A 43,995-nucleotide genomic window follows, 5' to 3' on the forward strand; every position below is an offset into this window, starting at 1 on the left:
GCAGGTCGCCCTGGGTGAACGAAGCCCTGCATTGCACAGGCACCGTGACTATCTCGTCGGCCCGCCGAAACGACCAGCTGTTCCAGGGACTGGCGAAGCTGAAGTTGAAGCACCTGTGCTGCAACAGGTCTTCAGGCGTCTTTGGTTCGCCGTACTTGAGCAGGTAAGCCGGCGAGGCGCAAACGAGCCATTCCGACTCGCCGATCCGGCGCGCGACTCGCGAGGAGTCCGGCAAGATCCCGCTGTGAATGGCAACGTCTACACCTTGATCGAAGCGATCCACGAACTGCGCGCCGACCTCGATCTCGACGGCCAGATCGGGGTTCGCAACGAGGAACTCGGGTAGCCAAGGCAGGATTTGATGCTTGGCAAACGTCGTCATGGTGTGAATGCGAAGCACACCGGAAACTCGCTGCGGAAGCGCCTCGGCCAGTGAATCCGCAGCGGCCATCGCTTCGGTGACTGCACGGGCGCTGCCCTCGAAGGCGACGCCTTCTTCGGTCAGCGTCAATGTTTGGGCACCACGTACAAACAGGCGAACAGCCAAACGCCTTTCGAGGGCGGTGATGAGCTTGCTGATTGTCGAAGGGCTCAAGTCATGCGCGCGCGCGGCAGCCGAGAAGTTGCCGCTTTCGATCACCCAGACGAAGGCCAACAGTTGTGTGTAGGAGTCCATCGACGTCTCAAGCTTTTCGCTGCAGCGCCGTAATGAACAAGGCGCCTCGCGGATGCTTCGGCAACACCTTGCCCCACCAGTTCAGCGGATGAACTGCTTGATATAGTCGTCCGGCAGACCGAGTTCCTTGTAGTGCTTCTGGGCGGCTTCAAGCTTCGTGAACACGTCTTCGTAGCCGACCGCCACACCCTGTGGGTCGACGTATATGTAGCCCCCAATGACATGGAACCACGTGATCATCTCATCCACGCCTTCGGGGACGACCAGCGTGTGTGTCTCGCCAGCAGGCTCGTGCGCATAAGAGCCTTCCTCGGCGACCCAGTCGTGCTCCAGGTACAACCATCGGCCTTTCAGGACGATCGCGTGCACCGCGCCAGTGTGACGATGACGCGAGAGCACGCCGGCCTTGCGCACGCGCAGCAGGTTAACGTAGTAACCTCCGCTGGTGCAAAGCAGCAGCGGCTTGAACGAAACGGTCTTGGTGACCGGCACCCACAGGTTGTCGTCCTCCAGCCATTTGTCCATCACATTGAGATGGACCAAGTCCGGCGACATGAAGGGCACTTGAGGCAGCGCGTAGGGGATAGCGAGTTCGTCCGGCTTTGCAACGGTCGTGATGGTGGTCATCGTGTAGTCCTGGTTTGAAGAGAGTGGAGTGGCAACTGGCTTGCTTCGATCAACTCAAGCCGTCTATGAATCGTAGGTATCAGTGAACTGCGCGCAAAGGTGCGCTCGGTCAAAGGGGGTGTGACCATTTGGCATGTACCCCAAGTAGGCTTTGCGCACGTGCGGGCCTGCGATTAACTCCGCGCCGGTTCCCGACAATGCAAACTGCCCGTTCTCGAGCCGTAGCCGCGGTCGGCCAGCTTCCTTGATGCAGTTCGAGCGAGACGTCGTCAGTCGCCTTGAGGCCGCCGAAGTTCTTCTTCAGATGCTCGGCCTTCAGGATCACCTGGCCAGCCGAGAACCGGGACGCATCCCGCTGGGGAACGGCCGGAACAGCATCGTCGGAAGGCGTGCCTGGCAAGCGATCCAGCAAGTTCTTGATTGAACCGCCGAACTTGTCGACCAGCCCATGCGGCATGGTGAACACCACGACCAGCAGGATGACGCCGTAGATCAGGCCGTGCATCCCACTGCGCCATGGAACTCAGCCAGCCGACGGGTTCGCTTTGCGCAGACACTGTTCCAAAAACAATGAGGCGCTCTCCATGGCCTGTTGTGCCTCGGGCTGCAAAGTCGCAACGAAGTGCCACGCGTGGAACATATGGGGCCAGACTTCGAGAGTCATCCTGACACGATTCTCGGCAAGGTGCGACGCGAGACGCATGCCGTCCGTGAGCATCAGTTCTGCTTCGCCAATCTGGACCATGATGGGCGGCAGACCTGTTACGTCGGCGAAGACCGGCGATGCCATCGGATGAATTGCCAAAGCGCCTTGCAGGAACACCCTCGCCAGGAAGACAAGACCGGCTTTGCTGTTCAAAGGGTCGATCGTTTCCCGATTGGTCATCGAGACGCCCGTGTGCTCCAGGTTGGCCCAGGGCGAAATGGCCACCCCTCCAGCCGGCAGTGGTAGGCCGGCGTTGCGGGCAGCCACCATCGCGGTCACGGTCATTGCGCCACCAGCAGACTCGCCGGCAAAGACGATACTGCGGGCTGGGCGCCCTGCATCGAGCAAGCCTTTGTAGAACCGCGGGGTATCGTCGACGGCAGCCGGAAAACGGGTGCCCGGGCGCGAGCCGATAGTTCGGCAGGAACACCTTGGCGCCCAACATCTTCGCAAGATTGCCACTGATGCCGTGGTAGCCGTCCGGCCCGCCCACGATGTACGCGCCCCCGTGGATATAGACAACGATGGCGTCGGTCTTGAGAACGTCGGGGATCGCCACCTGACCCGGTATCCCGCCATTGACGACATGCTCGAACGTGATGCCCGCCGGTGCAGGGTTCTGCGCCAGCATCCTGTTGTAGACCGCCCGGATTTCGTCCAGAGATGCCGTCTTGTTCTCGCCCGTCAGGACAGGCCCCAAGTCCAGCAAGCTCTCGCTCCATTGCTTCACGAAAGCCCGCGCTTCATTTGTCAGCATCGATATTCTCCAGTTGGTAGCAAAGCAGGGCTCGACGCCCTTCCATCCCAGGCCTCGCCCGCCAGAGCCAGCGCAGCCTCAGACGCTTGGATCGGAGAAGAAACCGATGATCTCGGGAAGCACAAGTTCCGGTGCCTCCAAGGTGGGACTGTGACCGATTTTCTTCAACCGAATGAGCTTCGAATTGGGCAGCTCCGCCTTCATCTGGTCGGACCAAGCGGGCGGACGGGGCATGTCTTCTTCGCCGTTGATGATCAGCACCGGGATCTTGATTGAGGGCAGCAATTCGACCGAGCTCTCGCGATGCATGACGCCCTTCATCGCAGGACGCAGCGACTTCGGCAGGGCGGCGATCCGGTCACGCCAGTACGCCACCATCTCCTTCTTGGCGGGGTTCTGGCGGGTGGTTTCGCCGAACATCACCCGCATCGTCATCTCCAGGATCTCGCCTGTGAAGCCTTGGTTGCCGGCATCGACCACCCACTGCGCGAAGAGAGCACCCTGTTCGGGCGGTTCGCCGCAGGCCGATGAGCCGGCGACGACCAGCGAACGGAACAACTCTTGGCGTCGCGCGATCAGACGGAATGCAACGTCCCCGCCCATCGACTGGGCCATCACGTTGATCGACCTGATGCCCATCGCATCTATGAGCGCCTCCATGTCGTCCGCGCATTGGTCCATGCTGATGATGTCGACGTCCTCGATCGCGCTCTTGCCTTGTCCGCGGAAATCGGGACGGATCACCCTGAACTTGCCTTTGGCGGCCTTGACCAGGCCGTCGAACATGGTGCCGTCCAGGAAGCAGGAGTGCAGGCAGAGGACGACGGGAAGATCGCTCTCTCCTGTGTCCTCGACCCATAAAGTCGTGCCGTTGATCTCTTTATGCGTACCTTGTGCCATGGAATCTCTCCGTTTCAGTTCAAACTAATTGCCCTCGCGCGTCGAGACCGCGCCGAGAGCACACCTGCCGAAAATGGTTCGGCGCCCTGTTTCAGCGTCGGGCATTGCCGAGGCTGGATCTCTCGAGGAAGGCCCTTACCGTCTCGCAGAATTCGAGCGGGTTCTCGGTCATCGGGTAATGCCCGGTGCCAGCCAGCACAGCGATTTCGCTGCCAGGGATGCGAGATGCGGTCTCCTCAACCTTGCTTTGATAAACGAGCCAATCGGCGTCACCACGCAGCAGCAGGACGGGCGCCTTGATCTTTCCCACCTCGTCTCGCTTGTCGAAATTGCCGTAACCGGTCAGGTCGCCGCGCATCACTTCCGGCGTGGTGCGGGAGATCTGCCACACCACATCGCGTGCCCGGTCAGGCGGCGTGCGATAGCCGGTCATGGACCGAGACCAGGCGCCGATGATGTCGGTGCCGTTCATCAGCAGCATGTCGAGGAAGAACTCGGAAACCGTCGGTGTGTAGTCCGCACCCTCGGCCGATACGATCGCGCTGTATGCATCGGGTCGGCGCGCGCCCAGCTCGAGCACAAGATTTCCGCCCATGGAGCAACCGATGATGGCGGGCTTGACAAGCCCGAGTTTGTCCATCAGCCTTTCGTTGAATTCAGCATGACGCGTCAGGCTTTGAAATGGGCCATCCGCCGGCAGTTCCGACTTCGAGTGACCCGGCGCATCGACGGCGATGACGCGATAGTTGTCGGACAGGCCTTCGAGCACATGCCGGTACATCAGGGTGTCCTGCGCTGCCGCATGGAAACAGATGATCGGATTGCCTTCGCCCGCCTCTTCGTAATAGACACGGATCCCGTCGACGACGACGTAGTGGCCGTTGATCTCCTTGCCGGACGACTTCCCTGCTGGCGAATACGAGGCCGCTTCACGCGACTCGGGCTTGCCGACTCGCTTCATCGCGTCAAACGCCCGAGCCATGACGTCGACGTAGCGCCAGGCGGCCACCGTGTTGCCTGACAGCGCAAGGCGACCCAGACCGGGCGAAAGCGCCTCGAACCAATCGATCTTGCCGTCGAGCACGCGTTGCCATTCCTCGTCGGGCCCGCCGACCTCGATCTCCGCACCCAGCGGAATTCCATCGGGAAATGCCGCGACCGCGCGGCCGGCCACGACGGCCAACGTCGAATGGCCCTTGTCGTGATTGAACTGGATCTGCCCGCTGAAATATTTGGCGGCCTTGGTCCAATGGGTGTCGGCGTTGAGCTCCGCGATATAGCGCTCCCACCAACCGTTGTCTGAAAGTTTGAACATGATCTGTCTCCGAGTATTGGGATCGTCAGTCGAATGTGGAGCAGCGGGTGATCCAGATCCCGCGCGCCTGCATCGTCGGCAACCACTTGGCTGGCTGCCTGGATGCGCCTTGATTCTTCAATGTGAAATGTTGCTGTTGGGCGGGACCGCTGGCGAACGCGCAGCTTCGTGGCCGATGCTTCCATCGAAACCGCAGCCATTGGAGCCGCGCAATATCCACTTCTGAGCCACACTCTCTGCCATCGTTGGCGCATGGGGCGCATGGGGCGCCTGCGCTGCCTTCGTGCCCCATGTCGCCTTCGCCGGGGTAAACGTGATGGTTCGCTCCATGATCAGACTCCTCCTGGGAACAGCGCCGGCCGGTCAGTGGGACGACCGTTCGCGCAGCATCACCACCGCGCACAGGATGACCACGCCGTAGATCACGTCCCGGATCGAGGGCGGGATCATCGTGCCGGCGAGCAAGGTCTGCAGGGCGGTCAGCAGTAGCACGCCGCCGATCATCCCGACGTACTTTCCGCGTCCCCCGGTGATGAGAGTGCCGCCTATAACGACCACCGCGATCGATGGCAGCAGGTAGGAGTCTCCCATCCCGAGGCTGGCCTGCCCGCCGAAGCCCGTGAGCATCACTCCGACGAGCGCCGAGCACAGCCCACTTAAGGCATAGACACTCATGGTCACGCGCCCGACGTTGACACCAGAAAGATGGGCCACCCGCTGGCTGTTGCCGACTGCATAGACCTGCCGCCCGAACACGGTGCGCGACAGCAGGACGATCCCAAGAAAGGCAAACAGGATCACGGCAAACACCACCGGTGTGAACGGTCCGATCCGCGCATTCATGAGCCACTTGAGAGCGGGCGGCGCGAATCCATCGGGCGTGCCGTTGCTGTAGAGCAGCGCGATGCCCTGCAGAAGCCCGTTCATCGCCAGGGTTGCCACGATCGGCGGAAGTTTGAACAGTACGATGGCCAGCCCATTGACCAGGCCGATCAGGACCCCGATTCCGAGCACCAATGGCACCGCCCACAGCGCGGCTTCGTTGCTGCCGCGGGCCAACCCTCCGAGCAAGATGCCACAAAGCCCGATGGTCCAGGGCAGCGACAGGTCCAGCCCCCCGGTCAGAATGACGGTGCCCTGGCCCAGGGCCAGCACCACCAGGAAGGAACCCAGCAGGATCAAGGTGTTCAGGTAGCCCATGTCAATCGGACGTCCGAGCAGGACCGTGACGAGCATGATCAGCAGCAGACATACGTAGGCCGGCAAGACATAGCGAAGCGCGGTGCCGTGTGTCTTGAGCCAATTCGCGCCGACAGGCAGTTGCCGCGCCGGCTCCACCAGCCGCACCACGGGTCTGGAGCGCGCAGAGTCGGCAAGGCGCCGTTTGACGGTCTGGCGCCACCAATGCGCAAGCTCCGCGCGCGACACGCCGGTCGTGCCGAGCGCTGCCGCGATCAGGACCAGGCCTTCCACGATGGTGCCGTAGTAGGCCGGCACGTTCAGCACCAGCAGAATGTTGACGATCAGCATCAGGCTGTAAGCGCCGACGACGGAGCCCACGCAGCCGCCTCTACCGCCACCCAATACCGTGCCCCCCAGGACCACGGCGGTGAACGTCTGCAGCAGCAGGGGCACGCCCACCAACGGATCTCCGGTCGCCGTCTGCGCCGTCACCAGCACGCCCGCGGCGCCATAGGCCAGCCCGGCGAGCGTATAGGCGCCAAGCTTCGTCATCACGACGTTGATGCCCGAGTACGTGGCTGCCTCGTGATCGCTGCCGACGGCATAGAGCGCGGTGCCGAAGCGCGTTTTCTTGATGGCCAGCCACGCAAGGACGACGAACCCCAGCACCAGCACGGGCGAGGGCAAGACGCCTTCGATCGCGCTGCCCGTGAAGAACCGGGTGAAAGACTCGGGCACCATGCCGCCTGGCTTGTCCATCACCACCAGCGTGATGCCGGTGAGGATGAACATCGTGGACAGCGTGACCACGATCGACTGCAGGCGCAGGACAGCCACGAAGAACCCATTGAACGCCCCCACCAACGCGCCCACGCCCAGGCCGATGAGCACGGCGGTGCCTTGCGAGGCCGGGTGATCGTTGATATAGACGGCCACCAGCACATTCACCAGCGAGATGACCGCACCTGCACTCAGGTCGAAGCCGCCCGTGAGGATGACGATGGTTGCTCCGAGCGCCGCGACCGCCAGTGTCAACCCCCCGGCGGAGAGATAGAGCAGGTCGGCATACGCCAGCGGCGTGGCCGAGAGAAGGTTGACCAACGCAAAGAGCACCGCCAGGACCGCGATCGCGATCAAGAGCCCCTTGGCGCGGCTTGGCACCCACCGAGCCAGCGGCGAATCCGGTGGCTGGACGTACGAAACGACTGCGGTATTGGTCATGATTGAACTGCCTCCCGGGTCGCCGATTCGGACCCGTGTGTGTGTGCGCTTCCCAAGGCCGCACGCATGATTTCCGATTCCGAAATGGCCTCGACTGCACCGTCGATTTCACGAACGATGCTGCCGCCGTAGAACACGACGACGCGATGGCTGAGATGCACCACCTCCTCGATCTCGGTCGAATACAGGATGACTGAACCGCCTGCCCGCACGTACTCGTTGATGAGCAGATAGATTTCGTGCTTGGTGCCCACGTCGACGCCGCGCGTCGGGTCGAACAGCAGCAGCACTCTCCCGCCGGCCAGCAACCACTTCGCCATGACGATCTTCTGCTGGTTGCCGCCGCTGAACGAGTTGGCCGGCATGTACAACGCCCGTTCGGCAACCTGCACCTTGGCAAGGGCGCCGGCAACGGCAAGGCCCTCGGCCGCACTGTCGATGAGCCCGAAGCGCGTGTAGCGGTCGAGCACCGGCAGCGCGGTGTTCTGCCGCCCGTCCAGGCGCAGAAACAGTGCCTCTGTCTTGCGCTCTTCCGGCACGAGCGTGATGCCCAGCTTGGCGTCGATGGCATCGCACGGCGATTCGATCTTCACCTCGCGCCCGTCCACCGTGATGGTGCCGGAGCTTGCCGGCATGTCACCGAAGAGCGACAGGAAGAGCTCGAGCTGCCCCATCCCCGCAAGGCCGGCCACTCCCAACACCTCGCCAGGCTGCAGCGACAACGATGCGTTGCGCAGCCGCCCGGCGGACATGTCGCGCACCGTCAGCACTGGCGCCACGTTCCGGTCCACCGGGGGCTTGGGCGGGAAGGTCTTCTCCAGCGAGCGGCCGATGATCTGCTCGATCACCTCTTCGTCCGAGATCTCGTCGATGCCGAACGTGCCCACACTGCAGCCATTGCGCAGGATGGTCAGGCTGTCGCAGAACATGCGCACCTCGGGCATGCGGTGGGTGATGAAGATGATCGTCGCACCGCGTGCCCTTTGCTGGGCAATGATCTGTCCCAGCCACGTGATGTCTTCACCCGACAGCGCCGAGGTCGGTTCGTCGAGCAGCAGCACCTTGGGCTCGCGCAGCACCGCCTTGGCGATTTCGATCTTCTGGCGCAGCGGCAGATCCAGCGAGCGCACCTCGGCCCGCGGAGAGATCATGTGCAAGCCCATCTTCTCCAGGCTGGCTGCAACACGCTCCTCCGCCACCTTCTTGTTGAGCAAACCGGCAAAGCCGGTCGGCTGGTAAGGCAGCAGCAGGTTTTCCGCCACGCTCAGATCCGGAATCAGGGTGAGTTCCTGGAAGGCTGTCTGCACGCCCAACCTGTGCGCATCGCGCGGGCTGCTCATGCGCACCTCTTCGCCGAACAGGCGGATCACGCCGCTGTCCGGGCGAACCAGGCCGCTGAGGATCTTGACGGAGGTGGACTTTCCCGCCCCGTTTTCCCCCAGAAGCGCATGCACCTTCCCGGCAGCGATGCTGTACGTCACGCTTTCGAGCGCCACGGTCGGCCCGAAGGCCTTGCGTACCTGCTCGACGCTGATAGCTTGAGTTGACTTGGACATGCCGAGCAATTCCTGGTCAGGCGATGGGTGCCGAATCAGTTCTCGGACTTGCCCGTCAGCGCGGCATTGAGCGCGACTTCTGGCGTTTCCGGATTGAAGACGTCCGCAAACCAGCCCGGATTGGTGACGACGGAGGGCTGGAACACATTGCAGCCCTCCTTCATCTCCTTCCACGTCCCTTCCTTGCAGAGCTTCACGGTGTCATTGGTAACCTGCGGCAGCGGCACGATGATGTCGTGGGGAAACTTCTTGCCCTCCAGGGCCTGGATCGCCTGCTTGAGCGCGTAGGCACCGGACACCGGCGGAGATGAATAGGAGAAGCTCGGCGCGCCCATCGGCCGATAGGTCCCGTTCGCACCTAGGACTTCCTTGTTGGAGACCGGCAACATCTGGATGCGGTGACCATTGGCGCCCTCGCCCGCACACGGCTTCTTCTTGGTGTCCGGAATACCGGCCTCGTCCTGCATCGAGAAAACGGTGTAGCAGCCCACCTGAACAAGCAGGCCGTCGACCTTGTCCCAGGGATGCGAAGCCAGGATCTTGGTCATCTCGGTGCGAGCCACGGCCTGGCTCCACATGCCGACCCCCTGTGCAACCACCTTGACTTCCGGGTACTTGGCGAACACTTCCATCGACCCCTTCGTACGCTGGGTGTCGGTCGAGGTGCCGGGAACACCGGTGAGATACACCACGTTACCCTTCCCACCCATGGCCTTGACCAACCATTCGGCGGCGACCTTGCCGGCAAGGAGCTGATCGATGTGCACGTTGTGAGCACAAGGTTCAGTGATTTCGGCGTCATAGGCGAAGACATGCACCCCCTTGTCACACGCTGCCTTGACAGCCTGGTTCAGCGCGGTCGGCGAGATCGGGTAAATCACGATCGCCTTTGCGCCCGCTTGCACCATGGCATTGATCTGCTGAATCTGTTTCTGCGCATTGGGCCCTGCGACCTGGACTTCGAAATCGATCTTGTCCTTGTTGCTGGGGTGCGATGCCAGGGCGCGCTGCATCGACGCCGCTTCGCCCTGCCAGTCGTTGCCGATGTAACTCATGCTGAGAAAGACCTTGTCCTTCGCAGCCGCCGCACCTGAAAAAGCAATAGCGGCGCTCAATGCGAGCACGGCACGGGCGGCGATGGTATAGCTCTTGGTCATCGTAGTCTCCAGTTGTCGAAGTGAATGCCCAATGGGCGATTGGAAAAAATGGATCGGCCGACCTGATCGGCAGATGTCCTGCGGAAAAAACTATTTAATGACGATCGGGTTCACCGGCGCACCCGAGCCGCCAACGATCTTCAATGGGGCGGCTGCGTAGAGAAATGTCCACTGGCCGTCTTTGGCGCAGTCCTCTGCCAGAGGATCAAGTTGCGCAATTTCCGTCAATGCGACGCCAAGATTTCTCATCAGCGCGTTGTGCAATGGGAGTTCGACACCCGAGACAGGATCGACGGTCACCTCGTTGGCCATCGTGTCGGTGACCAGGTTGGGAATCTCCATATCCTGGAACCACCGGACCAGTTCCCGGCTGTAGGTAAGGCCAGGTTCCTTGAAGTCCTTGTAGAACTCGGCGTGCTCGCGCTTGTAGAAGGATCCGATCCAACCGGTGCGGACCATCAGGATGTCCCGCTTCTCGATCACCACCCCTTGCCTTTCCGCAGCCTCGAGCAAATCGACATGCGAAAAGGTTTCTCCGGGACCGAGGACTTCTTTACCACGGTGGCGCGCCATGTCGATCAGAACGCCGCGGCCTACGACTCCTCTTTCGCCAATGGGCAGCACACTCGCCTTGGCCAGGCCGCCAATGGTGGTGTCCGCGTCGTAGCCATTCCATATCTGGTCGTCGTACCAGACATGCCCCAATGCGTCGTACTGGGTGGAGCCTTGCAAGTACATGAACATCACGTCGTCGGCATACTCGTATTGCCCTGGAAAACGTGGCCCCTTGCCGCACAGGTAATGACCTCGGTCCATGACATTCATCCGCTTGGCGGATTGTCGACCGGGCCATACCGGGTCGCCCCCAGGGTCGCCCATTCGAACCTGCAGCGTGAAAGTCTTTCCTTGCTTCACGGTTGCTATGCCACGCAGGATCTCCGCTGATGTCAGGTAATTGAGCGAGCCGACTTCGTCGTCCTTGCCCCATTTGCCCCAGTTTTTTGGAGAGGATTCCAACAGCTCCCGCACATGAGGCACGTTCTTCGCTTCCATATGACTCCTTGGTCAGGTTCTCGTTAAAGGACGCAGCTTCCGCACACCGGCACCGACGGCAGGGACTCGGATGAACGCCATCTCCGCCCCTTGGGACCGATGCCCACCACCTCGAAAGTGAAGCGCTTCATTTTTTGAAAGCATTTGTTCTTGGTACAAGGTGCAGGCGCAACGGTAGTAGATTGGAAGCGCTTCATTTTGCAGGAGAAGACGAGACGCGCATCATGGTGTTTTCCCGAATACGCGACCAGCGGGATCGCCCAGGTGACGGGGCCGGTCAGCGCTCGCCCAGGAAGCCTCTATTTCCCGTATCATGAAGCGCTTCATCTAAGCCCCGTTCACGATCGCACGGCCGGTACCTACGACTTCGCCTTTCAAGACTTTCATCCATGCCTCAATCGCCCACTGGCAGACCGACTCTGGAGGACGTCGCACGACTCGCGGACGTTTCGCTGGGGAGTGCATCTCGCGCTTTGTCGGACCCCAGCCTTGTCAAGCCGAAGACCCTCCAGCGTGTCATGCAGGCGGTGGAGCAGCTCGGCTATGTGCGCAACGGTGCGGCTCGCGCACTCGCCTCGCGCCGAACATTTTCGGTAGGCGCGGTTTATCCGACTTTGCACAATCCGGCGTTCGCCGACTCGATTCACGCCCTTCAGCAGACGCTATGGGGCTTTGGCTACCAGCTGGTCGTCGCAAGCCACGAATACGTCGAGGAGCGCGAATACGAGGTGGTGCGCTCCATCGTTGAGCGGGGCGTGGATGGCCTCATTCTGGTGGGTGTTGAGCATGATCAACAGGTGTTCGACCTGGTGCGTCATCGGAAGCTTCCATTGGTCTTGTCGTGGTCGCTTGACCAGCCGCCCTACGGCCACTCTGTCGGCTTCTCGAACCACAAGGCTGCGTACGACCTCACACGCGCCGTGCTCGCCAGGGGACACAAGGACATTGCAGTCGTTTGTGGTTCCCGGGCGCACAACGAACGCGCTCGCCAGCGAGTGAGCGGAACCGCCGACGCCATGGCCGAGCACGGCCTCAAGCTGCGCGAAGACTGGATCGTCGAGCAGCCTTTGTCCGTGGAGGGTGGCAAGCTCGCCATGCATCGAATTCTTGCGATGGAGCAACGTCCGACAGCGATCATGTGCAACACCGATACCTTGGCCATCGGTGCGCTGCACGAGTGCCGGATGCATGGAATCGTGGTACCTGACCAAATGTCCATCACGGGCTATGACGACATCGTGCTCGCCAGTCTTACCGTTCCGCCTCTCACTACCGTGCATATTCCGACGGCGCAGATGGGGACGCTTTGTGCACGACGCCTGGTCGGTCTGATTGAAAACCGCGACCTCGGCGAAGTCCCCGCGCTAGGCCATGAAGTCATCATCCGTGAAAGTCTGGGTCAGGCACCTTCCATGACCACGCCGGCATCGATTGCGACCGGTGCCATCAAGAACCGGTTGATGCCAGCGAGAATCGACTCCGACAGGGTCTGACCTCGTCGATCGGAAACATTGACAAGGGTCATCGAAGCCATGCGGCCGCTGGCGTCCGTGGCGGCCACCATGGCGGCAGGGTCGATGAATTCATCGAGGTGCACACACTGTTCGAAACAGGACGGCGCGCTCGTTCGCACTACCGGCGGGAAGCATCCTCCAGGATCAGGTCGGCGGCCTTCTCCGCCACCATCATGACGGCCGCCTGGATGTTGCCCGACACCATGCGGGGCATCACGGAGGCGTCGACGATGCGCAGACCGCTCATGCCCCGTACTCTCAAGCGAAGATCGACCACAGCCGCATCGTCCTCTCCCATGCGGCAGGTGCCGATCGGATGATAGATCGTCTGGCCGTTCTGACGTGCGAAGGCGAGCCAGTCCGCGTCGGAGCGAACCTCGATTCCCGGACTCATTTCCTCGACCACGTGGCGCTGCAGCGCCGGCCGTTCGACGATGCGCCGCGCGATCTGCATGCTGCGCACCATGCACTCCCGATCGACGGGGCTCGACAGAAAATTCGGCCGGATCGACGGCCCCGCGGAGGGGTCCGGCGATTTGATGTGAATGGTGCCGACCGATTCGGGTCGCAACTGCGTCACGCCGATCGTCATGCCGGGCAACTTGTCGAGCACGCGCTCGGCGGCATTCGCATAGCTTGCGTGCATGAAGAAATACTGCGCGTCGGCGGTCGGCATTTCGGGCTTGGTCTTCACGAACGCGTTCACCAGGCCGGTGCCCAGCGTGAGAATGCCGGTCCGCCGCGCGTAATACTCCGACACGGCCAGACCAAGGCGCCAGTTCCGCGACATCTCGTTCAGCGTGACGGCGTCTTTCACGCGCCAGTTCATGCGGGTGCAGAAGTGATCGATGTAGTTCTCCCCGACCCCGCGAAGGTCGTGGCGCACCGCAATGCCATGTGACTGGAGCAGTTCGGCCCGGCCGACGCCCGAGAGTTCGAGCAGTTGGGGAGACTGGATCGCACCGGCGGCAAGAACGACCTCCGCAAGGGCATTGACCGTGCTCTCCACGCCGTTGCGGCGGTAGGTGACGCCGGTGCAGCGCTGGCCGCTGATCTCAAGGCGCACCACATGCGCATGGGTCACGATGGCGAGGTTCTTGCGCCTGAGCGCGGGCCGCAAATAGCCGTCATACACGCTCCAGCGCCGCCCGCCGCTTTGCGTCACCTGGTAGTAGCCGACGCCTTCCTGGCGCCCGGCGTTGTAGTCTTCGTTGAAGGATAGGCCGTCCTCCCGGGCCGCCCGAATGAAGGCGTCCGAGATCGGAAAACGTTCGCGCACCTGCGCGAGCTTCATCGGCCCTTCGTGTCCGCGCGTGGGTCCGCCCTTGTCGTAGTTCTCGAGCTTGCGGAAGTAGGGCTCGACATCTTTCCATGCCCAGCCGCACGCACCGGCGTCGCGCCAGGCGTCGTAGTCCCCGGACTGCCCGCGCACGTACACCATGCCATTGATGAGCGTCGAGCCGCCCAGGCCCTTGCCGCGCGGTACCGCGATCACCCGCTGGTTGGTGTTCTCTTCCGCCTCGGTCTGGAAGCGCCAGTTGTACTGCGTGTTGGTCAGCAGCTTGCTGAAGCCTGCCGGAATGTTGATCCACATGCTCGCGGGTTCGCCCCCGGCCTCGAGCATCAGAACCCGGTGCTGTCCGGAGGCGGTCAACCGGTTCGCCAGGATGCAGCCGGCGGTGCCACCGCCGACGATGATGTAGTCGTAGGGTTCCATGTTCACTGTGTCTCCGTCCAAGAAATGACCTTGCCGGGGTTCATCGTCCCGGCCGGGTCGAGCGCCGCCTTGACGCGGCGCGCCAGCCTCAGTTCCGAAACCGAGCGGCACCGCTCGAGTTCGCTCACGCGGTACTGCCCGATGCCGTGTTCGGCGGAGATGCTGCCCTGGTGTTTCACGACCAAGTCGTGGACGAGCGCATTCAACGCCGGGCCGTCACAAGATGGCGGCACGACGACGTTGTAGTGGATGTTGCCGTCGCCGGCATGCCCGAACGCATTGACGCGCGACCCGGGAAAAGCGAGCGCGACCGCTGCATCGGCCTCGCGCAGGAATGCGGGAATGCCGGAAATGGGCACGGACACGTCGTGCTTGAGCGAGCGCCCTTCGCGCGACTCGGCCTCGGTGATGGATTCGCGCAGCAGCCAGAGCTCGCCTTCCTGCCGCTGCGATTCGGCGATGACGCCGTCCGTCGCATCGCCGTCTTCGAGAACCATTGAAAGAAGCGCTTCCACCGCATCGCGCAGGCCGGGAAGGCACGAGCTCGCTTCCAGCAGCACGAACCATTCAGAGGGCGCCAGCGGCGTCTTGAGGCTTTGATGGCGCTCGACCAGTTCCAGCGCGGCGCCGGACATCAGCTCGAACGCGTTCAGCGTCTCGCCGATCTGCTGCCGCGCCGCGCGAAGCACTTTCAGTGCGGCGTCGACGCCGGGCACGGCCAGCAGCGCCGTGACGCGGTGGCCCGATAGCGGCGCAAGCTGCAGCACCGCCGCGGTGATGATGCCGAGCGTGCCTTCGGTGCCGATGAACCACTGCTTCCAGTCGTAGCCGGCGTTGTCCTTGCGCAGGCGGCGCAGCCCGTTCACGACTTCGCCATTGGCGGTCACGACCTCCAGGCCGAGCACGCGTGCCCGAGACATGCCATGGCGCAGCACGTTCGTCCCGCCGGCGTTGGTCGAGAGCACGCCACCGATCTGCGCGGAGCCTTCCGCGGCCAGGCTGATAGGCAGCATCAGGCCGGCGGCCTTCGCGGCTTCCTGCGCGGTCTGGAGGATGCAGCCCGCTTCGACCTCCATCGTTTCGCCGAGGACGTCGACGTCTCGGATTGCACGCATGCGCGCGAGCGACAGCACCACCTGCCGGCCACTGCCGTCGGGCGTCGCGCCGCCGGAGAGGCCGGTGTTGCCGCCGTGAGGCACGACCGCGATGCCCTGGCTCGCGCAAAGGCGCACCACGGCCGCAACCTCGTCGGTGGTTCGCGGCAGGACGGCGCAGCGCGCCTGGCCCTTGAATACATGGCGCCAGTCCACGTTGTAGTTCTCGAGATCGGTGGGGTCCGCCATCACACCGCGTTCGCCGACGATGGCGCGGAGCGCCTCCAGGAATTGCACGTCGGTCATTTTCCGGTCGCCTCTTGCGCGGGCACGCCCAGGAACGCTGCCATCAGCGCAATCTGGCTCGCAAGCATCGGTGCCCCGAAGTGCACGCGGCAGCCTTTCGCGCGCGCCGCCCGCAGCAGCGGCGTCTCGGCGGGTTGCATGATGATCTCGACCACGATCTGATCGGCCGAGAGCCGGCTGGTGTTCAGCGGCAGCGCATCACCCTCTCGAAGGCCAAGCGAAGTACCGTTGACCACCAGGTCGTGATGCGACGGGTCCTCGGTTCCCAGTTCCACCGCCAAGCCGGGAAAATCCTCCTTGAGGCGGGCGATGAGGTCCTCGGCCTTGGCTGGCGTACGGTTTGCAACCGTGAGGCGCGAGACGCCGGCTTGCGCGAGCGCATAGGCAATCGCGCTCGCGGCACCGCCCGCGCCGGCAAGATAGGCGGCAAGGCCCGCAGGCTCGAGGCCCTCGCTGCGCACCCCCGCGACAAAGCCTTCGCCGTCGAGCATGCCGCCGACCAAGCGGCCGTCGGCGGTTCGGCGCACAACGTTGACCGCGCCGATCCGCTGCGCGGCAGGCGTCAGTTCGTCGCACAGCGCGGGCATGGCGGTCTTGTGCGGCACGGTTACGACGAAGCCGCCCAGGTTGTTCATCCGGCGCAACCCGTCGACCATGGCGCCAAGGCCCTCGGCGCCGACGTGGATCGGCACCATGACGCCGTCGAACCTGCGCGCCTCGAGCAGGCGGTTGATGCCCTGAGGCGTCTTCACGTGATGAATTGGATCGGCCAGGATGCCGAAGATCTGCGTGTGTCCAGTGATTTCGATCATTTTTCAAGCCTGCGTATAGGTGGTCTTGACGGTGGTGTAGAACTCGCGCGCATAGGCGCCCTGCTCCCGCGATCCGTAGCTCGAGCCCTTGCGGCCACCGAAAGGCGCGTGGTAGTCCACGCCGGCTGTCGGCACGTTCACCATCACCATGCCGGCGGTCGAGTTGCGCTTGAAGTCGCTGGCATGCTTAAGGGAGGTCGTGCAGATGCCCGACGAAAGGCCAAACTCGGTGTCGTTGGCGACCACCAGTGCCTCTTCGTAGCTTGCGACCCGGATCACGCTGGCAATCGGACCGAACACCTCTTCGCGGTTCACGCGCATCGCGTTGTGGGTGTCGACGATCAGCGCGGGAGACAGGTAGAAGCCGGGGTGCTCACGCTCGAGGAGTTCGCCACCTGCTGCCAGGCGGCCGCCCTCTTCCTTCGCATTAGCTATGTAGAAGCAGTCCTGGTCGAGCTGGGCCTGCGAGGCCACCGGGCCGATGTCGGTGCCGCTCTTCAGTGCATGGTCGGTGCGTAACTCGGCCATGCGCTCGATCATGGCGGCGACGAAGCGGTCATGGATGCCGTCCTGCACGATGAGCCGGCTGGAGCCGGTGCAGCGCTGGCCGGTGGAGAAGAACGAGCCATTCACCGCCACCGAGACCGCCTGCGCCAGGTCCGCATCGTCGAGGATCACGAGCGGGTTCTTGCCCCCCATTTCCAACTGGACCTTGGCGCCACGCTCCATGCACCGGAGGCCGATCTGCCGCCCCGTGGACGTCGAACCCGTGAAGGTCATCGCGCGCACCTTGGGCGAATTCACCATCGCATTGCCAACCTTGGAGCCGGCGCCCATCACCAGGTTGAAGACGCCGGCCGGCAGCGCACCCGCACGCACGATGATCTCCGACAGCGCCCAGGCACTGCCCGGCACCAGGTCCGCGGGCTTGAAGACGACCGTGTTGCCATAGGCCAGCGCGGGCGCGATCTTCCATGCGGGAATCGCAATCGGGAAGTTCCAGGGGGTGATGATGCCGATGACGCCTTCGGGTTCTCGCACCACGTCCACCTCCACGCCGGCGCGGATCGACGCGAGTTTTTCGCCGCCCAGGCGCAAGGCCTCGCCGGCAAAGAACTTGAACACGCGGCCCGCTCGCGTGGCTTCGCCGATGCCCTCGGCCAGCGTCTTGCCCTCCTCGCGCGAGAGCAACCGGCCCAGCTCATCGCGGCGCGCGAGGATCTCGGTTCCGATGCGGTCGAGTGCGTCGGAGCGTTCTTCCGCCGTCTTCCGTTGCCACGGGAGCCGGGCCTCGAACGCCGCATCGATCGCCTGAAGCACCTGCGCCTCGTCGGCGCGCGTGTACTCGCCGACGAGGTCGCTGGTGTCCGACGGATTGATGTTGCGGTTCACGTCCGCACCGGAGAGCCATTCGCCGGCAATGTAGTTCGACTTGAGTTCTGCAGTCATCGTGGTTCCAATGTGATTCATGTGTCAGGTCATCAGCCAGCCGCCAGCGACATCGATCACCTGGCCGGTGATGAAGTCCGACCTCGGCGAGCTCAGGAACAGGCAGGCGTCCGCCACTTCGGTGGGCTTGCCGAGCCGCCGCAGCGGCGTGACGCCAACCACGGCTTCGTTGGCCTCGCGCGGCGCACCGGCCACCATCGGCGTATCGATACGGCCGGGGGCCAGCGCATTGACCGTGATCCCGTATGGTCCCAGTTCGCCCGCGAGATGGCGGGTCATGCCGATCACCGCCGCCTTGGTGGTGCTGTAGTGCGCAGCCACGATGTCCAGGTAGGCCTTGCCCGCCACTGAAGACATCGACAGGATGCGCCCGAATCTGCGATCGACCATGCCGGGTGCAAGCCGCCGCACGTAGTTGAAGACGCTGTGCAGGTTGACGTCGATCACGCGGTGCCATTCGGCCGGTTCCATCCGCCAGATGGGCACTGGCTTGCCCGCGTGCTTCGGCGAAATGCCGGCGTTGTTGACCAGCGTGTCGACGGGGCCGAGCATTTTTTCGATGACGCTGCAAGCGGCATCGCATTCAACGAAGCTCGCCACGTCGGCTTTTACGAAGCAGACGTGGTGGCCTGCAGCCCCAAGCCTTTTCGCCAACGCCTGACCCGCCGTCGAATCGAAGTCCACGAGCCCGACCGCCGCGCCGTCGGCGGCATAGCGCTCGGCAATGGCCGCGCCGATGCCGCCCGCGGCGCCGGTGACGAGCACGACGCGACCGCGGTGTTCAAGCTCTTGCAGTGCATCCATGTCAATGCTCCAGGTAGGCGCGCCGCAGATAGAAGCCGAAGCGCGAGTGGCGGATCAGCCAGCTGATCCAAAGGGTCACGGCGAGGAAGCCGAATGCGATGGCCAGGGCATCCGATGTCTCCGTAGGTGCAATCACTTGAAGCGCTTCATTTCTAACCGGAGAAACATATGTCGGCTATGGAAAATAGGCCTAAATGCTAACTTGAAGCGCTTCATAAAACAAGCGGCGCCGGCGTTTGTGCCTAGGGGTCTTCCCCAGGACAAAGGAGCGCCGCCCGCACCATCTCGCAATGCGAAGCGCGCATGGCAAAGCCGGCGCTCAGCCGCCAAACGATGCCGGAAAGGTCCAGTCGAGTTGCTTCTCGCCGCGCGCGTGTTCACGAACGCGCGACCCGCCTGCGCTTCTGGGTTCGTAGTCCGGCTTGGGGTGCGACGGGGGCGCGGTGTCCGGTGCGGTGTCCGGTGCGATGTCGCGACGCGCCGCCTGGCGGCCAGAACCGAAGTTCCTGCCGCCGCTGCGTTGAGGGCCGCTTCAGATCCTGATGAATTCCTGTGCGGCCAGCGAGCCGAACGGCAGCGATGCAAGCGGTCCACCGACATCGATCGGTCCGAGATCGACCGGTGCGAAACCAATGTCCTCGAGGATCTTGCGGACTTCAGCCTTCGCGGCAGCGTCATCGCCCGAATAGAAGAGCACGCGCTTGCCACCCGCCACTTCCGGCTCCGAAAGGACCTTGACATCGAGGTGGTTGAACGCCTTGACGACACGTGCGCCCGGGACGAACTCTTTGAACACCTCGCTCGAATGCTTCCCACCCAGGTCGACGGCCTTGATGCCGTAGGCTGCAAGCGGATTGCTCGGGTCTTTGGCGTCCGGCGAATTCGGATCGAGGAACTCGACCGGGTTGGTGCCATCGATGACGATGCGCCCCTTCCACGCCGGCAAGCCGCTCAGGACTTTCTCGGCATCGACCCAACGCAGCGCGACAACCACGACATCGGCACTCGCCGCCTCGGAAGTCGTGCCCGCCTTGATCGAAGGGCCAAGCTCCTGAACCAGCGCTGCCAGCGAATCCGGTCCGCGGCTGTTCGAAAGCGTGGCCGCGATCCCCTTCTTCGCGAGCGCGCGCGCCACGTTGGCGCCGAGGGCGCCAGAACCAATAATGCCGATGCTCATGATGTATTCCTGTTGAGTCCAGTAATGCCAAGGGGCTTGAAGGATCGAACTGCCAGCGCCCCGAAGGCTGACAGTTCCGCATGTCGACTCTCACAAGTCGAAGCTGTAGTTGGCGCACGGAAGCTGCCAGACGAGCAGGCATGACTGCGCTTGTTAGTCGGCCAAGCGGCCTGGATGGGGCCTCAGGCTTTTTCGCGAGCGCCTTGCAGCCCGGCAGTGCCTCTTAGACGGGCGCCGATGCGCCGAATTTCGGCTTCCCCTTGCGCGAGGGTTGCCTTGCTCGTGTGCACCGAGTGGTGACCCATGACCAGATCGTGCGGATGCTTCACCGCCGAGCCCAGCACGAAGGACGTGTCGCCGTAGGCCACGACATCGATGGCCTGGCCCGACTCCTCGAAGACGACGAGTTCGCCGGCCGTGGCAGGGCCGCCCGCATCGAGCCGGCCCGTGTCCACTGCCAACCAGGCCACCGTGTGGCCGGCGGGCGTCGCATAGTTCCAACGCTCGCCGTCTTTCAGGCGGACTGCGAGGTAGTTCATGTCCGCAGGCGCTGGAATCGGGCTTCTCGCCGCGCCATAGTGTCCGAGCAACACGCGCGCCGGGCCTTCCTCGGAGATCTCGGATGGCGCCAGGTAGAGGCTTTCCGCAGGCGCGTTTTCCTCCGAAGCCGGCAGGGCCACCCAGAGCTGGAAGCCCAGCATCGGCGAGCCCTCGACCGGTGCGCCGGTGTGCCATACGCCGTTGCCTGCGCGCATCCACTCCACACCGCCCGCGGGCAGCACGCCTTTCTTGCCGGTCGTGTCTTCATAGTTCACGTCCCCTTCACGCAGAAAGGTCAGCGTCGCGATGCCCGAGTGCGGGTGCATGCCGAATTTCTGTCCCGTCGACGCCGTGGAGCGCACAAGGTCCAGAAACACGAATGGCTTCAGGAACATGCCGAGGTCGCCGGGGCTCATCAGCCGCGTGATGGGCCCGTGCGCGCTGCCGCGGGTACGGTGGACGATGGCGCGCGCTTCGGTGCGGGTTGCGAGAGTCATTGCAGTTGCTCCTGATGGCCTCAACGGCCCACGGATGATGGGGAAGCCGGGCGCAGTCGCCAGGCCACGAAGGCGGAGAGCAGGCCCAGCACCATGGCCGGGAAGGGATTGCCGCCAATCAGCAGCAGATGCGTCGCCACACCTCCGACCATCGTGGCGGCCAGCAGCAGGCCGCCGAGGAAGCCTGTGGCGGGCACGAGAACAAGGAGAGCGCCCATGATCTCGACGGCACCCGTCAGATAGCGGAACCCTTGCCCGAAGCCGACGGCATCAAAGAGCTGCACCATCTGGGGCACGCCCGCCAGCTTGCTTGCGCCGGCCGCACCGAAGGCCAGGGCGAGAAGAATGCGAAAGCCCCAGACCATTCGGTGTTGGGTCAGGGAACGTGGCGTTGAAGTGGTCATGAAGCGATGTCTTTTTGCTGAGAAGCGGATGGCCTCCGTGGCCGATGGGTGAAGCGTAGGACCGACGTCATTGCCTGACTAGCCGATGCAATTGAGTTGAACTCGTCCATTTTTCAAAGTAATCTTCGAACCATGGTGGATTTGAACGACATCGCGCTGTTTGTGCAGGTCGCACGGAGCGGCAGCTTTGCGGCGACTGCGCGACGTCTCGGCATACCGTCCAACACGGTCAGCCGGCGCATCCAGGCGCTGGAAGGGCAACTCGGCACGCGTCTGCTGCAGCGTTCGACCCGCAAACTCACGCTCACCAGTGCTGGCGCTGCATTCCACGAGCGCTGCGCGAGTGCGGTGGACGGCTTGATCGACGCAGGCCAGGAAATGACGACCGGCAGCGACGAGCCCACTGGCCTGGTGCGCGTCGCCGCACCCGCCGACTTCTTCGATTTCTTCCCGATGGAATGGGTGACGGGTTTCCTGGCCGCACATCCGCGCGTTCGGCTGGACTTCGTGCTCAGCGATGCGAAGGCCGACTTGATCGCCGAGCGGATCGACGTGGCATTCCGCGGCGGGCAGCTTCGCGACTCAGGCTACGTAGGCCGGCAGGTGCTGCGCGCCGGCAACGACATGCTGGTGGCCAGCCCCGCATACGTTGCCGCCCGCGGCTTGCCCGGGAAGTTGCAGGACCTTGTCGAGCACGACTGCGTGAGCTTCGCCCATCCCAGCGGGCACGCAACATGGCGACTGACCGGGCCGGACGGGGTCGAAGAGGAAATACAGGTCGCCACCCGCTTCAGCGCCAACACCGCGCAGGCGCTGCGCAAGGCGACGGTGGCCGGGCTCGGGATCGCACTGCTGCCGCATACGATTGCCGGGTTCGACCTTCAGGCGGGTCGCCTCGTGCCTGTGCTTGCGCAGTACCGATGCAGGGGTTATGGCCTCAACGTGCTCTACCCGAGCCGACGGCATCTTCCCCTGGCCGTGTCGGCATTCATCGATCTGGTGGTCGAAAAGCTCAATGCATCGGATGCAGCGCCGCACGGCGCGTGACGCAAGGCCCCATCTGCGACCCATCGCGCTGCGCCCACAGGCAACACGCCCTGCATCTCAAAGGTCTACATGGATGCGTTCAGATGCTGGTCGACGCGGTTGCTCGAGAGGCCGATTGAAGTTCTCCCATCTGCGAACGCTATTTCGTGGTCGTCAACGCCTGCTGCACCATAGCGCTGTCGACATACTGCTCCATGCTGACGATCTTGCCGTCCTTGAGCCGATAGAGATGGGCGAAGGTAGCGCGCATGGATTTACCGGTTGTCGCATAGGTGCCGGAGTACACCCCGTAGGCCGCGACGCGGTCGCCGTCGGCCAGGTAGGTGTGCACCACCGCCTTGTACCCTAGCCACTCGGTTGCCAGTCTCCGAAACACCTTGGCGAAGATTTCTTCGGGGCCGGTGTAGGTGCCGGCATAAGGGAAGCCGGCCGCCTCGGTCCAGGTGGCGTCGGCCGCCAGAGCGGCGAGCAAATGCTTCCCGTTCTCCTCGGACGTGCCTTCGTAGGTCGCGCGAATGACGTCGAGATTGGAGGTCATGAACTCAACCCCACTTCATCTCGCCCTTGGCGACCTTGGTGCCGATCTGCAACGCAATCGCCATGCCGGCATTCGGATAGCGCTTGGTCATGGCTGCGATAAGGGTGGCGCTGTCGCTGGCCCTGGCAAGCTCTTCTTCGAAGGCCACGAGGTAGTCGCGCGTGTATTGGATGGCCGATGCATCGGTCGCCGCGGTGGGCGTCATGTGGCCGGGGACCACGACGGCTGGCTTGCGCGCCGCCATGGCGTCGAGGTTCTTGATCCACGCGGCGCGAGCCTCGGCGCCTTGTGTGTCCGCAGTCCAGACGTGAACACCCGAGAACAACAGCACGCCGCCGAAGATGGCGCTGAGCGAAGGCACCCAGACATAGCGGCGATTGGCAAGGCCCTCGGCTTCGACGATCTCGATAGCTTGGCCTTCCAGGGTGAGGCTTCGGTGGTCAAAAACTTCGGGCATCACGATGTCCGCCAGGGTCTGCGGGCCGTTTTCCTTGAGTTGCGGACCCCAGGTCGCGAGCTTTTTGTCCACGTTGCCCTTGATGGCCGCGATCGTGGCCGACGCGGCGATCACCTTCACCGCGGGAAGCGCTGCCTTGATGGGCGCCAGGCTGAAGTAGTAGTCAGGGTCGCTCTGGCTGATGTAGATGGTGGTCAGGTTCATGCCACTGCTCTTGATGGCCTCGGCGAGCGCCTTGCCGTCCGAGAGGGTAAAGCCCCCATCGATCAGCACGGCATCGTGTGCGCCGGAAATCAGCACCGGGGCACGGAAGAATCCGTTCTCGCCAGCGGGAAAATGCTTCCAGGTCAATACAGTATTTGCAGCCATAGCGCTCTTCACTCCTAGGATGGCCGTCGCGACACCCGCGGCGGCTACGGTTTGAATCAGGTCTCTGCGTGTTGTCACGGGTTGTGCCTTCTGAATGGTTACAAGAGGGTTTGCGGGGAAACAGGGCTCAGGTCACTTCCAGCTGACTGATCAGTGCGGCTCGGGAGGAGCCAGCAGCACCAGGATCCAGCAACCATCGCTTGGTGCCGACTTCGGCGACCAGGGTGGGCACACCACGAGCGCTGAATTCCCGCATCAACGCCTTCGCTTGATCGATACGGGCTGCGTTGGCGGCGAGCAGATCTGCATCGGGTTGCGCGACCCTCGCAGCGGCCTGTGCGAGACCGAGCCCCTTCAGAAGACTGGCCAGCGCTGCCAACGCCGTCACGTCGCTGCCATCTACGTAGCGTGCATGCTGGATGGCCTTGAGGCTTTCCAGTTCTCGGGCCGGGTCGGTCAAAGACACGGCCGTCAGCGCCACCGTGGCAGGACCGCTGTCGAAGAGCTGCTGGCGATCACCGAGAACGCGATGCCGATAGCGCTCGGAGAAGCGTTGCCCCGTCAGGCGTTCGATGCGCTGGTCGTTGGACCAGGCAAAGTTCGCGAAGGCATCGTCCATCGCTCGGGCGCCCTCGCCCGAAAACACGCCGGTCGGCGACAGATTGACAACTATGCCCGGCGTCGCGAGCAGCTCCGAAACAGCTGGTGTCGCCCCGTAGCACCAGCCGCACAGCGGGTCGAACAGGTAATGAAGAGTTTTGATCATGGAGGTTGTTGGGGTTGCTTGCGCGAATGGTAGGCACGATCCATTGACTCTCAAATACACACGTGATAAACACAATGTATGTCTACAGCAAACAATAAAGACAACGAGTCCTTGGGAGGGATGGGGAACTTGAGGCGCCTGACCTATTTCGTGGCTGTGGTGGAGACGGGCTCCTTCACTGCAGCCGCGGAGCGCCTGGGAATCACCAAGGCGGTCGTCAGCCAGCAAGTTGCCCGGTTGGAGCGCGAGTTCCGGACCTCCCTGCTGGTTCGCACCACGCGCAAGGTCCAGCCCACCGAAGCGGGACAGGCGTTCTACCTGCGCTGCGCCCTGATCCTGCGCGAGGCCGAACATGCGTTCGAAGAACTGGCCGAGACATCCGCAGAACCGTCCGGCATGCTGCGGCTCACGGCGCCCTTCGACTACGGTGTCGGTGTGGTGGTGCCAGCCATTGCCGCCTTCACCAAGCGCTATCCCGTGTGCAAGGTCGATGCGATCCTGAGCGACCAGACGCTGGACATCATGTCCGGCAATATAGAACTGGCGATCCGCGTCGGCTGGCTGGCCGAAACCAGTCAGCAAGCTCGAAGGATCGGCACATTCAGGCAATTGCTCGTCGCGTCTCCGAACATGGGGGTTCAGGTGGCGCGGCTTACTGGTCCGAAAGACATTGCCGATCTGCCGTTCGTCGCCAATACCGCCTTGCGCGACCATCTCAAGTGGAACTTCTCGCGAAACGAGATCGAGCGCCAGGTCGTGAATGTGCAGGCCTCCATCTTTCTCGATGCGACGCTCGCCGTTCGCGAAGCCGTGTGCCAGGGCGCGGGGCTGTCGGTGCTCCCGGACTATGCGATTGAAGACGAACTCGCCGCGGGGCGCCTGATCCAGGTCCTGCCTCAATGGGGCCTGCCGTCCGGTGGAATCCACGCGGTCTTTCCGGCCGCTCGCTTTCGTCCAGCGAAGGTCCGCGCATTTGTCGACTTGTTAGCGGACAGGGAGCAGCAACGGCAGAAATCCACGTCAACGGCGCAGTCGCCTCGGTGATCCAAGACCTCGACTCCGACTCGACCTTCGGATCTGAGACCCGATAATCACTGCCTCATTCAGCACGAATGTTGTTTCGCTTGGCCACGTCGCCCCAAAGTTTGTAGTTGTCTCGCGTGAGCGTGGCGAGGCGCTCCGATGTGCCGCCGCCTACCATATCCCCATTCTTCACAATCTGAGAGGTGACTGCGGGATCGCCAAGTGCGGCATTCATTGCCGCATTGGCTTTGGTGACGACATCGGCGGGCAACTTTGGCGGACCGTAAAGCCCTACGAACACGGTGACCACAAAGTCCTTGATGCCAAGTTCCGCCGCTGTGGGAACGTCGGGAAGCGCCGGAAGCCGCGTGCTACCGGTAACGAGAATTGGCCGCAGCTTGCCGCTGGAAATGAATGGGATCAAGAGGGACGCCGCATCCATCAAGCAGGGCACCTGATTTCCCACGACGTCTTGGATGGCTGGAGCGCTGCCGCGGTAGGGCACTTGGCTCATCTTCGGCAGGCCAGCTCTCTCCCGGAAGTATTCCATCGCCAAATGCGTGTTGCCGCCATTTCCCGACGAGGCGTAGCTAAACCCCTTTTCGCTTTCTGCCTTGACCCAGGCAACGAAGCCAGCAAGGTTCTTCGCCGGCGATGCAGGATTCACGACCAGTACCAATTGAGATTCCAAGATCAGCCCAATGGGAGTGAACTCGGTCGGAACAGGCGAAGGCGTGGAGTAGGTATGGGGGTTGATGGTGAAACTCGTATTGGCCACCAGAAACTTGTAGGGGTCGTTCGCGCGCTGCACCTCGGCTGCAGCGATATTGCCGCCCGCGCCCGGCTTGTTGTCAATCACGACAGGCTGTGCAAGAGCCGTTGCCATTCCCCGGCTGAGGAATCGCGCGCCGGCATCCGTCAGACCGCCCGGGGGATAACCCACGAGGACGGAAATTGGCTTCATGGGCCATTGCGTCGCCTGCGCGATCGCAGCGAGAGGACGGAAAGCGGACGTCGCCGCGCCGACGGCTGCCAACTTCAACACGCGGCGTCTAGACAGGATGTTCATTGCAGTCTCCTTAGGATCAAATATTGAGTCTCGTGATCTTATATGTGTGATCACACATAGCCCATAAGGGCTTACCCCTGATTGAGCGGCCGAGGCCCGTTGCTCGAATCGACGTTCAGACTGGTGGCGCGCCGACATCGATCCGTTCTTCTGCGCCAGCGCGATCAGTGGCGCGCTCCGAAGACGTCAGCTGCCCAATAACCTATGTCGTGGGCAGGGCCGCAGCAGCCACCAACAAGAATGCGTGCACTTCCATCAAATGCGCATCTCGTGGACGTCATCCGGCACGATCAGATGCGCGCCCGTCGCACCGACTACCTGGTCGACCGTCACGCCCGGCGCCGTCTCGCGCAACATCAGCCCAGCCTGCCCCGGTTCGATGACGGCGAGCTCCGTGACGATCAAATCGACACGCCGGGTCGAGGTGATCGGATAGGCGCACCGCTCGACGAGCTTCGGCGAGCCTCTGGCCGTATGCGTCATTGCCACAATGACCCGCCTGGCGCCCGTGACGAGGTCCATGGCGCCGCCCATACCGGGCACCATGACCTCTGGAATGAGCCAGTTCGCCAAATGCCCCGCCTCGTCCACCTGAAGGCCGCCGAGAACGGTCACGTCGAGGTGCCCACCACGAATGAGGCCGAAGGACATGGCCGAATCGATTGCACAGGCCCCAGGCCCGGCGCCGACTGGGCGGCCGCCTGCGTCAGTAAGATCAGCCCACGCAAAGCCCTCTTCGGGTAGCGGCAGCATGCCGATCAGACCGTTCTCGGACTGAAAAAACACATTCACGCCCTTGGGCAAGTGGTGCGCTACCTGCGTCGGGAGTCCGATCCCCAGGTTGACAAGCTGACCATCGCGAAGCTCTTTCGCGATCCGGCGGGCGATCAATTCCTTGTCACCCATTCGCGCTCTCCTTGCAGACCAGGTACTGGATCAACACGTGGGGCGTCATGACCGCATCGGGCGGGATGACACCCACAGGAACCATGTCTTCCGCTTCTGCGATGACTGTTCCAGCAGCCATCGCCATGATTGGATTGAAGTTCCGAGAGGTCAATGCGTACTCCAGGTTGCCGAGGTAGTCGGCACGCCTCGCATTGATCAGGGCGAAGTCAGCCTTGAGAGGCAGCTCCAGCAGAAACGTCTTGCCATCGACTTCGACCACTTGCTTGCCTTGCGCTGCGAGGGTGCCCAGCCCTGTCTGCGTCAAGACGCCGCCGAGTCCGAATCCCCCGGCCCGGATGCGTTCCACAAGAGTCCCTTGTGGCACCAGGTCGACGCGAACCTCTCCGGCGATCATCTGCCGCTGCGTCTCGGGATTGGTGCCGATATGGCTCGTCACGATTCGACTTACGAGCTTGGCGTCGATGAGCTTGCCGATGCCTACGCCCGGCCGTGCAGTGTCATTGGCGATCACTGTCAGGTCTCGTCTTCCCAGCTTGACGAGCGCGTCGATGAGACGCGGTGGCGTTCCTGCCCCCATGAAACCGCCGATCAGCAGGGTCGCGCCGTCAGATATTAAGTTCGCGGCGTTCGAAGGTTGAATGGTTTTCATGGTTGGCGGATGGATCAAGGTTCGTCCGCTGCGTCAACTCACATCTGAGCGCCGATCATCCACGGCACCGTCTCTTCGTTTCCGAGGCCGAGTTCCTCGCTCTTGGACATCTCGCCTGATGCGATCCTGAGCATGAGCTCGAAGATCTCTCGCCCTTTCGATTCAAGGGTTGCGCCGCCATCCATCACGTCGCCGCAGTTGATGTCCATGTCGTCCTTCATTCGCAAGAACATCTTCGTGTTGGTGGCCAACTTGATCGACGGAGATGGCTTTGCCCCGAAGCACGAGCCACGACCCGTCGTGAAAGCGACCAGGTTGGCTCCGCTGGCAATCTGTCCGGTCGCCCCCATCGGGTCGTAGCCGGGCGCATCCATGAAGACCAGGCCGTGCGTCGTGATCGGTTCGGCGTAGCGGTAGACGCCCATCAGGGCTGAAGAGCCGCTTTTGGCCACCGCGCCCAAAGACTTCTCGAGAATCGTGGTCAACCCACCGGACTTGTTGCCCGGTGTCGGGTTGTTGTCGATGCTGCCTTTCTCCCGGTCCGCGTAATCCTCCCACCACTTGATCAGATCGACGATGCCCTGCCCTACCTCTCGGTTCACGGCGCGTCGCGTCAACAGATGTTCGGCTCCGTAGATCTCGGGGGTTTCGCTCAGGATGGCAGTTCCCCCATGCGCAACCAGGAGGTCGACCGCTATGCCAAGCGCAGGATTCGCGGTGATTCCCGAGTAGCCGTCAGAGCCCCCGCATTGCAGTGCCACGGTCAGGTGAGCGGCAGACACGTCTTCGCGACGGCACTGGTTCGCCACCGGCAGCATCGCCTCCACGGCGGCGATAGCGGCTGCTACCGTCTTGCGCGTGCCGCCCTTTTCTTGAATCACGAGCGGTGCGATCAGCTTGCCGGTCTCGATGCCCTCGGACATGAACATCGCGCCCATCTGGTTGGCCTCGCAACCCAAACCGATGACAACTACACCGGCGAAGTTGGCATGCTTCACGAAGCCGCCCAGCGTCCTGCGCAACTGCTGCACCCCAGTTCCGTTGTGCTCGATGCAGCATCCGAAGCTGTGGGTAATGGGAACGACCCCGTCGACGAACGGATAGTCCTTCAGCGCATCACTCTTGGAAAAGTGCTCGACCACCAGCTTCGTCACCGTGGCGGAGCAGTTCACGGTGCTGACAACTCCAATGTAGTTGCGCGTCGCCACACGGCCATCAGCACGCACGAAGCCCTTGAACGTCGCGGGCCTGGCCGCCGCAGCCGGCACTCTCGCGTCTTGACCGAATGCGTAGTCGCGCTCGAATGATCCCATGGCCAGGTTGTGGGTGTGGACGTGCTCACCGGGCTCGATGGGCTGAGTGGTGAAGCCGATGATCTGGCCGTAGCGCAGGACCGGTTCGCCCAGGGCGACCGGTGCCAGTGCCACCTTGTGCGCTGCAGGCACGTCTGCCGTCACGACCAGGTTGGCGAATTCGGCAAGGACAGTTCCTTTGGCAATGGCATTTCGCGCGATCGCGACGTTGTCGTCCGGATGAAGCTTGAAGGCGAGGGAATCGTGGCTCATATGATTTGTTCCTAGGTCAAATTCGGCTTCTGAGCGAAGCAACCGGGTGGGCAGCGCGACACGTTCGAAGGATCGCCGCGCACACTGCCTCGGGTGAATGTCAGCGCTGAAGTCAGGTCCGTTCCTGTCCTTGTCTCATCCTCGTGCTGGCGAGCGCAGCAACGCTCAGGAGCACCGAGATGATGATCAGGCCGTTGGTGGTGCGGCCAGTCGATTGTTCGATCAGTCCCATGATGGAAGGGCCCACAAAACCACCGGAGATTCCGAAGGTGTTCAGCAATGCCAACCCGCCAGCCAGAGCCACGCCTGCGAGGCGGGACGAGGTGAACAGGAAGATCACCGGTTGCACGACGAAAAACATCGCCGCGGTGAGACTGAAACCTAGAAGTGAGATCACGGGGCCGGCGAACGCTGCGGTCAGTAGCCCGGCGGCCATGACGAGCAACCCGCTGAACAAGAGCTTGCGCCCGCGCTGCGGGGTGTCCGCGTAGCGTGGCAATGTCGCGGCGCCGATCGCAGCTGCGATCCATGGCAGCGAGTTCAACAGGCCGACCTGTACGGGCGAGAGCTTCGCGTAAGTGCCGATGATGCCCGGCAAAAAAAAGATGACCGTATAGACGCTGATTTGGTGGCAGAAGTAGACAAAAATGGCAAGCCAGATTTGAGGATCGACAAACGCGCCTTTGAACGAATGGCCCACGTGGCCAGCCTCCTCTTGCTCGGCGCGCTCGGCGGCGAGGCGTCGCTCGACGTCCAGCGCCTGGGAGCGAGACAGCCACTTTGCACTCGAAGGGCCATTGGGCAGCTTCTTCCAGATCACGATCGCGAAGAACACTGCAGGCAGGCCCTCCAGCATGAACATCCACTGCCATCCGTGCCACCCAAAGAAACCGTTCATCTGCAGCAGAAAGCCGCCCAGCGGGCCGCTCACGATATTCGCCAGGCACACGCCGAGCAGGAAATAACCTGTGGCGCGAGCTCTCTCCTTGCGTCCGAACCAGTAGGTCAGATAGAGCATCACGCCTGGATACAGCCCAGCTTCTGCGGCACCCAACAACATGCGCATGACGTAGAAGGACGTTTCGCCGGTGACGAAGGCCATGCCGGCCGACAGCAGTCCCCACGTCACCATGATCCGCGTGATCCACAGCCTGGCGCCGACGCGGTGCATGATCAGATTGCTCGGAATTTCCATCAGGGCATAGGTCAAGAAGAAGAGCCCAGCTCCCAACCCGTAAGCCGCAGCAGAGATTCCCAGATCGACGGCCAGATAGTTCTTGGCAAGCGCGATGTTGGTCCGATCAAGGAAGCTGATCACATAGGCCGCCACGACGAGCGGCATCAACTTTCGAAACATCAACGAATTCAGCGACTCCGCGGTGTCCGGGGCCGCTGGCCGCCAAGCGTCGGCGGGGGTTGTGGTGAGCATTTGCCTTGGTCTCCAAAGGTGGGGATGACTGCGAGGGCGTCCGTTGGCGAGCGGATGACCACAGAGTGCGGGCCTAACAACAAAGCAGATCGCCAACCCGATGTTGTGATGATATATGTGTGATCACAGATGAAAATGCGGGATTACCCGGAGAGGCCCGGGCACGCGCCGGAACTGCTTTCGAGCGAATTCGCGGGTTGCGTACGCGAGGTCAGCCCACCAGCTGCGCGAGCGGATGATTCGAAGCTGCCCAGGGGCTCTCGAAGTATTCCTGGACGGCTTCGCCAGTAACGTCCTCCAGGCGTCGGGGGCTCCACCGGGGGTTGCGATCCTTGTCCACGACCAGGGCCCGTATGCCTTCCACGGGTTCAGCGGCTGCGCCGGGACGCCTATGGAAACTGTTGTGAATCAGTACGCGCTCGGTGCGAAGTTCGTCGGAGAACGTCAACGATCGGGCTCGACGCACTTGCTCCAGCGCCACACTCATCATCAAGGGGGAGTTTTGACGGATGGCCGCCAGCGCTTCGCGCGCAAAGGAGCGACAGTCTCGTGAAAGCGAAGCCACGATGTCGAGCATGTTGCCATGGGCGAAGTGCTCATCGATCTCCGCTTGGAGGGCGCCCAGTTTGGATGGTCCGGCCTCGATCGCATCGGCTCGCGCCGCATGGTCGATCGCTGGGGAATTGTCCAGCCGGGTGAACGCCGAAATCAGTTCAACCAGCTTGCTGGAAGGCACCTGGATGTCCGCCAGACCGCACATGATCGCGTCCGCGGCATTGACGGACTGGCCGGTGATGGCCAGATACTCGCCGATCCGCCCCGGGCAGCGCGACAAGAACCATCCCCCACCGACATCGGGGAACAGCCCGATCTTGGTCTCCGGCATGGCGAGCATAGAGTTCTCCGTCACGATCCGCAGAGACGCGCGTTGACTCAGGCCCATCCCGCCCCCCATGACGATGCCATCCATCAGCGCGATGTACGGCTTGGGGTAGCAGTGGATGAGGTGATTGAGCCGGTATTCCTCATCGAAGAAAGTGCCGAGAACCGGATCATTCGCCAGCGCTGCATTGCGCTGAAAGCGGATGTCTCCCCCGGCGCAAAACGCCGGGGCCTTGCCGGTCCGCCCTGCCCCCTTGACGACAACCGCGACCACGGAACTGTCCTTTGCCCAGGCCTGGAGCGCCTCCGAGAAGAGCCGCACCATATCCAGATCCAACGCGTTGAGGCTGGCCGGCCGATTCAGGGTCAAAACACCGACGCGACCCACCTTTTCCTTCTGCACAGGTGCGTCTGTCTTGATAGCGTCCATTCGAAAACTCCATTCATGAACTGCAGGCGACAGCGGCCGCACCGCCCCGAAGCGGGTTCGAAGCGCGCGCCGCCTTCAACGCGGCTAGAAATTGACGTTGTCGCCGCCCTTGAGTTGAAGGATTTCCCGGGCATCGTCGGGGGTGGCCACCTCCAGCGAGAGACCCTCGAGAATGCGGCGCATGCGCAGCACCTGGTCGGCGTTGGTCTTGGCCAACTGGCCCGGGCCATCCCACAGGGAATCCTCCAGGCCGACCCGGACATGTCCGCCCATGGCGGCAGACTGCGCGCCGATCGGCATCTGATTTCGCCCTGCCGGAAGCACCGACCACTGGTAGGCATCGCCGAACAAGCGGTCGGCCGTGCGACGCATGTGAAGCACATCCTCAGGGTGTGAACCAATGCCCCCGAGGATGCCGAAGACCGACTGAATGAGAAAAGGTGGCTTGATTAAGCCGCGTTCGATGAAGTGCGCGGCCGTGTAGAGGTGACCAATGTCGTAGCACTCGATCTCGAAGCGCGTGCCGTTGTCGCTGCACGACTGGAGGATGTGCGCGATGTCCGTGAAGGTGTTCTTGAAGATGCGGTCATGGCTGCCGGACAGGTAGGGCTCCTCCCACGCATGCTTGAACTCCTTGAAGCGAGCAAGCATGGGATACAGGCCCATGTTCATCGACCCCATGTTCAGGGATGCGACCTCCGGCTTGAACTCGTGCGCGGGGCGCAGCCGGTCTTCCAGCTTCATCGTTGGCGCGCCGCCAGTCGTCAGATTGATGACCACGTCGCTCGCGGCCTTGATCTGCGGCAAGAACTGCCTGAAGAGTGCCGGATCCTGCGAAGGGCTTCCATCGACCGGATCGCGTGCATGAAGGTGCACGATGGCGGCGCCGGCTTCGGCCGCGCCGATGGCCGACTTGGTGATCTCTTCAGGGGTGACCGGCAGATAGGGCGACATCGACGGCGTGTGGATGGCGCCGGTGACGGCACAGGTGATGATGACTTTGCGGGGCATGCGGTTCTCCAGGGGGTTGAATGTGATTAGTGGGTCGGTGCCTGGCGCTTGTGCGCGGCCAGCGCCATCAGCCGGCGGTCTCGCCAGGCCGAACGGGTGCCGATGTCGGCGATGTCCAGTTGCTTGCGGCGTTCTGCATCGACCCGCGCGAGCGTATCGTCGCCCCAACCAAAGGGCTGGACGTCGACCACTGTCTCGCGGTTCTGCTGGCCGTAGCGCTTCGCGTAGTCCGTGACGCCCGCCGGAGCGTTGAGATCAATCGTCTCGAAAGGACCCATAAAGGACCAGCGCAAAGCGAGGCCGTCCTTGAGCACCTTGTCGATGTCATCGGAGCTTGCGAGGCCCTGCTCGAAAAGGCTGAAGCACTCGTTCAGCACGGCGGCTTGAACCCGGTTGAGGAGAAAGCCATGGATTTCGCGCGTAAGCGTCACAGGCGTTTGGCCGGCTGCCTCGTAAAGCGCATGCGCGCGCTCCATCGCTTTGGGATCTGTCCACGGCGCCGGGCAGAGCTCGACCAACGGGACGAGGTACGGCGGATTCGTTGGATGACCCACCAGGCAACGCCCGCGGCCAGCCAAGTCGGCAGTGAAGGTGGATGCCGGCAGCCATGACGTGGAGCTTGCCAATATCGCCTCTGGCGGGGTCAGCGCATCCAGCTGCGCGAAGATGGCCTTCTTGGCCTCGACCGTTTCGCGAATGTTCTCCTGCACCATCACCACGTCGCGCACCGCGTCGGCCAGATTCGGCTCGCAGCGGATTCGCGCCAGCACGACCTCTGCCGGGTCGTTGAGCAGCCCGTATGCCTCCAGTTCCTTGAGGCGCTCGCCGATGTAGGCCAGGCTCCCGGACATCGTGGCTGCATCAGCGTCGTGCAGACGCACCGGATGACCGCCGCGCGCGAACACGATGGCCCAGGCCCGACCGATCAAGCCTGCACCGACTACAGCGACCGGCTGGGAGGATTGATGAGAGGTGGCTTGTGCGTTCACTTCGATCCCTCCAGCCCGGAATCGACCGAGCGCAGGCATGGAGGGGCCGGGGGCGCGTTGAAAGCGCCACTACCGGCACCATCGAGAAGGGTTGTCAGGGTCATGCTGTGCTCCAGGTGAGTAAAGGTTTAAGGTGAAAAAGGCCCGTTCGGGCATCTCGGTAAGTTCAAGACATCGACTCGACGTTGCCGCCAACACTCAATCTCTCTCCGCTGACGTATCGCCCGGCTGGTCCGGCCAGATAGAGTGCGGCTTGCGCGATGTCCTGCGCTTGGACCATCGTTCGCATCGACACGCGCTCGACGGCACGCTCCTGCTGTTCTTCGAGGCTTATGCCGTTGGCCTTCGCCTTGATGGCGAGCACTCGGTCCTGCCGCTCCCCGGCAACCACGCCGGGGAGAATGGCGTTCACGCGGATCTGGTCCACGCCGAGTTCCATCGCCAAGGTCTCCGTCAGGCCAATGACGCCGAACTTGCTCGCCGAGTACGCCGTGCGCAGTGGAAAACCCAGTTTGCCGGCGGCCGACGAGATGTTGATGATGGCGCCACCTCCTGCCGCTCTCAACAGCGGCACCGCGCGACGCGTGACCAGGAAGACGCCACTCAGATTGATTGCAATCGTCCGATCCCATTCGTCAGGTTCAACCGTCTCGATTCCACCGGTGGGCCCGGCAACGCCAGCGTTGTTGACCAGAATGTCCAACCGATCGCCATGACGCTCGGCCATCGCCGCGAAAAGGTCATCCACCTGATCGCGCTCGGAGACGTCGCAGTTCACGACGGCCCAGTCCGGGTGCGCCTGGCGTGCTCGGGCCATCGCCGCCTCGTCGACATCGCAGATCACGACCTGCGCGCCGGCCTGGTGGAAAGCGATCGCAATCGCGAGTCCGATGCCGCTGGCGCCTGCCGTGATCAAAGCGCGTCGGCCTGAAAGCAGTGCAGTCACGGGGTGTCCTTCGTCTGGAGCCATCGCTCAGCCACCGAAGCGTGGCTCGGGCAACCCCTGGATGCCAAGGTCGTGAATCGCGAACAGGCTGCCGCGTTGAACACCGTCGCCAGGGAATCGGGGCAGCGGCGGGCGGGCCATCGAAGTCACGAAGAGGATGTCGAGATTCGGTCCGCCGAAGCTGACACTCGTGACCTTCTTAACTGGCATCTCGATCACCCGGTCGAGCGAGCCATCAGGTGCATAGCGACAGAGCTTTCCAACGTAGCATTGCGCGTTCCAGACAAAGCCTTCGGCGTCCACCGTCGAACCATCCGTCGCGCAGCCGGGAGACATTCCGAGCTTGGTGAACGTGCGGCGGTTCGCCACGTTGCCCGTCTCCAGGTCGTAGTCGTAGGCCCAGATCTCATCCGACCAGGTGTCGGAAAAATAGAAGGTCTTTCCGTCCGGGCTCCAGCAGGGGCCATTGGAGACGATGATGCCGTCATCGAGCCGATGCAATGAAAGATCAGGATCGAGGCGATAGAGCGAACCGTTCGGACCCGCTTCCTGAGTGTCCATGCTCCCAGCGATGAAGCGTCCGCGCTGATCAACCTTTCCGTCATTCAGCCGATTGTTCGGCTTGTCTGGCTCGGGGTTCACGATCAGCGTGGTATCGCCGGTCTCGAAGTCGAGGAAGTGGAATCCGGTTGCCAGCGACACCACCGCGCCGCAGCCCCGTCGAAGAGCCATCGAGCCGATCTTCTCGGGCACGTCCCAGGCGCGAATCTCGCGCCCGTCGGCGGTGCAGCGGAAGACCCGACAGCCGAAACTATCGATCCAATACAGGCGCTGGTCCTGCACGTCCCAAACGGGACCCTCGCCCAGCGTCGTCTTCACATCAACCAGGACTTCAATGCGCATGAGTGTCTCCTTTTACTTGTGGATGCAATCGGTGGGCCGCCCACTTCAACGACGGCGCTCGCGCAGCCCGACGACGGCCGCCAGCACGACGAGGCCGAGCAGGATCGAGCGCGACGCGAGTCGGTCGCATGATGTGTCCCAGTTTCATTCATCGTGATCGTAATCGCTGTGATCACAGATATGTAATAGGGTAAGCCCTAAGTCGACCCGCCGCGTCCTCCAGATTCACGCGTCTGTGCTAAGAGATCACAGTGAATACGTTTCGTCCTATACTTTGCGCATGGACCTTTCGAGCCTCGTCACCCCCGTCACCCGCCAGACCTTGAGCGGAGATGTCTACAAGCAGCTGAGTGAACTGCTGATGGGCGGGCGCGTGATGCCTGGCGAACAGTTGTCGCTGCGAACGATTGCGCAGAGCCTCGGCGTGAGCGTGATGCCTGTCCGCGAGGCGGTTAACCGCTTGTTGTCGGAGAAAGCGCTCGAGCTGATGCCCAATCGGGTCCTTCGCGTACCGACCATGACGGTCAGCCAGTTCCGCGAGATCACCGACATCCGCGTCAACCTCGAGGGCCTGGCAACTGCCCGCGCCGCCGAGCTGGTCGATGAGAATGGGCTTCGCGAGATCGAGGCAGCGCACGACCGTTTCTTGCGAGAAAGCTTGCTGAAGAAGCCGAATGAAGCGAATTTGATCGCTCTCAACAAGGAACTTCATTTCGCCATTTATCGGCAGGCGCGCATGCCGATGCTGCTCGAAATGATCGAGGCGCTTTGGCTGCGTATCGGCCCCATCCTCAACTACGACTTGCGTTCGGGGTCCGCCCGCGTGACCGAGCACGTTTCGGCCGATCATCACGATCGGATCTTCTCCGCCTTGAGGAACAAGGATGCAGCCGGGGCCAGCAAGGCATTGGCAGGGGATCTCCGAGGAGCAGCTGACTTCATCGTTACAGCGGGCGTGCTGGTTGCCGATGCCGATTCCCCGTCAGCTGTGCCGACGGCCCGCCCCATCCCCGCACCTCAGCCCGCCAAACCCGCAAGGCGGGCCCATGGACTTCCCGTCCGCTAGGTTCTTTCGCGTCACGGTTGGACAAGGCCAGGCTAGGAAAATCACGCCCGCAGCGATTCCAGCAACGCGATCCGTCGGCGCAAAGCCGCTCACCCGATTCAACCAGGCCGCAAAACTGGGTCGACCGTCGGGCCAGGTCGGCATAGCTGATCTCCACAGAGCCCATGGCATACGCACGCGGTTGGCAAAGCAGCTGCAGGCTTCTTTCCCCATGGCGTCGATGGAGCTGTGCGCGGGCTTGGACAAAGTGCGATCCCAGGATAGGCGTCGGCTCATACGCTTTGGATGGGTTTTGACTTCCGCCCCATGGAGAACCGCGCCGCCTGCGGACTCGATGAACGGCACCATCGATTCCGAGAATGCGCTGCCGCCCCCCACAAGATAGTGAGCACCGTTCATGTAATGCTTTGCGAGCATGCAATGCATAGCGAAGGAATTCTTGCTCGGCCCAAGGGTGTAGTCGCCCCAGTTTGCGCAGAGCACGGCAATCAGCTCTTCAATCGAGGTCAAAGACGGCAGTACATCGATGGTGGTCTGGCGCGAATAGCCATGGAACTCCGCGCAGATCTTCTCGTAGAACTTCTCGGCGACCTCTTCAGGCATCGCCTTCTCTGCAAAGAACGGTCCTGACGGCTTCGAGACTTTGCCGATGAGAGAACGATACTCGTCGATGGCATGAGATTCTTTCGGGAACCGGGTCTTGAGAAGCTCCCCATACGCATCGGCGCCCGCCGGAATGTCGTACGCGTTCTCGCCAACCAACATGCGATTGAAGATCGATGGTAGTGCAGACCATTGAATCGCTTGTCGCCCATGGCGGCGATCATCTTCAAGCGGCCAGACTTGACGTACGGCGTCATCGCCAAGAACGCGTCGACGACCAGATCGATCCGGCCACCCATCAGTTCGGTGAAGGTCGCAAACTGCCCATGAAAGGCGCATGCAGCATGTCGAATCCGCCCTCGCGCTTGAGCAACTCGGCGCCCAGGTTCATGCCGCTGCCCGCTCCTGCCGTGCCATAGGTGAACTTTCCAGGGCTCCGTTTGGCATGCGCGATGAGCCCGGCCAGCGAATTGAACGGCGCGTCGGGCCGCGCGACGATCGCGAGTTCCACGCTCGCGATCTGCGTGATGCCCGCCAGCTCCTTGACAGTGTCCTAGGGTAAAGGAATGCGCTTTCCTGGGGTCCGCGAACGCTTCAACTTGCGTTACCACACAGCATTCAAGAGACCCAAGTCTGGGAAGCCGCCGACGCGCTCCTGCAGGACGGGCTGCGTCCCACCATCGAGCGCGTACGCCAAAAGATCGGCAGCGGATCGCCCAACACGGTCAGCCCCATGCTCGAGCGCTGGTTCGCCACGCTCGGCCAGCGCCTGAGCGGCGGCCGCGGCGCCAGCTTGGCCGATCCGAACAACCCGAGCAATGCAAGCGCTGCGACCCGCGGCGAAGCGCAACAGCTTCCCTTGACCATCCTTCAGGCCGCCGAGCAGTTCTGGGACGTCGCTCGGCGCGAAGGCGACCAGGTGCAGATCCAGAAGTTCGAGCAGGCCCGCGTCGCGCTCGATGAAGCCCTCGCCTCCTCGCGCCAGGCGGTATCGGCCATGGAGGCCCAGATGCATGCGCAACAGCAGGAATCCGCGCGCCTGCTCAGCACATCGGAAGCCGAGGTGCGGCGCCTTCGCAAGGCCCTCGACGAAGCCTTCGCGGGCAAAGAGTCGCTTCGCGAGAAGGCGGCGATGAATCTGGCGGCAACGCAACGCAACGCGACGCGAGGGAGGCCGAGGAGCGCTACTTCGCGCACGAGCGTCGCCTGCTGTCCGACGTCGATCGCGAGCGCATGGCGGCGCGGCGGGCCCATGCTGAGCTTGCCAGGGAGCAAAAAGCGCACCCAGCCCATGCCGAGGCGTCACGCACGGCCTTGAGTGCCGTGCAGAAGGCACTTCTGGACGAGAAGACCGTCTCCAGCGTGCCGATTCTGTCCACGGTCGTCCGCACCGTGTCGCCCGGCTGCAGGAAGAACGGTTCCGGGTCGGGCTTGCGCGAGATCGCGACGCCCTCCGGACTGCCGGTGGTGACCAGGTCGCCGCGCGCGAGCCCCGTGCACGACCAGTGCGCGATCATCGCGGGGAAAGTGAAGATCAGATCGGCGCAGCTCGCGTGCTGTCGCACCTCGCCGTTGACGCTCAGCTCGACCTCCATCACCGATGGGTCCGGGATTTCGTCGGCAGTCACGATCCACGGACCCAGTGGCCCCAGGCCCGGGAAATTCTTCCCCAGCAAGATGCTTTGGTTCTGCATCTCCTTGCGCTGCAGCTCGCGCGCGGAGAGGTCGTTGAGAATCGTGTAGCCGAACACGGTCGACAACGCGTCTTTTTCGCTCACGCGCTCGACCGGCCAGCCGATCACGGCCACCGCCTCGATGTCGTAGTCGAACCAGCGCGTCTCCGGTGGCCGCTGCACGATGCTGCGGGTGGGAACCATGCTGTTGGCCAGCTTGACGAAGCCCATCGGGATCTCGGTGTGCGCCTGCACCCCGCGCTCTTTCCAATAGGCGAGCGACTCCTCCAGGTGTGAGCCGAAATTGCGTCCGCCGGCGATGCAGGTCCGAACCTCCAGCGGCACGCGCCAGTCGACTTCGGACTCGGCCCGGAACCAGGCTGCTTCGCCCTCTCGCTGCGCCCACTCGATGGCGACATACGCATGTTGCAGGCCGGACGCACCGGCGTCCATCAACGCGTTCATGGAGACCAGCGCCTGGCTTGGGTCGCGCGCCTCAGCCGCCGCGCGCAGGTCCAGCACCCGCAGGGCCGGTCCATCGGCCAGCACCACGCCCAATCTTTCGCCGTTCATGCGCTTCTCCACGGACGCAAGCAGCGTTCGGTGCTGCCCGGCCACCGCCAAGGAGGCGGGCGTGGTGCCCAGCGACGCGATCGACCCTCCTTGCTTCTGTTGCCTGGCCACGCCGTGGCCACACGATCCCTGGGCGTGTACGAGCAGATCGCGCGTCAGTTGGGAGCTGCGCGATGAACGGCACCACGACCGATCGCATCCGCCGCCATCTGGTGGGCCTGAAGATGCCGCGTGCGCTCGACGCCTTGCAGACCACGCTGTCGCGCATCGAGCAGGGAGAGGTCACCGAGCTGGAAGCCATCGAGGCGCTGCTGGGCGAGGAGTAGACCACGCGCGAGAGCCGGCGCATCAAGATGGCGCTGCAGGCGGCGCGGCTGACCACGGTCAAAAGCTTGTCGGGCTATGACTTCACCTTCCAGCCTGGCTTGGATCGTCACCGCGTCATGGCACTGGCGGGGTTCGAGTTCATCGAGCGGCGTCAGTGCGTGCACTTCCTGGGGCCGCCGGACACGGAGAAGTCGCATCTCGCAATCGCCTTGGGCTTCGAAGCCGTCAAGGCCGGCAAGAGCGTGTTCTTCGCCACGCTGGCCGAGTTGGTCCCCGCGATCACGTCCTTGTTGATCGCGTTGCGCTTCTCGGCGCGGTTGATCGTGATCCAGAAGGCTGGGCCACGCCTATCGTGAAGAACGGCGGGGGTGAGTTGCCCGGGAAGCGGATCCAAGCGTCATCGCGCAGTCGCCGCACGCCTACATGCCGATGTTGCAGACGGCGGAATTCGTGACGCGAAAGTATGCGCTCTCGCGTGAGGAGCAGGATCTGTACGCGTTTGAATCCCAGCGGCGCACGGCGGCCGCCCAGGCCGAAGGCCGATTCGATGCCGAGATTGTCTCCATCACCACATCCATGGCGCTGACGGACAAGACAACCGAGCAAGTGACCTACAAGGAAGTGACGCTAGAGCGCGATGAGGGCAACCGCCCCGAGACCACCCTGGAGGGCCTCGCCAGCCTGAAGCCAGTGATCGAGGGGGGCGTGGTCACCGCCCGCAACTCAAGTCAACTGTCCGATGGTGCATCGGCATGTGTCCTCATGGAGCGCTCGTTGGCCGAGAAGCGCGGACTACAGCCTCTGGGAATTTATCGAGGCATGGCAGTTGCCGGTTGTGCGTATGCGTCCGGCAAAGTCATCTTGATCCCTTCTCGGCGACGTAGGAGCCTCTAGTCCACTTAACTTTCTTGGCGGACACGTGAACACTATCGAGGCGACGGTGAAGGGAGATCGGCGGCGCAGGCGCCGTCACACCGATGACTTCAAGGCGAATCTGGTCGCCGCCTGCTCTCGGCCCGGCGTGTCGATTGCCTCGGTGGCATTGGCCAATGGCATCGATGCGAACCTGTTGCGCCGCTGGATCGAGCAAGGCGGTCAACGGTTGCCCAGCGCCGACTCCGTCGATACGACTGTCGACATGCCGCGGGATCAAGCCAAGGCGGCGTTCGTGCCCGTGCAGATCGGCGCCACGCGCCCGCCAACAGCATCGGACATCCGCATCGAACTCAAGCGCGGCGCGACCACGGTGCGCCTCTCGGACCCATGCGGTTAACGTTCCACGACCCGAATAGCCCAATGCTTTGATCGTTGCAGCAATGCAGCGATCATGAGTGAGGTAGTGCTCGACAGCCGCCTCCTTCTGCGCCTGCGAGTACTTGGGAGCCCGGCCCGCATAGCCCACAGGCAAATCGGAAGGTTGCTCGAATTCTCGGTACCAGCCTTTCAGGGCATTTTTGGTTGGATAACCCAGCTGACGAATGGTTGCCCTGACGCGTTTTCCGAGCTTGATGTACAGCTCGACGGCTCGAATCCTGTCTTCGAACGAATACATGAACTACCTCCTGGTGGTCCAAGTTTTTGTCCGCATCCCCTGATAGGCGCCTATGGCCGGTAGAATGAACTTTTCCGAGACAGATGTCTCAATCTTTTTTCCAGCTTTCACGATGATCGAAACCCCGCCTGCCGAGGGCTCCGCCGACGATTCTTTGGTGCAGGAGGCACCCCAGAGCGCGCTAGCGCGCGGCATCCGCATACTGCAATGCTTCACCACCGCGGAATATGACCTGAGCGGCAAGGATTTGGTCGAACGCTCTGGCCTGCCGAAGGCCACCGCCTTTCGCCTGATCGGCACGCTTCGCGCGCTTGGGCTGGTGCACTATTCGGAGCGACGCGGCAAATACATGCTGGCGCCCGGCGTGCTCAGTCTTGCCTCGCCGCTGTTGGCCAGCATGACGATCCGATCGATCGCACGGCCGCTGATGCAGGAGTTTGCCGACCATGCACAGGGCCAGGTCACGCTTGCATCGAGCACGGACGATGAGCGGCTGGTTTTCATCGAGGCGATCCAGGGGCGAGGGAATTCGGTGTCGCGGCCGGAACTGGGCACATCGGTATCGCTGTCGAAGTCGTCCACCGGCCGAGCCTTCCTAACCCTCTTGCCGCAGGCGCGCCTGGCAGAGGCGGTGCGGGAGATCTTGCGCCAGCACCCCGAGCGAGCAGAGTGGTTGGAGCAAAAGCTCGCGTCGACTCGAGAAGAACTGGCCACGCTAGGCTATTGCCGAAACCAGGGTGAATTGCACCGCAACACCATTGGGGTCGCTGTGCCTGTGCAGCGCCTGATCGATGACCGCCGCTTCGTTTTCGGCTGCACTGTGCCGGCCTACAGACTCTTGGACGAACCCACGCTGCTATCCGACCTGGGCATGCGGTTGGCCACGCTTGTCGACGCGGTGCAGACCGCATTGGGCAATCCCCGCAGGTAGCCATCTTTACGCCCCACGCTCACCTGGCCTTCGCGGCCCGTCAGCGCCATGCCGGGCCAGCGAAGCGCCCGCAGAGCCTGAGCGCCAGGGGCGTGCGTACGGCGTGGAGACGGCGGACGGCACCACGCTCGAGGCGCCTGTCGTGATCAGCGCCATCGGCATCGGCCAGACACTTGTAACGGGCTCGCCATCCCATCTTGAACACAAGCCCAACATGGGCAACGATCCTGTCCACGAAGGAATAGACGGACAACGTCAACGAAGTGACGCAAGCCGGCGCCCTGCTGCAAGGCGAAGAGACCGTGGCCTTTGGAGATGCGGGCTACCGGGGCGTCGACAAACGCGAGGAAGCGCAGGGCCCGAAGTGGAATGTCGCGATGCAGCCTGGCAAGCGTCGGCAACTGGACCCGACGCGCGAGTGGGCACGCATGCTGGAGAAGGCCGAGCAGCTGAAGGCAAGCATCCGCGCCAAAGTCGAGCACCCGTTCCACGTGATCAAGAACCTGTTCCGACCATCCTCATCGAATGCACGGCGGGCAGCCCGAACGGCGCGATCCACATCCTGCACGCTGGCGACGGGCACCTGCCCCCACGGACGATCCTCGCAAGGATCGTTGCAGGCGAACGTCTCGCCGCTACTGCCCGATACCCACTCGCCGTCGATGAGCATTTTGTAGGCGCGGTCGGCATCGGCTGAAAATCGCGTCGGCGCTGTCGCGGGGTCGGTATTGGAAATATGTTGATTCATAAGAAATTTGCTTTTCTCAAAGCCATTGCTTTAGCGGGATGGACAGGTCTTCGAGCGCTGCGTGCGGCACGCGGGC

At 62.8% G+C, this 43,995-nt stretch carries 44 protein-coding genes and 5 pseudogenes (1 of these 49 running past the window's edge); 10 read left to right on the plus strand and 39 right to left on the minus strand.

Annotated features, from left to right (window positions below):
* From QTI68_RS34370 to QTI68_RS34420, 12 genes and pseudogenes are all read right to left on the minus strand, one after another.
* A protein-coding gene (locus QTI68_RS34370) for a LysR family transcriptional regulator (RefSeq protein ID WP_286528358.1) crosses the window boundary here: on the minus strand, positions 1 to 676 show its 5' portion. 227 nt of this gene lie to the left of the window's left edge; the window shows 676 of its 903 coding nt (coding positions 1–676); it begins with the start codon at positions 674 to 676; its stop codon lies off the left edge, out of view.
* An 81-nt stretch (positions 677 to 757) separates the two neighbouring features.
* Positions 758 to 1,303 carry a 2,4'-dihydroxyacetophenone dioxygenase family protein gene (locus QTI68_RS34375; protein WP_286528360.1) on the minus strand — a complete coding sequence of 182 codons (546 nt, stop codon included), beginning with the start codon at positions 1,301 to 1,303 and terminating at the stop codon, positions 758 to 760.
* A gap of 109 nt (positions 1,304 to 1,412) precedes the next feature.
* Positions 1,413 to 1,808: a hypothetical protein gene (locus QTI68_RS34380; RefSeq protein ID WP_286528361.1), complete on the minus strand. Its 396-nt coding sequence runs from the start codon at positions 1,806 to 1,808 to the stop codon at positions 1,413 to 1,415.
* 18 nt (positions 1,809 to 1,826) lie between these two features.
* Positions 1,827 to 2,471 (minus strand): alpha/beta hydrolase fold domain-containing protein, encoded by a 645-nt coding sequence (locus QTI68_RS34385; RefSeq protein WP_353506461.1) that lies wholly within the window; start codon positions 2,469 to 2,471, stop codon positions 1,827 to 1,829.
* A pseudogene (locus QTI68_RS40240) lies at positions 2,374 to 2,766 on the minus strand (alpha/beta hydrolase fold domain-containing protein); the annotation flags it as partial. The pseudogene QTI68_RS40240 and the gene QTI68_RS34385, both read right to left, overlap by 98 nt.
* A 78-nt stretch (positions 2,767 to 2,844) precedes the next feature.
* Positions 2,845 to 3,666, minus strand: a complete 822-nt coding sequence (locus QTI68_RS34390; protein WP_286528365.1) for an alpha/beta fold hydrolase — start codon at positions 3,664 to 3,666, stop codon at positions 2,845 to 2,847.
* Positions 3,667 to 3,757: 91 nt separating this feature from the next.
* Positions 3,758 to 4,981: an alpha/beta fold hydrolase gene (locus QTI68_RS34395; protein ID WP_286528367.1), complete on the minus strand. Its 1,224-nt coding sequence runs from the start codon at positions 4,979 to 4,981 to the stop codon at positions 3,758 to 3,760.
* A gap of 117 nt (positions 4,982 to 5,098) precedes the next feature.
* Positions 5,099 to 5,311 carry a hypothetical protein gene (locus QTI68_RS34400; RefSeq protein ID WP_286528369.1) on the minus strand — a complete coding sequence of 71 codons (213 nt, stop codon included), beginning with the start codon at positions 5,309 to 5,311 and terminating at the stop codon, positions 5,099 to 5,101.
* A gap of 33 nt (positions 5,312 to 5,344) precedes the next feature.
* Positions 5,345 to 7,384: an ABC transporter permease gene (locus tag QTI68_RS34405; RefSeq protein WP_286528370.1), complete on the minus strand. Its 2,040-nt coding sequence runs from the start codon at positions 7,382 to 7,384 to the stop codon at positions 5,345 to 5,347.
* Complete coding sequence (locus QTI68_RS34410; RefSeq protein ID WP_286528371.1) at positions 7,381 to 8,940, minus strand: sugar ABC transporter ATP-binding protein; 1,560 nt, start codon at positions 8,938 to 8,940, stop codon at positions 7,381 to 7,383. Before QTI68_RS34410 ends, QTI68_RS34405 begins: the two co-directional genes overlap by 4 nt.
* A 35-nt stretch (positions 8,941 to 8,975) precedes the next feature.
* Positions 8,976 to 10,097, minus strand: coding sequence for a sugar ABC transporter substrate-binding protein (locus QTI68_RS34415; RefSeq protein ID WP_286528373.1), 1,122 nt, complete (start codon positions 10,095 to 10,097; stop codon positions 8,976 to 8,978).
* A 90-nt stretch (positions 10,098 to 10,187) separates the two neighbouring features.
* A complete protein-coding gene (locus tag QTI68_RS34420; RefSeq protein WP_286528375.1) occupies positions 10,188 to 11,150 on the minus strand; it encodes a cyclase family protein in 963 nt (320 codons plus the stop codon).
* A gap of 389 nt (positions 11,151 to 11,539) precedes the next feature.
* Here QTI68_RS34420 and QTI68_RS34425 point away from each other — a divergent pair, with 389 nt between their 5' ends.
* Positions 11,540 to 12,643 carry a LacI family DNA-binding transcriptional regulator gene (locus tag QTI68_RS34425; RefSeq protein ID WP_286528378.1) on the plus strand — a complete coding sequence of 368 codons (1,104 nt, stop codon included), beginning with the start codon at positions 11,540 to 11,542 and terminating at the stop codon, positions 12,641 to 12,643.
* Between the two features lie 139 nt (positions 12,644 to 12,782).
* Here QTI68_RS34425 and QTI68_RS34430 read toward each other — a convergent pair whose 3' ends face one another.
* The 9 genes from QTI68_RS34430 to QTI68_RS34470 form a co-directional block, all read right to left on the minus strand.
* A complete protein-coding gene (locus QTI68_RS34430) occupies positions 12,783 to 14,381 on the minus strand; it encodes a GMC family oxidoreductase (RefSeq protein WP_286528380.1) in 1,599 nt (532 codons plus the stop codon).
* A gap of 2 nt (positions 14,382 to 14,383) precedes the next feature.
* Positions 14,384 to 15,781 (minus strand): FAD-binding oxidoreductase, encoded by a 1,398-nt coding sequence (locus QTI68_RS34435; protein ID WP_286528382.1) that lies wholly within the window; start codon positions 15,779 to 15,781, stop codon positions 14,384 to 14,386.
* Positions 15,778 to 16,593, minus strand: a complete 816-nt coding sequence (locus QTI68_RS34440; protein ID WP_286528383.1) for a shikimate dehydrogenase family protein — start codon at positions 16,591 to 16,593, stop codon at positions 15,778 to 15,780. The genes QTI68_RS34435 and QTI68_RS34440 overlap by 4 nt, the downstream gene beginning before the upstream one ends.
* Before the next feature lie 3 nt (positions 16,594 to 16,596).
* Positions 16,597 to 18,042 (minus strand): aldehyde dehydrogenase family protein, encoded by a 1,446-nt coding sequence (locus QTI68_RS34445; protein ID WP_286528385.1) that lies wholly within the window; start codon positions 18,040 to 18,042, stop codon positions 16,597 to 16,599.
* Between the two features lie 24 nt (positions 18,043 to 18,066).
* Positions 18,067 to 18,846 (minus strand): SDR family oxidoreductase, encoded by a 780-nt coding sequence (locus tag QTI68_RS34450; protein ID WP_286528387.1) that lies wholly within the window; start codon positions 18,844 to 18,846, stop codon positions 18,067 to 18,069.
* Between the two features lies 1 nt (position 18,847).
* On the minus strand, positions 18,848 to 18,982 hold the full coding sequence (locus QTI68_RS34455) for a hypothetical protein (protein WP_286528389.1): 135 nt from the start codon (positions 18,980 to 18,982) through the stop codon (positions 18,848 to 18,850).
* A 396-nt stretch (positions 18,983 to 19,378) separates the two neighbouring features.
* A complete protein-coding gene (locus QTI68_RS34460; protein ID WP_286528392.1) occupies positions 19,379 to 20,023 on the minus strand; it encodes an NADPH-dependent F420 reductase in 645 nt (214 codons plus the stop codon).
* Between the two features lie 182 nt (positions 20,024 to 20,205).
* Positions 20,206 to 21,060: a pirin family protein gene (locus tag QTI68_RS34465; protein ID WP_286528394.1), complete on the minus strand. Its 855-nt coding sequence runs from the start codon at positions 21,058 to 21,060 to the stop codon at positions 20,206 to 20,208.
* A 20-nt stretch (positions 21,061 to 21,080) separates the two neighbouring features.
* Positions 21,081 to 21,464: a DoxX family protein gene (locus QTI68_RS34470; RefSeq protein ID WP_286528396.1), complete on the minus strand. Its 384-nt coding sequence runs from the start codon at positions 21,462 to 21,464 to the stop codon at positions 21,081 to 21,083.
* A 132-nt stretch (positions 21,465 to 21,596) separates the two neighbouring features.
* Between QTI68_RS34470 and QTI68_RS34475 the strand changes: the two genes are divergently transcribed.
* Entirely contained in the window at positions 21,597 to 22,511 is a 915-nt protein-coding gene (locus tag QTI68_RS34475) for a LysR family transcriptional regulator (protein ID WP_286528397.1), read from the plus strand.
* 139 nt (positions 22,512 to 22,650) lie between these two features.
* Here the strand turns inward: QTI68_RS34475 and QTI68_RS34480 are convergent, their stop codons facing one another.
* The 3 genes from QTI68_RS34480 to QTI68_RS34490 are packed head-to-tail and all read right to left on the minus strand — an operon-like array spanning position 22,651 to position 24,641.
* Positions 22,651 to 23,049 (minus strand): nuclear transport factor 2 family protein, encoded by a 399-nt coding sequence (locus QTI68_RS34480; protein WP_286528399.1) that lies wholly within the window; start codon positions 23,047 to 23,049, stop codon positions 22,651 to 22,653.
* Positions 23,050 to 23,053: 4 nt separating this feature from the next.
* Entirely contained in the window at positions 23,054 to 23,953 is a 900-nt protein-coding gene (locus QTI68_RS34485; RefSeq protein ID WP_286528401.1) for an MBL fold metallo-hydrolase, read from the minus strand.
* A 49-nt stretch (positions 23,954 to 24,002) separates the two neighbouring features.
* Positions 24,003 to 24,641 (minus strand): DsbA family protein, encoded by a 639-nt coding sequence (locus QTI68_RS34490; RefSeq protein WP_286528403.1) that lies wholly within the window; start codon positions 24,639 to 24,641, stop codon positions 24,003 to 24,005.
* Between the two features lie 78 nt (positions 24,642 to 24,719).
* Between QTI68_RS34490 and QTI68_RS34495 the strand changes: the two genes are divergently transcribed.
* A complete protein-coding gene (locus QTI68_RS34495) occupies positions 24,720 to 25,685 on the plus strand; it encodes a LysR family transcriptional regulator (RefSeq protein ID WP_503011785.1) in 966 nt (321 codons plus the stop codon).
* A gap of 55 nt (positions 25,686 to 25,740) precedes the next feature.
* Here QTI68_RS34495 and QTI68_RS34500 read toward each other — a convergent pair whose 3' ends face one another.
* The 10 genes from QTI68_RS34500 to QTI68_RS34545 all read right to left on the minus strand — a co-directional run bounded on the left by QTI68_RS34500 (position 25,741) and on the right by QTI68_RS34545 (position 36,446).
* A complete protein-coding gene (locus QTI68_RS34500; protein WP_286528405.1) occupies positions 25,741 to 26,733 on the minus strand; it encodes a Bug family tripartite tricarboxylate transporter substrate binding protein in 993 nt (330 codons plus the stop codon).
* A gap of 255 nt (positions 26,734 to 26,988) precedes the next feature.
* Positions 26,989 to 27,639 (minus strand): 3-oxoacid CoA-transferase subunit B, encoded by a 651-nt coding sequence (locus tag QTI68_RS34505; protein ID WP_286528407.1) that lies wholly within the window; start codon positions 27,637 to 27,639, stop codon positions 26,989 to 26,991.
* Positions 27,632 to 28,291, minus strand: a complete 660-nt coding sequence (locus tag QTI68_RS34510) for a 3-oxoacid CoA-transferase subunit A (protein WP_286528408.1) — start codon at positions 28,289 to 28,291, stop codon at positions 27,632 to 27,634. Before QTI68_RS34510 ends, QTI68_RS34505 begins: the two co-directional genes overlap by 8 nt.
* Positions 28,292 to 28,329: 38 nt before the next feature.
* Positions 28,330 to 29,856 carry a UxaA family hydrolase gene (locus QTI68_RS34515; protein WP_286528409.1) on the minus strand — a complete coding sequence of 509 codons (1,527 nt, stop codon included), beginning with the start codon at positions 29,854 to 29,856 and terminating at the stop codon, positions 28,330 to 28,332.
* A gap of 112 nt (positions 29,857 to 29,968) precedes the next feature.
* Positions 29,969 to 31,285 (minus strand): MFS transporter, encoded by a 1,317-nt coding sequence (locus QTI68_RS34520; RefSeq protein WP_503011786.1) that lies wholly within the window; start codon positions 31,283 to 31,285, stop codon positions 29,969 to 29,971.
* Positions 31,286 to 31,496: 211 nt separating this feature from the next.
* Positions 31,497 to 32,597 carry an enoyl-CoA hydratase/isomerase family protein gene (locus QTI68_RS34525; protein ID WP_286528410.1) on the minus strand — a complete coding sequence of 367 codons (1,101 nt, stop codon included), beginning with the start codon at positions 32,595 to 32,597 and terminating at the stop codon, positions 31,497 to 31,499.
* An 84-nt stretch (positions 32,598 to 32,681) separates the two neighbouring features.
* A complete protein-coding gene (kce, locus tag QTI68_RS34530; protein ID WP_286528412.1) occupies positions 32,682 to 33,608 on the minus strand; it encodes a 3,5-dioxohexanoate:acetyl-CoA acetone transferase in 927 nt (308 codons plus the stop codon).
* A gap of 26 nt (positions 33,609 to 33,634) precedes the next feature.
* On the minus strand, positions 33,635 to 34,597 hold the full coding sequence (locus QTI68_RS34535; protein ID WP_286528413.1) for a 3-hydroxyacyl-CoA dehydrogenase: 963 nt from the start codon (positions 34,595 to 34,597) through the stop codon (positions 33,635 to 33,637).
* 166 nt (positions 34,598 to 34,763) lie between these two features.
* Positions 34,764 to 35,543 (minus strand): SDR family oxidoreductase, encoded by a 780-nt coding sequence (locus QTI68_RS34540; protein ID WP_286528415.1) that lies wholly within the window; start codon positions 35,541 to 35,543, stop codon positions 34,764 to 34,766.
* A 27-nt stretch (positions 35,544 to 35,570) separates the two neighbouring features.
* Complete coding sequence (locus QTI68_RS34545) at positions 35,571 to 36,446, minus strand: SMP-30/gluconolactonase/LRE family protein (protein ID WP_286528416.1); 876 nt, start codon at positions 36,444 to 36,446, stop codon at positions 35,571 to 35,573.
* A 280-nt stretch (positions 36,447 to 36,726) separates the two neighbouring features.
* Here QTI68_RS34545 and QTI68_RS34550 point away from each other — a divergent pair, with 280 nt between their 5' ends.
* Positions 36,727 to 37,512: a GntR family transcriptional regulator gene (locus QTI68_RS34550; RefSeq protein WP_286528418.1), complete on the plus strand. Its 786-nt coding sequence runs from the start codon at positions 36,727 to 36,729 to the stop codon at positions 37,510 to 37,512.
* Here the strand turns inward: QTI68_RS34550 and QTI68_RS34555 are convergent.
* The 3 genes from QTI68_RS34555 to QTI68_RS34570 all read right to left on the minus strand — a co-directional run bounded on the left by QTI68_RS34555 (position 37,429) and on the right by QTI68_RS34570 (position 40,361).
* Positions 37,429 to 38,277, minus strand: a complete 849-nt coding sequence (locus tag QTI68_RS34555; protein WP_286528420.1) for a phytoene desaturase family protein — start codon at positions 38,275 to 38,277, stop codon at positions 37,429 to 37,431. The two genes, QTI68_RS34550 and QTI68_RS34555, sit on opposite strands and share 84 nt — an antisense overlap.
* Before the next feature lie 136 nt (positions 38,278 to 38,413).
* Positions 38,414 to 38,626, minus strand: a complete 213-nt coding sequence (locus tag QTI68_RS34560) for a tripartite tricarboxylate transporter substrate-binding protein (protein ID WP_286528421.1) — start codon at positions 38,624 to 38,626, stop codon at positions 38,414 to 38,416.
* A 673-nt stretch (positions 38,627 to 39,299) separates the two neighbouring features.
* The gene (locus tag QTI68_RS34570; protein ID WP_286528425.1) at positions 39,300 to 40,361 is read right to left on the minus strand and encodes a fumarylacetoacetate hydrolase family protein; all 1,062 of its coding nucleotides are present in this window, start codon (positions 40,359 to 40,361) and stop codon (positions 39,300 to 39,302) included.
* A gap of 173 nt (positions 40,362 to 40,534) precedes the next feature.
* On the opposite strand from QTI68_RS34570, the gene QTI68_RS34575 reads away from it, so the two are divergent.
* From QTI68_RS34575 to QTI68_RS34590, 4 genes and pseudogenes are all read left to right on the plus strand, one after another.
* Positions 40,535 to 40,687 carry a hypothetical protein gene (locus QTI68_RS34575; protein ID WP_286528428.1) on the plus strand — a complete coding sequence of 51 codons (153 nt, stop codon included), beginning with the start codon at positions 40,535 to 40,537 and terminating at the stop codon, positions 40,685 to 40,687.
* Between the two features lie 27 nt (positions 40,688 to 40,714).
* Positions 40,715 to 41,044, plus strand: a complete 330-nt coding sequence (locus QTI68_RS34580) for an ATP-binding protein (RefSeq protein ID WP_286528429.1) — start codon at positions 40,715 to 40,717, stop codon at positions 41,042 to 41,044.
* 19 nt (positions 41,045 to 41,063) lie between these two features.
* Positions 41,064 to 41,558 (plus strand): annotated as a pseudogene (locus QTI68_RS34585) (thiolase family protein); the annotation flags it as partial.
* A gap of 70 nt (positions 41,559 to 41,628) precedes the next feature.
* On the plus strand, positions 41,629 to 41,961 hold the full coding sequence (locus tag QTI68_RS34590; protein ID WP_286528442.1) for a transposase: 333 nt from the start codon (positions 41,629 to 41,631) through the stop codon (positions 41,959 to 41,961).
* Here the strand turns inward: QTI68_RS34590 and QTI68_RS34595 are convergent.
* Positions 41,938 to 42,240, minus strand: a pseudogene (locus QTI68_RS34595) (IS3 family transposase); the annotation flags it as partial. The gene QTI68_RS34590 and the pseudogene QTI68_RS34595 overlap by 24 nt on opposite strands.
* Positions 42,241 to 42,304: 64 nt before the next feature.
* Here QTI68_RS34595 and QTI68_RS34600 point away from each other — a divergent pair.
* Both QTI68_RS34600 and QTI68_RS34605 read left to right on the plus strand, forming a co-directional pair.
* Positions 42,305 to 43,171, plus strand: coding sequence for an IclR family transcriptional regulator (locus QTI68_RS34600; RefSeq protein ID WP_286528432.1), 867 nt, complete (start codon positions 42,305 to 42,307; stop codon positions 43,169 to 43,171).
* A gap of 251 nt (positions 43,172 to 43,422) precedes the next feature.
* A pseudogene (locus QTI68_RS34605) lies at positions 43,423 to 43,680 on the plus strand (transposase); the annotation flags it as partial.
* A 68-nt stretch (positions 43,681 to 43,748) separates the two neighbouring features.
* Here the strand turns inward: QTI68_RS34605 and QTI68_RS40245 are convergent.
* Positions 43,749 to 43,919: pseudogene (locus tag QTI68_RS40245) on the minus strand (hypothetical protein); the annotation flags it as partial.
* Positions 43,920 to 43,995 lie beyond the last annotated feature (76 nt).

Origin of the sequence: Variovorax sp. J31P207 (assembly GCF_030316965.1) — a bacterium.
GTDB classification, from domain to species: Bacteria; Pseudomonadota; Gammaproteobacteria; order Burkholderiales; family Burkholderiaceae_C; genus Variovorax; species Variovorax ginsengisoli_B.

Excerpts from the sequence above, each read along its gene's own strand:
- QTI68_RS34375 (WP_286528360.1), bottom strand. The coding sequence starts at position 1,303 with ATGACCACCATCACGACCGTTGCAAAGCCGGACGAACTCGCTATCCCC.
- QTI68_RS34380 (WP_286528361.1), bottom strand. The coding sequence starts at position 1,808 with ATGCACGGCCTGATCTACGGCGTCATCCTGCTGGTCGTGGTGTTCACC.
- QTI68_RS34390 (WP_286528365.1), bottom strand. The coding sequence starts at position 3,666 with ATGGCACAAGGTACGCATAAAGAGATCAACGGCACGACTTTATGGGTC.
- QTI68_RS34395 (WP_286528367.1), bottom strand. The coding sequence starts at position 4,981 with ATGTTCAAACTTTCAGACAACGGTTGGTGGGAGCGCTATATCGCGGAG.
- QTI68_RS34400 (WP_286528369.1), bottom strand. The coding sequence starts at position 5,311 with ATGGAGCGAACCATCACGTTTACCCCGGCGAAGGCGACATGGGGCACG.
- QTI68_RS34405 (WP_286528370.1), bottom strand. The coding sequence starts at position 7,384 with ATGACCAATACCGCAGTCGTTTCGTACGTCCAGCCACCGGATTCGCCG.
- QTI68_RS34410 (WP_286528371.1), bottom strand. The coding sequence starts at position 8,940 with ATGTCCAAGTCAACTCAAGCTATCAGCGTCGAGCAGGTACGCAAGGCC.
- QTI68_RS34415 (WP_286528373.1), bottom strand. The coding sequence starts at position 10,097 with ATGACCAAGAGCTATACCATCGCCGCCCGTGCCGTGCTCGCATTGAGC.
- QTI68_RS34420 (WP_286528375.1), bottom strand. The coding sequence starts at position 11,150 with ATGGAAGCGAAGAACGTGCCTCATGTGCGGGAGCTGTTGGAATCCTCT.
- QTI68_RS34425 (WP_286528378.1), top strand. The coding sequence starts at position 11,540 with ATGCCTCAATCGCCCACTGGCAGACCGACTCTGGAGGACGTCGCACGA.
- QTI68_RS34430 (WP_286528380.1), bottom strand. The coding sequence starts at position 14,381 with ATGGAACCCTACGACTACATCATCGTCGGCGGTGGCACCGCCGGCTGC.
- QTI68_RS34435 (WP_286528382.1), bottom strand. The coding sequence starts at position 15,781 with ATGACCGACGTGCAATTCCTGGAGGCGCTCCGCGCCATCGTCGGCGAA.
- QTI68_RS34440 (WP_286528383.1), bottom strand. The coding sequence starts at position 16,593 with ATGATCGAAATCACTGGACACACGCAGATCTTCGGCATCCTGGCCGAT.
- QTI68_RS34445 (WP_286528385.1), bottom strand. The coding sequence starts at position 18,042 with ATGACTGCAGAACTCAAGTCGAACTACATTGCCGGCGAATGGCTCTCC.
- QTI68_RS34450 (WP_286528387.1), bottom strand. The coding sequence starts at position 18,846 with ATGGATGCACTGCAAGAGCTTGAACACCGCGGTCGCGTCGTGCTCGTC.
- QTI68_RS34460 (WP_286528392.1), bottom strand. The coding sequence starts at position 20,023 with ATGAGCATCGGCATTATTGGTTCTGGCGCCCTCGGCGCCAACGTGGCG.
- QTI68_RS34465 (WP_286528394.1), bottom strand. The coding sequence starts at position 21,060 with ATGACTCTCGCAACCCGCACCGAAGCGCGCGCCATCGTCCACCGTACC.
- QTI68_RS34470 (WP_286528396.1), bottom strand. The coding sequence starts at position 21,464 with ATGACCACTTCAACGCCACGTTCCCTGACCCAACACCGAATGGTCTGG.
- QTI68_RS34475 (WP_286528397.1), top strand. The coding sequence starts at position 21,597 with ATGGTGGATTTGAACGACATCGCGCTGTTTGTGCAGGTCGCACGGAGC.
- QTI68_RS34480 (WP_286528399.1), bottom strand. The coding sequence starts at position 23,049 with ATGACCTCCAATCTCGACGTCATTCGCGCGACCTACGAAGGCACGTCC.
- QTI68_RS34490 (WP_286528403.1), bottom strand. The coding sequence starts at position 24,641 with ATGATCAAAACTCTTCATTACCTGTTCGACCCGCTGTGCGGCTGGTGC.
- QTI68_RS34495 (WP_503011785.1), top strand. The coding sequence starts at position 24,720 with ATGTCTACAGCAAACAATAAAGACAACGAGTCCTTGGGAGGGATGGGG.
- QTI68_RS34500 (WP_286528405.1), bottom strand. The coding sequence starts at position 26,733 with ATGAACATCCTGTCTAGACGCCGCGTGTTGAAGTTGGCAGCCGTCGGC.
- QTI68_RS34505 (WP_286528407.1), bottom strand. The coding sequence starts at position 27,639 with ATGGGTGACAAGGAATTGATCGCCCGCCGGATCGCGAAAGAGCTTCGC.
- QTI68_RS34510 (WP_286528408.1), bottom strand. The coding sequence starts at position 28,291 with ATGAAAACCATTCAACCTTCGAACGCCGCGAACTTAATATCTGACGGC.
- QTI68_RS34515 (WP_286528409.1), bottom strand. The coding sequence starts at position 29,856 with ATGAGCCACGATTCCCTCGCCTTCAAGCTTCATCCGGACGACAACGTC.
- QTI68_RS34520 (WP_503011786.1), bottom strand. The coding sequence starts at position 31,285 with ATGCTCACCACAACCCCCGCCGACGCTTGGCGGCCAGCGGCCCCGGAC.
- QTI68_RS34525 (WP_286528410.1), bottom strand. The coding sequence starts at position 32,597 with ATGGACGCTATCAAGACAGACGCACCTGTGCAGAAGGAAAAGGTGGGT.
- kce (WP_286528412.1), bottom strand. The coding sequence starts at position 33,608 with ATGCCCCGCAAAGTCATCATCACCTGTGCCGTCACCGGCGCCATCCAC.
- QTI68_RS34545 (WP_286528416.1), bottom strand. The coding sequence starts at position 36,446 with ATGCGCATTGAAGTCCTGGTTGATGTGAAGACGACGCTGGGCGAGGGT.
- QTI68_RS34550 (WP_286528418.1), top strand. The coding sequence starts at position 36,727 with ATGGACCTTTCGAGCCTCGTCACCCCCGTCACCCGCCAGACCTTGAGC.
- QTI68_RS34555 (WP_286528420.1), bottom strand. The coding sequence starts at position 38,277 with ATGTTGGTTGGCGAGAACGCGTACGACATTCCGGCGGGCGCCGATGCG.
- QTI68_RS34570 (WP_286528425.1), bottom strand. The coding sequence starts at position 40,361 with ATGAACGGCGAAAGATTGGGCGTGGTGCTGGCCGATGGACCGGCCCTG.
- QTI68_RS34575 (WP_286528428.1), top strand. The coding sequence starts at position 40,535 with ATGAACGGCACCACGACCGATCGCATCCGCCGCCATCTGGTGGGCCTG.
- QTI68_RS34580 (WP_286528429.1), top strand. The coding sequence starts at position 40,715 with ATGGCGCTGCAGGCGGCGCGGCTGACCACGGTCAAAAGCTTGTCGGGC.
- QTI68_RS34600 (WP_286528432.1), top strand. The coding sequence starts at position 42,305 with ATGAACTTTTCCGAGACAGATGTCTCAATCTTTTTTCCAGCTTTCACG.